Origin of the sequence: Terrabacter terrae (assembly GCF_039529575.1) — a bacterium.
GTDB lineage: Bacteria > Actinomycetota > Actinomycetes > Actinomycetales > Dermatophilaceae > Terrabacter > Terrabacter terrae.
This window is the reverse complement of sequence record NZ_BAAANB010000002.1, coordinates 33,926-84,281: the sequence shown is the minus strand read 5'-3', so window position 1 is coordinate 84,281 and position 50,356 is coordinate 33,926. Positions and strand designations below refer to the sequence as shown.

Sequence of the window (50,356 nt, the reverse complement as noted above, 5' to 3'; positions counted from 1 at the left end):
CGCCGGGCTCAGCCCCAGTAGTCGTCCATCGCCTCGGCGCCGGCCTCGCTGTCGTCGAGACCCGTTGGGGTACGCCGCTCGGTGACGGTGAGGCGACCCCGGTAGAAGAGCATGGGGCGGCCCGACTCGCCGTCCTCGAGGTCGAGCACGCGCCCGACGACGACGTCGTGGTCACCCGCGACGTGCACCTGCTCCACCGAGCAGTGCACGCGCATCAGCACGCCGGGCAGGCTCGGGCCACCGTGCTCCGAGCGAACCCACTCCAGGCCCTCGAAGCGCGCGCCGTCGGACGAGCCGAACCGCGCGATCAGCTCACGCTGGTCGTGGCGCAGGACGTTGACGGTGAACCGGCCCTGCTCGCGCATGCGTGGCCAGGACCGGCCACGGTGGTCGGCGCAGAAGAGCACGAGCGGCGGGTGCAGCGACACCGACGCGAAGGACTGGCAGGCGAAACCCACCGGGGCGCCGTCCGCGGCGAAGCCGGTCACGACCGTCACTCCGGTGGCGAAGTGGCCGAGCGCGTGCCGCATCCGCGCCGGCGTCGGCTGGCCGGTCATCCGAGACCCTCACCGTGGTCGGGCTCCCGTGCCTCGCCGAAGGCCTGGACGAGCGCTGCCAGCCGCGAGGCCTCACGGTCGGCCACCGGGCCGTCGGCCTTCTGGATGGCCATGACGGCGACGGTGTCGCCGTCCTCGAGGTCGAGGCTCACCCACGGCTCGCCACCGCCGAACTGCACGCGGACGATCTCTGGCCACTGCAGCGTCCGGGTCAGCACCAGGTTGCGCACCACGAGGCCGGCACGGCTCGGCACCGCGACGATCGAGGCGTAGCGCCAGGCGATGAAGGCGATGAGCACGCCGAGACCGAAGAACATCAGCCCGTCCCCGGGGCCCCAACCCGAGTCGCCCTGGCTGGACAGGACCACGGCGATGGCGCCGAAGACGACGAGCGCGGCCCACATGGCGCCCAGGGCGACGGCTCGGCCGCGCCTCGAGCGGAAGGGCGCCAGGGCGTCGGGGGCCGGCTGCGCCCCCGGCTGCGGTGCAGGTCTGCGGCTCACCGGGTCACGCCCGTCGCCGCACGGTCATGGCCGAGCCCCGCGGTCACAGCCGGCAGGCCGCGATGTCGGTCACCAGGATAGCCCGGGCGCCGAGGTCGTAGAGCTCGTCCATGAGCCGGTTGCGCCCGATCCGCGGCACCATGGCGCGCACGGCCACCCACGAGTCGTCCTGCATCGGGGAGACCGTCGGCGACTCGAGTCCGGGCGTCAGCTCGCACGCCTTGTCCACGAGGTCCTTGGGGCAGTCGTAGTCGAGCATGACGTACGTCCGCGCCGTGATGACACCGGCGATGCGGCGCTGGAGCACCTCGATGGCCTGGTCCTCCCCCGGGCGGTCGCCGCGGATGAGCACCGCCTCCGAGCACAGGATCGGCTCGCCGAAGACCTCGAGGCCCTGCTGTCGCAACGTCGTCCCGGTCTCGACCACGTCGGCGATGCAGTCCGCGACGCCGAGGGTGATCGCCGTCTCGACGGCGCCGTCGAGACGCACGACCTCCGCCGCCAGCCCACGGGAGGCGAGGTCGGCGCGCACGAGACCGGCATACGACGTCGCGACCCGCTTGCCGGCGATGTCAGCGACGGTGGCCACGAGACCGGGCCTGCCGGCATACCGGAACGTCGAGGACCCGAAGCCCAGCGACATGACCTCGACGGCGGCGGAGCCGGAGTCGAGCAGCAGGTCGCGGCCGGTGACACCGGCGTCGACGGTGCCCGAGCCGACGTAGACGGCGATGTCACGGGGGCGCAGGTAGAAGAACTCGACCTCGTTCTCGGCGTCGGTGACGACGAGCTCCTTGCTGTCACGACGGGTGCGGTAGCCCGCCTCGCGCAGCAGCTCGACGGTCGCGTCGGACAGGGAGCCCTTGTTGGGCACGGCGATTCGCAGCATGGCGGTGGAGGTCCTCAGAGGTGGGAGTAGACGTCGTCGAGCGAGATGCCCTTGGCGAGCATGAGGACCTGCAGGTGGTAGAGCAGCTGGCTGATCTCCTCGGCGGCCTCGTCGTTCGACTCGTACTCGGCGGCCATCCACACCTCGGCCGCTTCCTCGACGATCTTCTTGCCGATCGCGTGGACGCCGGCGTCGAGCTGCGCGACGGTGCCCGAACCCTCGGGCCGGGTCTGCGCCTTCTCGGCCAGCTCGGCATACAGCTGCTCAAAGCTCTTCACGGTGCCCCAGCCTACGGGCCGGCCGGACGTGCCCCCGACGGTGCTCACGACGGTGCTCACGACGGTGCTCACGACGGTGCTCACGACATGCTGGCGACACGCTCACGAGGTGGCGACGCCGCGCAGCGCGACGACGGTCGCGACGGCGGCCGACGCTGCCTCGTGGCCCTTGTCCTCGGCGGAGCCCGGCAGCCCCGCGCGGTCGAGAGCCTGGGCCTCGTCGTCGCACGTCAGCACCCCGAAACCGATCGGGGTCGCCGTGCGCACCGAGACGTCCGTGATCCCGACGGTCGCCGCCTGGCACACGTAGTCGAAGTGCGGCGTGCCGCCCCGGATGACGACGCCCAGCGCCACGAGCGCGTCGTAGCGCCCCGCGAGCGACGCGCAGGCCACGGGCAGCTCGAAGGTGCCCGGCACGCGGACGACGTCAACGGACGGCACACCGGCGTCGGCGAGACCGCGACGGGCCCCGTCGAGCAGGCCGTCCATCACCTGCTGGTGCCAGCTCGCCGCGACGACCGCGACCCGCAGCCCCGTGCCGTGGGTCGTGATGGTGGGGGCGCCGTCCCTCATGCCGTCTCCTTGCCGCCGCGGTGGTGCTCGCTCGGCACCGGGATGTCGTGACCCAGGCGCTCGCGCTTGGTCGTGAGGTACCGCTCGTTGTGCTCGCCCATCGGCGTGAGGAGCCGCTCGACCGCGACGACGTCGAGGCCGAGGGTGCGCAGGCCCGCGACCTTCTTCGGGTTGTTCGTCAGCAGGACCACCTGCGTCGCGCCGAGGTCGTGCAGGATCGCCGCGCCGGCGGCGTACTCCCTCGCGTCGACGGGGAGCCCGAGCGCCGTCTGCGCGTCGACGGTGTCGGCGCCCTCGTCCTGCTGGGCGTACGCGCGCAGCTTGTCCACGAGGCCGACTCCGCGGCCCTCGTGGCCGCCGAGGTAGACGACGACGCCGCCCTCGCGGCCGACGCGCGCCAGCGAGGCCTGCAGCTGGGGCCCGCAGTCGCAGCGCAGGGACCCGAACGCGTCGCCGGTCAGGCACTCCGAGTGCAGGCGGGTCACGACGGGACCGTGGTCGAGGCGGCCGCGCAGCCCGCGCGGGCTGACCAGGGCTACGTGTTCGTCGCCCGTGAGGGTGTCGCGGTAGCCGTGGGCGGTGAAGGTGCCGTGCACGGTCGGGATGCGAGTGGTCGCGAGCCGCTCGACGCGGTCGAGGCGCTGGCGGTGGCCGACGAGCTGCTCGATCGTGATGACCGGGAGGTCGAACTCGCGCCCGAGCGCCACCACGGCGTCGAAGCGCATCATCGTGCCGTCGTCGTGGACGAGCTCGCCGATGACGCCGACGGGCGACAGCCCCGCGAGCCGGGTGAGGTCGACGGCCGCCTCCGTGTGACCCGGGCGCGTCAGCACCCCGCCGGGGCGGGCACGCAGCGGGAGGATGTGCCCGGGCCGGATGAGGTCGGCAGGTGCGGAGTCGGGGTCGGCGAGCACCTGCGCGGTCCGGAGCCGGTCGGCAGCACTGATGCCGGTGCTGATGCCGGACGCGGCGTCGACAGACACCGTGTAGGCCGTGCGCAGCGGGTCGCGGTTCTCGGCGACCATGAGCGGCAGCTCGAGCCCGTCGGCGACCTCGCCGGGCATCGGGGCGCAGAGGTAGCCGGACGAGTGCCGGATGGTCCACGCCATCCACTCCTCGGTGCCCGTCTGCGCCGCGAGCACCAGGTCGCCCTCGTTCTCGCGGTCCTCGTCGTCGAGGACGAGGACCGGGCGGCCCGCCCGGAGTGCGTCGAACGCCTCCTCGACCGTCGAGAGCCCGCTCATGACGCGACCTCCTGTCGGTGGTTCAGCAGTCGTTCGACGTACTTGGCGATGACGTCGACCTCGAGGTTGACGACGTCACCGACTCCCTTGTGGCCCAAGGTGGTCAGGTCCAGGGTCGTCGGGATGAGGGACACCCCGAACGTGTCGTCGCCCACGTGCGCCACCGTGAGCGACACCCCGTCCACGGTGATGGAGCCCTTCTCGACCACGTATGCCGCGAGGTCGGGTGGGAGGGTGAAGTCCACCGTCTCCCAGCGGTCCCCGGGCGTGCGCGCCGTGATGGTGGCGGTGCCGTCCACGTGCCCCTGCACGACGTGGCCGCCGAACCGGCCGTCGGCGGGCATGGCGCGCTCGAGGTTGACCCGGTCACCCGGAGCAAGGGCGCCGAGGCTGCTCCGCTCGAGGGTCTCGGCCATGACGTCGACGGTGAAGCCGGTCCCGTCGTGCTCCGTGACGGTGAGGCACACGCCGTTGACGGCGATGGAGGCGCCGTGCGTGGCGTCCGAGACCACGAGCGGCCCCTCGATGCGCAGCACCGCCGAGGCGCTGCCGTGGTCGATGCCGGCGACGGTGCCGAGCTCCTCGACGATTCCGGTGAACATGGATGTCTCCCTCAGGGTCTCTCAGGCAGGTGGAGGTCGGTGGTGGCGTCGTCGCGCGCGGGGACGGCGTGGATGCGGACATCTCCCCCGACCACTGCGACGTCGACGAGTCGCAGCCGGAGGGCGTCCGCGATGGTGTGGATGCCGAGGTCGACGACCGTGGCGCGTCCGGCTCCGAGGAGCGCGGGGGCGACGTACGCGTAGACGTCGTCGACGAGCCCGGCGCGGAGGAAGGCTGCGGCCAGGGTCGGGCCTCCCTCCAGCCAGACGTCGCGAACGCCCTTGTGCCACAAACTGTCCAGAGCCTCACGCGGGTCACGCGTCACCAGCCGGACGACGGTTCCGGGACCGTCGTGCACCCGGGCTCCCTCGAGGAGGTCGCGCAGACCCATCACCACCCGGAGGGGCTGGTGCGGCGCGACCCTGCCGTCCGGCATACGTACGGTGAGCCGGGGGTCGTCCGTCAGCGCGGTGCCGGTGCCGACGAGCACGGCGTCGCGGGTGGCCCGCAGCTCGTGGACGTCGGCGCGCGCCTCCTCCCCCGTGATCCACTGGCTCGTGCCGTCCGCGGCCGCGCTCCGGCCGTCGAGCGTCGTCGCGAGCTTCCACGTCACGAGGGGACGGCCGAGGACGACGGTACGGGCCCAGCGCGCGTTGAGGGCGGCCGCCTCGTCGGCGAGCACGCCTGCGGACACCTGGACGCCGGCGGCCTGCAGCCGCTCGGCCCCGCCGGCCGCGTCGGGGTTCGGGTCGGACTGGGCGAAGACGACGCGCGCCACGCCGGCCGCGACCAGGAGGTCGGTGCACGGACCGGTGCGTCCGGTGTGGGAGCACGGCTCGAGCGTCACGTAGGCGGTGGCGCCCCGAGCCGCGGCGCCCGCCGCCCGCAGGGCCCCCACCTCGGCGTGCGGCGTACCGGCGCCGTCGTGGAACCCCTCGCCCACCACGGTGCCGCCCGCCGCGACGACGACGCAGCCGACGCGTGGGTTCGGGTCGGGCCACGGGCCGGACGCGGCGAGCCGCAGGGCCCGCCGCATCCACGTCGACGCGGACGTCTCACCCATGGATCAGCCCGGCGTTCAGCGGGACGACCCGGCGAGCTCGGGCTCGACGTCGCCCTGCTCGACCCCCCGGGAGACCTTGACCCACTGGGTGAAGCCGTAGAGGACGAAGAGGCCGTAGAAGGTGTAGAGCACGGCGGTCGGCACGTAGTCGGTGGCGAAGGCGAAGGGGACTCCGACGAGGTCGACACCGATCCAGGCCAGCCAGAACTCGTTCCAGCCGCGCGCCATCGCGTACGTCGCGACGATGGAGCCGACGAAGATCCAGGCGTCGCACCAGTAGAACCACCAGTCGGGGGTGAAGAACGGGTTCGGCGAGAGGTTCCACAGCCAGACGAAGGCCTGGTGGACGACGACGGTGCCGATGAGCCAGAACGCGACGACGGCGAGCCGCTCGCGCCCCGTCGCCCAGCGTGGCGTGATGGCCACGCCCCCGGCGTCGTTCGCGTGGTTGAGCCGGCGCACCTTCGCCCAGCGCCACCAGCCGTAGATGCTCGTGACGATGAAGAAGACCTGCCGCCCGGCCTGCCCGAAGAGCGGGATGCGCTCGTCAGCCCCGAACACCGCGCCGAGGTAGACGAAGAACAGCATGATGTTCGCGAGGATCCCGACGGGCCAGGCCGCCACCCAGCGGCGCATGCCGAGGTAGGCCGAGGCGAGCCCGATCAGGACGCCGATCAGCTCCAGCCAGTGCAGCTGGTAGGACCCGAACGGGATGGTCGCGTCGATGGCCTGTTGGAAGACGTTCTTCGTCTGGTCGGCCAGAGCTAGAGCCTGCATGTGGTGTTCGTCCTTGGTGGTTCGTCGGTTCACGGACGAACTCCGGGGTACTCCACACGCCCACGTGGTCGGGGCCGCGCCTGACGATGCCGACGGCCCAGGCCACGACGGCCTGTCTCGTGCTGCCTCCCATCCGGACTTTCACCGTCGGTCCCGGAGTTTCACCAGGTCAACCGGCCGCTGGATGCGGTCGGGTCGCGGACTGTAACCGCCGGCTCGGAATTACACCGACCCCGGAGCACGTACAGCCAGTATGCACCCGCCCGTGCGGCAGGCGCACACCGCGACGTCGTGACGGCGCCCACGCCGTGGCTGCCGTCCGTGGCGCCGCGTCAGTTCGCCCCCTCAGTGGTGGTGCCGGGCGGCCAGCGTGCGCAGCTGGTCGACCGCGTCCCCGGCGTCCTCGGCGCCGTAGACGGCCGAGCCCGCGACGAAGACGTCGGCGCCCGCGTCGGCACACTGCTCGATGGTCTGAGCGCTCACGCCCCCGTCGACCTGGACCCAGATCTCGCCGCCGTGCCGGCGGACGGCCTCGCGCACCTGCCGCACCTTGGCCATCTGGTCGGCCATGAACGACTGCCCGCCGAAGCCCGGCTCGACGGTCATGACCAGCACCATGTCGAGGTCTTTCAGCAGCTCCTCGTAGGGGGCGAAGTCGGTGCCGGGCTTGAGCGCCATCGCGGCGCGCGCCCCGGCCGCGCGCAGCGTCCGGGCGAGGGCGCGCGGGTCGCGGGCGGCCTCCACGTGGAAGGTGACGGACTGGCAGCCGGCCTCCGCGTAGCCGGGCGCCCACCGGTCGGGGTCCTCGATCATGAGGTGCGCGTCGATCGGGACCGGGCTGACCTTCAGCAGGGCCTCGACGACGGGCAGGCCGAGCGTCAGGTTGGGCACGAAGTGGGCGTCCATGACGTCGACGTGGGCCCAGTCCGCGTTGGCGATGCGGCCGAGCTCGGCCGCGAGGTTGGCGAAGTCGGCGGACAGGATGCTCGGTGAGATCTGCACGCGCACAGCCTAGGGGCGGTGATCTCCGAGCCGACCGCCCCCATCGAGGTCGTGCCTGTCGTATGCCGTCGCGGGGGTCCTGCTCGCCCGCGCCCTTCCGGGACGGCGGGTTCGAGGAGTCGTCAGCGCTTGCGCAGGAGGGCGAAGAACATGGCGTCGGTGCCGTGCAGGTGTGGCCACAGCTGGACGAACGGGCCATCCCCAAGACCGGGCAGCTGCTGCCCGGACGGGTCGACGAAGAGGGGACGGGCATCCACGAGCTCGACGTCGTCGCGGTTCCTGAGGGCGTCGGTGACGACGAAGCGGGTCTCGTTGAGGTGCGGGCTGCAGGTGGCGTAGCCGACCAGGCCGCCCGGTGCGGTCGCGTCGATGCCGGAGGCGAGCAGCTCGCGCTGCAGTCCGGCGAGAGCCGCGACGTCGCCCGCGGTGCGCCGCCACCGCGCCTCGGGCCGCCGGCGCAGGGCGCCGAGGCCGGTGCACGGCGCGTCGATGAGGACGCGGCTGAAGCCTGCCGGCTCGACCTCGCCGAGGTCGCGCCCGTCGCCGTGTCGCACCTTGAGGCTCACGTCACGCTCGCGGGCCTCGGCGCGCGCGGCAGCCAGCGTCTGCCATACCAGGTCCGCACGGTGTTCGCTGATCTCGTTGGCCACGAACGGGATCCGTCGCTGGATGGCGAGGGCCGCGAGCAGTCCGGCCTTGCCGCCGGGACCTGCGCAGAGGTCGAGCCAGCGCTCGTGCGCGGTTGCGTCCCCCTCGACGTCGGCGGCGGTCAGCGCGAGGACGAGCAGCTGCGAGCCCTCGTCCTGCACCGCTGCGCGCCCCTCGCGTACGGCGGCGATCGCGCCGGGGTCGCCTTCCGGGAGGGTGGCACCCACCGGACTGAGGCCTGAACGGTCGGCGCCCGCGTCCACGAGCTCGTCGACGGAGGCGAGGCCCGGACGCGCGGCGAGCGACACCTTCGCGGGCGCGTTGTCGCTCTCGAGGAGGGCGGTCAGCGAACCCTCCACTGCGTCGGGCTGCGCGGTGCCGTGCCCGATGAGCGCGGCCCGCAGCGCCTTGGCGATCCACAGCGGGTGGGAGGTGCGCAGCGCGAGGCGTTCGACGGGGCCGGAGACGCCCTCGCTGACGAGGTCGACCCACTCGTCCGGCTCTCGCTCGCTGATGCGGCGCAGGACGGCGTTGACGAAGCCGGCCGCACCGGCACCGTTGACCTGCCGGGCCAGGGCGACCGTCTCGTCGACCGCGGCGTGGGTCGGCACGCGCATGCCGAGCAGCTGGTGGGCGCCGAGCCGCAGCGTGTCGAGCACGTTCGAGTCGATCTTGTCCACGGGGCGGCCGGCGGCTAAGGCGATGATGGCGTCGTAGAGGCCCGACAGGCGCGTCGCGCCGTAGACGAGCTCGGTGGCGAAACCCGCGTCGCGCCCACGGATACCCTTCTCGCGCAACAGCTTCGGCAGGGCGAGGTTGGCGTAGGCGCCGTCGGCGACCTCGCGCATCGCCGTGTAGGCGGCCAGCCGTGGGGCGTCGGTGCGTCGGGCCCGTTCAGAAGGTCGCTGCTCCGAGCGGTGGCGGGCCGAGCGCTCGCGCGCCGGCGGCCGCTGCCGCTCGCCGCGCCGCCCGTCGCCGCGGCCGCCCTCTCCACCCGACCGGCGGCCCGGAGCTCCTCCGTCGCCCCTCTGGTCACTCATCGCCGAGCCCCTCTCCCTCCTTGACCCGCGTCCCACGGGCCCAGTCGGCTGCTGACATCGGCTTCTTCCCGTGCGCCTGCACCGTGCCGAGCCGGACGGGCCCGGTGCCGGTGCCGACGAACACGGCCTTCTTGGTGACCAGCAGCCGGCCGGCCACCAACGGGTGCCCGACCGGGAGCTCCTCGCCCGCGACGACGCCCACGGGCGACACCTTGAGCCGCTCCCCACGGAACGTCGTCCAGGCGCCGGGCGCGGGGGTGCATCCCCGGACGAGCCGGTCGACGGCGGACGCCGGCCGCGTCCAGACGATGCGTGCGTCCTCCACCTCGATCTTGGGCGCCGACGAGACCCCGTCCGACGGCTGGGGCACGGCGACCAGGTCGCCCGACTCGAGCCCGTCCAGCGTCGCGACGAGCAGGTCCGCGCCGGCTGTCGACAGCCGGCCGAGCAGGTCACCGGCGGTGTCCGTCGGCCGGATGCGCTCGGTCATCACCCCGAGCACGGGCCCCGTGTCGAGCCCGCGCTCGATGACGAAGGTGGAGGCGCCCGTCATCTCGTCACCGGCCATGATGGCGTGCTGCACGGGGGCGGCACCGCGCCAGGCGGGGAGGAGGGAGAAGTGCAGGTTGATCCACCCGAGGCGCGGGATGGTCAGGGCCACGGGCGGGATGAGGTTGCCGTAGGCGACCACCGGGCAGGCGTCGGGGGCGAGAGCGCCCAGGGCGTCGAGGAAGTCGGGGTCCTTGACTCTCGTCGGGGTCAGCACCGGGACGCCCAGCTCCTCGGCACGACGGCGCACCGGTGAGGGCTCCAGGCGTCGGCCCCGGCCCGCAGGGGCGTCCGGGCGGGTGACCACGCCGACGAGCTCGTGGCTCGAGGCCGCGACGGCCTCGAGGCTCGGCACCGCCGCCTCCGGGGTGCCGGCGAAGACGACTCTCACGTCACATCGCCCGGCCGAAGGTCGAGTGCGGGCTGATCCGCACCTCCGGCGGGTTGTCCGCGAACCACTCGGCCTCGCGGATGGCGCGCATCGCCTCACGGCGCGCCTGCGTGTCGAGCCGGTCGACGAAGAGCACTCCGTCGAGGTGGTCGGTCTCGTGCTGGACGCACCGGGCGAGCAGCGCCGTGCCCTCGAGCACGACGGGCTCGCCGTGCATGTTCTGCCCCTTCGCCACCACGGACAGGGCGCGCCTGGTGTCGAAGGCGAGACCGGGGATCGACAGGCAGCCCTCGGGGCCCCCCTGCTCGTCGTCCGACAGGTCGAGCACCGGGTTGACGAGGTGGCCCAGCACACCGTCGACCCAGTACGTGAAGACGCGCAGGCCCACCCCGATCTGCGGCGCTGCCAGGCCGACGCCGGGCGCGTCCAGCATGGTGTCCTCGAGATCCTTGACGAGCACGCGCAGCTGCTTGTCGAAGTCGGTCACCTCGGCTGCGGCGGTGCGCAGGACCGGGTCACCGAAGAGTCGGATGTCCTTGATCGACACTGGTCTCCAGGGATGGGGAAGGCGGTGGGGGCGCCGCCAGTCTAGGACCGTGCCGCCTCGTCGGCCTCGACGGCGACCGGGATCACCCTCGCGCCCCCGGTCGCGCGGCCGCTCGTCTCCCGTTCGTCGCTGCTGCGTCGCAGGTCGCGCACCGACCGGGACAGCAGCGCGGAGAGTGAGATGACGACGTAGACGGCGGCGCTGACGAGCATCAGCGTCTCGGTGTCGGCGACCGTGGCCAGCCACCCGTAGACGAAGGTGCCGATCGGGATGGCGACGAACGAGCCGAGCGCGTCGTAGCTCGAGACCCGCGAGAGCACGGTGACCGGCACGTGCTCGTGCAGGGCGGTGCTCCAGCCGACGCCGAAGACCTCGACCGCCGCCCCGGCGAGGAAGAACGCCACGGCCACCGGCACGAGGGCGGGCGCGGCGCCGAGCAGCACCATCGGCACGGCGAGGACGCAGATGGCGAGCATCCCGGCGCGCAAGGGGTGACGGAGCCGGAGCCGCAGCATCAGCAGCGTCATCAGCACGGTGCCGACGGCCTCGGCGCTGAGGACCACTCCCCACCCCGCCTCGCCGATGGACGGGCTCGACGTCGCGACCAGCGGGCCGAGCACACCGATGACGCCGGAGTGGATGGCGTTCGTCAGACCGAAGGCGAGGACGACGACCCACAGCCACTCGCGGCGGGTGAACTCGCCCCACCCCTCCCTCAGCTCACGCACCATCGAGTGCCGAGGGGCGTTCGCCTCGGAGGTACGGCGCTGCAGACCGACCCGGGCCAGGCACACGATCGCCACGGCATACGTCAGCGCGTCGACGGCGAGCGCCCACCCGGGACCGACGCCGACGACGAGCAGGCCGGCGACGGCGGGGCCGACGACGGCGAGTCCGCTGCGGCTGAACGAGAGCAGAGCGTTGGCCTGCTGGAGGCGTCCCCGGTCGACGACGAGCGGGACGATCCCCATCATCGCGGGCATCGTGAAGGCCGACACGGCGCCGTTGACGCCCTCGAGAACGGTCAGCTGCGTCAACGTCGCGTGCCCGCCGATGATGAGGAGCGCCGCCGACGCCTGCGTCAGGCACGTGAGCACGTGCGAGACCTGCAGCACGACGATGCGGGAGAACCGGTCGGCGACGACGCCGCCCACCAGGAGGAACACGACCATCGTGAGCGTCCGCACCCCGAGCACCTGCGCGAGGGCGCCGGCCGACTGGTCGATGTGAAGGACCGCGAAGGCGAGCGCCACCGGGACCATGACGGAGCCGGCCGTCGAGACGGTGCGCGCCGTGAAGTACCACGCGAACCGGCGGTCCGACAGTGCGCCGAGCGACTCCTTGACCTTCACCGGGCGCCACCGTTCTCGTTGCTCATGCGGAACGCCGCGACGGACAGGCTGGCGCGGACGGTGCCCTCCGTACGCGGTGGGCGGGCGCTCGCATGGAGCAGCCGGCTCGCCTCGGTGACGAGGTCGAGGACCCGCTCCCAGACCGGCGGCTCGACCCACAGCTCGGCGTCGGTGAGCTGCGACCTCTGCCCGCGCTCGCGCTCGGCCAACCGGCGAGGGATGGCGTCGGCGAGCACGCGTGCGTAGGCGAGCCTCTCGTCCTCGCTGGCCGGCGGGCTGCCCTGGGGCCGTTCGGCGTCCCAGCGGTGCCGGTACTTCTTGGCCCGCCCTCCGCGTACGCTCTCCTCCCCCGCCACCTCGAGCAGCCCCGCGGCGTGCAGCAGCCGAAGGTGGTAGCTCGCGTTCGCCTGGGTGACGTCGAGCTCGCGCGCGACCTCGGCGGCGCTCAGCTCGGCGCCCGTCAGCAGCGAGAGCATCTGCAGCCGCAGCGGGTGCGCCGTGGCCCGCAGCCCGCTGATGCGGTCATCCTCCAAAGACATGCTTGGGAGTATGCCGCGTCGCGGGAACGACCGTCAAGCGACCCTTTGACGGTCGTCCACTGACGTGCCCCGGCGCCGGCTGCGCGGCATGCCGCACCGGAGGGTGACAGGCTGGGCCCCGTGGAGCTCTCCCAGCAGCGCGTCCCCGGCTGTCCGAAGCGGATGGTCCACGGCCCGTGCGGCGGCGTCCGCGACGACGGGAGCTGCGAGATGCTCCCGACGCCGTGCGTCTTCGATGAGCTGAACGGTCTCCCGGTCGCCACGGTGGGCGGTTCGGATGCCGGGGTCGGCGAGCGGCCCGTGGAGCCGCCTCGCTCCGCCTGGCGGCCGCCCACGGTCCTGACCGACCTCAGCGTGCCCCCGGGGGATGCGGCCACCCTGCAGTCAACCGCGCGGCTGCTCGCCGGGAGCTGCGACGCCGTGCTGGTGGGCGACCACCAGGACCGCGTCGACTTCCCGCCCAGCACTCTCGCCCGGCTCATCGCGGATGCCGGCGCGGAGCCGTGGGTGACGTTGGCCTGTCGGGACCGCAACCGGATCGCCCTCGAGCAGGAGCTGCGTGCCCTCGCCCTGGACGGGCTCGCCACGGTGCTGTGCGTCACCGGGGACGGCCGCGCCTACGACGTGCGCCCCGACGTGACGCAGGCCTTCGACCTCGACGGGACGCGGCTGGCTGCCCTCGCCGCCTCGCTCGGGCTTCCCGTCGCGGTGGCGGAGACGCCGACCGCCCGACCGGTGGCGCTGCGCCCCCGGCGGCTGGTGCACAAGCAGGAGGCCGGCGCCCGGGTGGGAGCCCTGAACCACGTGCCCGGGCCGGCGCAGCTCGCGGAGTTCCTCGACGCGGCGCGCGCGGCGGGGCTGCGGATGCCGGTGATCGCCTCGGTCGTCGTGTTCACCGACCAGCGGTCGGCGGACGCGCTGGCCGCCCTGCCGGGTCTGGAGATCGCGGCGGAGCGCCGGGAGCGCGTGCTGACGGCAGACGACCCGGTCGAGGCCGGCATCGCCGCGGCGGTGGACGAGGCGAACCTGCTGCTGGGTATGCACGGCGTGGCCGGGGTGAACCTCTCCGGCCTCGCCTCGGCCGACGGCGTGCAGGCTGCTGCCGAGATCCAGGCCGAGATCGGACGCCGTGTCCGGGAAGCGCGAGGAGTACGACCGTGAGCAGCTCGACCCACCCCGCGGATCCGACGGACTCCACGGACGACATGGACTCCATGGACTCCATGGACTCCATGGACTCCATGGACTCCATGGATGCCGAGTTCGACACGGTCGCGGCGTGGACCGCCGACGTGGTCGCCGGGCTCGATCCCGACGAGCGCATCCCGGCGGCCTGCCGGGGCAGCGGCAGCCCCGGCGCCCTGCACTGGCTGCTCGACCAGGTGGCGCCCGATCTGGACGAGACCTTCCTCGACTGCGGCGCCGGCATCGGCGGACCAGCCGCTTTCGCGGCGCGGGAGACGGGCGTACGCCCGGTCCTCACGGAGCCGGCGCCGGGAGCGTGCCGAGCCGCGCGCTCCCTGTTCGGCCTGCCGGCGCTGCAGGCGGGCACCCAGCTGCCGATCGCGACGGGCGCCATCGGAGCCGGCTGGAGCCTGGGGGTGCTGTGCACGGTGGACGACCAGCCGGCCTACCTCGCGGAGCTGCGGCGGGTGCTGCGCCCGGCCTCGCGCTTCGGACTGGTCGTCTACTGCGCGGCCCGTCCCGGGGCACTTCGTCTCGAGCAGCCGGAGGGCAACGACTTCCCCACCGTCGAGGCTCTGGAGGCCATGCTCGACGGGGCGTCGCTGCGGGTGCTGACCAGCGGCTGGACCGACCACTTCGCCGCGTTCCCCGCCGACTGGGAAGAGGTCACGGGCAAGGTGCAGGCCGAGCTCGAGCGTCGCCACGGGGACGACCCGCGCTGGCAGGTGGCCGAGGAGCAGTCCAGCCGGATGGGCTCGCTGCTCTCGGCCGGTGAGGTGCGCGGGCGCATGCTCGTGGTGGCAGCGGCCTGATCCGCCGTCCCCGTCGGCACCGGGGGTGGCTGCCAGTCGGCGCGGGCACGTCGCGTCGAACCGGCGGCTGACGCTTCCCGGGGGTCTGGAAGGATCGGCTCTCGTGCACTCACCCACCGCTGCAGGCTGGTCCCGGGTGCTGCCGCAGCTTGGTGCGGGCCGGCTCAGGACCGGTCTGCGTGACGCCCGCGACCGGCTGGTGGCCTCCGACCCGGGACTCGGACGGCTCCGGCAGGCGCTCAGGGCGGTGCTCGCCGTCGGCACGACGGTGCTCGTGGAGTCCGTGTACGCCCGCGCGCTCGGTCTCCCCGTCACCATGGCGGTGCTGCTGGGGGCGATCGTGGCCATGCTCGTATCCACCCTGGTCAGCGAACCTTCCCGCACGGCGACGCTCGGCACCATGGCCGGCGTGCCCGTCGCCGCCTCGGTGGGAGTGACGCTGGGCGTCGTGACGTCCACCCGGCACGTGCTCGGCCTGGTCACGTTCGTCGTCGTGTCCTTCGTCGCGGTGTGGGTGCGCCGATTCGGGCCGCGCTGGTTCACCTACGGCTTCCTCACCTGGCAGGGCTTCTTCTTCGCCCTCTTCCTTCACCCGCCGCCGACCGCCCTGCCGTTCCTGCTCTCCGCCGTCGTCGTCGCGGCCGCGTGGGTGGCGCTGCTGCTGGTGACGGTCCTGCGGGGCAACCCGCGCGTGCGTCTGCGGCGCACCGTCGAGGCGCTCCGCGCCCGGGCCCGTGCCGGGATCGCGGCGATGATCGACGTCCTCGACGAGCCCGAAGCGGCCGGGCCCCAGCGCCGGCTGCGCACGCAGCTGGTGCAGCTCTCGGAGATCGCCCTGCTCATGGACGGCCAGCTCGCAGACCCGCGCGCCGTCCCCGCCGGTCTGCGGCGCGGGCAGGTGCGCCGCTGGGCCGTCGACATCGAGATCGCCATGGATGAGGCGGCCGCCGCGGTGGTGGACCTCGCGCGCCACAAGGACCAGCTGCCCGCCGGACAGCTCAGCGAGATTGTCCGCCTGCTCCAGTCGCTCGGATGGGGCGCCGGCGAGCAGGCGCGGCACCGGGTCGACACCCTCGGGCTGCCAGGTCCCTCGCAGGTGCCGGCGCTTCGCCGGCTCACGTGGGCAGCCTCGGACCTGCTGCGGCTGGTGGAGCAGTGGGACACCGGACTGCTGGACGACCCGACGACCACCCGCGCGGATGAGGACCCTCTCGACGCGGCCGACGGCGACGCCGACTTCGAGCCGGTCGTCACCTTGTTCGCCGGCAACCTGCCGGGGTCGGCAGCGGTCGCCTCGAACCTGTTCGAGGACACGGGCGACCGGGCACGGTGGTCGTTCGCCCGTCTGGAGCTGACGACGCGCCAGGCGGTGCAGGCGGCCCTCGCGGCTGCGCTCGCCATTCTCGTCGGCGAGCTCATCTCCGCCCAGCGGTACTACTGGGCGGTCATCGCCGCCTTCATCGCCTTCACCGGCGCGTCCAACGCCGGTGAGACCTTCCGCCGCAGCATCGCCCGGGTGGCGGGGACCATGGCGGGACTGGTCGGGGCGATCGCCCTGGCGCACGTGACGACGGGTCATCCCATCGCGGTCCTGACCGCGTTGTTCGCCTGCATCTTCCTGGCGTTCTACGTGCAACGGCTGTCGTACGCCGCCATGATCTTCTTCATCACCCTGCTCCTGGGGCAGATGTACACGTTGCTGAACACCTTCACCGACGCCGTGCTCGTCCTCCGCCTGGAGGAGACCGCCGCGGGTGCGGCCATCGGGGTCGCCGTCTCGATCCTGGTCCTGCCGACGGGTACGCGCGCCACCGCACGGGCGGCCCGCTCCGGCTTCCTCGTGCAGCTGGCCGACCTGCTGGACGGATGCGCCGACCACCTGCGAGCCGACCGGAGCAGCGACCTCCTGGCGCAGGCCGTCGCCCTCGACGCGTGGGGACGGCAGGTCGTGAACACCTACCGCGCCGTCGCCCGCGGCGGACTGGTCGGTGTCGACCGGGGACGGCTGCGCCACCGGCTCAGTGTCCTCGGTGCCTGCGGCGGGCACGCGCGGGCGCTCGCCGTCGTGGTGACCGAGTCCGCAATCGCCTCCCCCGCGCTGGCGACCGCCTGCTGCGACCTCGCGGCGCAGGCCCGCAGCCTCGCCGAGCTCGGCGCGCTGCCCGCGCCCTCGGAGCTCGGTGCCGCTGTGGCCGAAGCCCGAGAGCGCGTCACGACGCTGGTGGCCGCTCTTGCGGACGAGAGCTCGGGAACCGGACCGGCCAGCATCGAGATCGGCCGCGTGGCAGACGCTCTCACGTTGCTGGCCACTCCGTGAGTCGCCTCGTCCGCAGCACGGTGCGTCGCTGAGGTCACCGCCACGGCTGACCGAAGACCGAGGTCGTCAGCTCGAGACGGGCGGGGCCCAGTGCGGGCGCGGTACCAGACAGAACGGGTGCCCGGCGGGGTCGGCGAACACGGTGTCATCCAGCCGGCGTGCGCCGAGCGCGAGCACCAGTGGCGTTGCCGCCTCGACGTCATCGACCATGACGTCGAGATGCACCTGCTGTGGCACGTCGGGACCGGGCCACGTCGGTGGCCGGTGGTCCGGTGCCAGCTGGAAGGCAAGCCCCGAGGACTGGTCGCTGTCGGACACCACGACCCAGTCCGGGCTGTCGTAGGTGATCGGCTGCCCGAGCAGTGCCGCGTAGAACTGCGCCAGGGCGCGCGGGTGGGGGCAGTCGATGACGGTGTGGTGCCTGCGTCCGATCACGCTCACGATCCTGCCGACGTCACGTGTCGTGCGCGAGATGACCCGCACCGACCTCGCGGTTGAAGGCGTCCAGGTGCTCCTTGGACTCCCACACCTCGGTGAGGTCGAAGCCTCGGTCGGTGGGATAGGCGACGTGGACGAGCAGGCCATCGCCGCCGCCTTCCTCGGCGAGCACCTGCAGAACCGCCTGGTGCATGGCCAGGTACGCCTCGATCGGTGCAGGGAAGTGGAGCGTGTATCCGTACATCGCCAGCCTCCATCTCGACCCTTCGATGGGAGGGCAGCGGCAGGACGTTTGTCAAGGACGTGGGCTCGCAAGAGGACGTCTCGGGCCGCCGGCGCTCAGAGGGTGCGCACCCACTCGTGGGTCGGGTCGAACTGCGCGACGGCGTCTCGGAGCCATCGCCTGGCCCGCGCGTCGAGCCGCGGGAGGCTGACGTCCACGTCCCGTCGGTCCTTGTCCCTGGCCTGCGCGGCCTTGAACATCAAGGTGACCTCAGGTCGGGCGTAGCGAAGCCCGTCCGGCGCGACCCAGGTGACGTCCTCGAGGTCCTCGGTGTGCGCGAGGTTCCTCTTGTTGCTCCAGCGGCCGTCGCTCTCAGGTGTGAAGGGCACGTCGAGGACCCAGGGCGACCGTGCATCCCGGCGGACCCACACCTGGCTGTCGGGTCGAACATCGGTGAAGCGGTGGTCGAAGGGCCGGAACCAGCTGTCGTCGACGTTCCACGGCGTCCAGCGGTCGCCGAGGAAGAGCCGAAAGGCCTCCGCGTCGCCGGACAGGATCGAGATGTCCATGTCCTCGTGCTCGCGGCCGACGCCCGTGAACGCCTCGAGACTCCACCCTCCGACGATCCACCAGGGCCGGTCGAAGCCGTCCATGAAGGCTGCGACCGAGGAGGGGTCCAGCGGGTCCCAGCCGCCGTACCAGCGCAGGAAGTCCTCGGGTCCGAGGGCACGAATGGCGGGTGGCTCTGCTGCGGGCGGTCTCGGCGGCACGGTCACGCACAGTACCGCTGGGCGCGAGATCCACGTCGGCATGCTCCGGACGACGGCCTCTCGGCAGCGTCCCGGCGCTACCCCTCGCGTTCGACGTCGAAGGTGAAGCCCTGTGCCCGCAACCTTTCCACGAGGACCTCGCCCAGCGCCGTGGCCGGCGTGCACACCCCGACACGCTGGGGGACCCGGTCGTCCAGCGCCAGGGCCAGGACCGTCTGGCCGAGCATCACTGCCGTGCCGCCGTAGCCGGGGTCGTAGTCGGCGCCGACGCGCGTGCGGTAGCGGGCTCCGGTCGTCGTGGTGGCGTGGATCTCCATGCGGAAGCGGCCGGCTGCCCGGCTCTCCGGGCTCGGTCCCTCCCCCGGCGCCGGCAGGAACCGGTCGAGGAGCGCACGGGTCGGCGAGAACGACAGGCCGGCCACGGCGCCGCCGAGACCCACCGCCATACCGGCGGCCATCACCGGCGACATGGGTCCGGAGCCGAAGTCGGTCGCCTCCCGGTAGCGCAGCCCGCGACCGTAGGACCAGTCGGAGAGGGTGTTCGACAGTCGCACGATGCGGGTGTTGAAGGAGGCCATGACGAAGGGCCCGGTCCACCGCCCGGTGCCGGCGTCGCGGTCGACGGGGACGAGGCGACGCAGCCGGCCCAGCACGCCGTCGGCGCCGCGGCGCCGACCGGAGGACGGCTCCTCGGCACGCCGGGGGCTGAGGCCGTACGCGTCACTGACCACTCGGCGTGCCGCGGGGTCGGAGCGCATCGTGATCGCCTGCTGCCGCATCGAGTCCACCGTGCCGCCGGAGAGGCCGCCCTTCATGGACCGGACGAGGAGCGTGGTGTCGGCCAGGGTGCCCTCACCGTCGGCCGCGGCACGCCGGGCGGTCACGAGGACGCCGAGGTCGGACGGGATGGAGTCGAAGCCGCAGGCGTGCACGATGGCGGCTCCGCTCTCGCGCGCGCGGTCGTCGAGCTCGTCGAGCGACCAGCGCACGAAGAGCACCTCGCCCGTCAGGTCGGCGTAGTGGGTGCCCGCCTCGGCGCAGACTCGGGCAACCTCCGTGCCGTATGCCGTGTAGGGCCCCACCGTGGTCGCGAGCACCCGGGTGCGCCCGGCGAGTGCACGCAGCCCCACCGCGTCGGAGGCGTCCACCGTCACCAGCTCCCACGCGGACGCCGCCGAGCCGAGCTCGATGCGCAGGGCCTCCAGCCGCTCACGGGACCGGCCGGCGAGAGCGACCCCCAGCCCCGGACCGGCGTTGCGAGCCAGGTGCGACGCGGTGAGGGCACCGACGAAGCCGGTGGCGCCGTAGAGGACGATGTCGAGCTCGCGTTCGGGCATGCCGTCACTCTGTCACGACGGCACGCCCACGCAGGCGCCGTCAGAAGGTGTCGAGCGGGTCGACCCGCACCGTGATGATGTCGGCCTCCTTGCGCGCGGACCGGAACGCCTTGAGGGCCAACAGCGCCCGGGTCAGAGCTGCCGTCTCGCCGAGGGGCACGCGTACGAGCGCGTGGTGGTCGGCCGGGGCGCGGTCGGGGTCGGCGTCGACGGCGGCCCGGCGCAGCGCGGCGGCCGCCGGCGAGAGCCGCACGGGTCCCAGCACCTGTGCCGAGGCCGGCAGGTCGGCCTGCTCGAGCGCCTCCTCGAGGGGCCGGCGGCCGCCGGTCAGCTGGGCCATCCGGACGGCCGGCGGCAGGCCGAGCTCGCGCCGCTCCTCGAGCTCGCGCGCGGCCAGCCAGGCGGGGTCCCAGCGCACGAGGGCCTCGACCGGGGGCAGCGCGACGGCTTCGGGCGCACCGCTGAGGACGACCGCCCGCCCCTGCCGGGCGAGGGCGGCCGCTGCCATCCAGCGCCGCAGGGCCTCGAGCGGCGCGTCGAGGACGGGCAGGTCGAGGCTCGCCCAGGCGTCGAGGAGCAGCACCGCGGTGTAGCCGCCGTCGGCGACCGGCTCGGCACCGGGGGTGGCGATCACGAGGGCGGGCTCACGTCCCACCGTGGCCAGCACCTCTCCCGACCCGGAGGTGTGGACCGGGAACCCCGGGAACGCGCGGCCGATCTCCTCGGCCGTGCGGCGGGCGCCGGTCACCGAGGAGCGCAGGCGCCGGGACCCGCAGTGCCCGCACTCGAAGCCCGAGCCGGCCAGGGCCAGGCCGCACCAGCGGCACGAGGGGGCGGTCCCGGCGGCACCGAGCGCGACCGCCCCCTGGCACCTGGCACACCGCACCGGGGTCCGGCACTCGGCGCAGCTGAGCGCCGGGAGGTAGCCCCGCCGGGGCACCTGCACGAGCACCGGGCCGTCGACGAGGGCGTCCTTGGCGACGCGCCAGGCCCGCGACGGGATGTGCGCCCGCGCCGCCGGCCCGTCCCGCTCCTCGTCGACGCCCTCGCCGGCGATCGTCACGCGCGGAGCCGCGGCCCGCAGGGCGGCACCGTCGGCCTCGACGGGCACCAGCGCGCCGGACTGGATCCCCACCTGCACGCGCAGGCTGCGGCTGTAGCCGCCGGCCAGCAGGGCGGCGCCGGTCACGGCGGCGCGCAGCCCCAGCACGACCCCGACGTGGTGGTACGGGGCACGTGGCTCTGCCAGGAGGTCGTCGCCGTCGTCCCACCACGCCACGAGGCCGAGGTCGTGGACGGGTGCGAAGGCCGCTGCCCGCGTGCCGATCACGAGGCGGGCGTGGCCACGCAGCACCTTGAGCCACGCCGTGTAGCGGGCCTGCGGACCCTGGTCGGCGGTGAGGCGCACGTGCCGTCCCTTGCCGAGCAGCGCGGTCAGCGCCGCGTCGAGCCGGTCGACGTCGCGGTGGTCGGGCACGACGAGCAGGACGCCGCGGCCCGCGGCCAGCGCCGTCGCGGCCGCCACGGCCAGCGCCTCGGGCCAGTCGTCGGCGGGCGCACGCCCGGGCAGCGCGGTCCACGCCGCGGCGGGGCCCTCCCCCTCGGCGAGCCGTCGCAGCCACGCCGGGCCGGCGGGGTATGCCGTCCACGGACCCGGTGCCGGCGCGGTGACGTCCTCCTGCGGCGGGCACTCGAGCGGCAGGTTGCGCTCCGCGGTCGCGTGGCGCTTCGGCACGGCCAGGCGCAGGACGTCGCTCAGCGTCCCCGCATACCGGTCGGCGACGGCGCGGCACAGCGCGAGGACCTCGGGGGTGAGCACCGGCTCGGGGCTCACCACCCGGCGCAACGGTGTCAACCGGCCGTCGTGCTGCGGCCGCTCGCGCCGCTCCACGACGAAGCCGTCGAGCTCACGCCCGGAGAACCGGACCCGAACCCGCGCGCCGGGCACGGCGTCGGCGGCCAGCTCGTCGGGCACGGCGTACTCGAAGACGCGGTCGAGGTGAGCGAGGGGCGTCTCCACGACGACGGCAGCAACCGGCCCTGCGGCCGGTCGCTGCTCGATGTCCTCGTCCCCCACGGGGGCGAACCTATCCTCAGCCGGAGACAGCGGCGCGCAGCTCCTCCACGCGGTCGGTGCGCTCCCACGTGAAGGGGTTCTCGACCCCGTCGGCCTTGGTGCGGCCGAAGTGGCCGTAGGCGGCCGTGGGGCGGTAGATCGGGCGCAGCAGGTCGAGCGCGTCGACGATCGCCGCCGGGCGCAGGTCGAAGACGTCGCCGATCGCCTGCTGGATCTTGTCGACCGGCACGGTCTCGGTGCCGAACGTCTCGATGTAGAGACCGACGGGCTGCGCCTTGCCGATGGCGTAGGCGACCTGGACCTCGCAGCGACGGGCGAGACCCGCGGCGACGACGTTCTTGGCGACCCAGCGCATCGCGTACGCGGCGGAGCGGTCGACCTTGCTCGGGTCCTTGCCGGAGAAGGCGCCGCCACCGTGGCGGGCCATGCCGCCGTAGGTGTCGACGATGATCTTGCGGCCGGTGAGGCCGGCGTCGCCCATGGGGCCGCCGATCTCGAAGCGGCCGGTCGGGTTGATCAGGGCCCGGTAGCTGCTCACGTCGAGGTCGTTGCCGCCCTCACGCAGCTCGGCGAGCACCGGGTCGATGACGTGGGCCTTGATGTCGGGCTCGAGCATCCCCTCGAGGGACACGTCGGGTGCGTGCTGGGTCGAGAGCACGACGGTGTCGAGCGAGACCGCACGGTCACCCTCGTAGGCGATGGTCACCTGCGTCTTGCCGTCGGGGCGCAGGTACGCGAGCTCCTCGCTCTTGCGGACCTGCGTCAGGCGCTCGGAGAGTCGGTGGGCCAGGAAGATCGGCAGCGGCATCAGCTCGGCGGTGTCGTCGCAGGCGTAGCCGAACATCAGGCCCTGGTCGCCGGCGCCCTGCTTGTCGAGCAGGTCCTCGACGTCGCCGGTGCGGTGCTCGTGCGCGGTGTCGACGCCCTGGGCGATGTCGGGCGACTGGGCGCCGATGGAGATGGAGACCCCACAGGTACGGCCGTCGAAGCCCTTCTGGGACCCGTCGTAGCCGACCTCGAGGATCGTCTCGCGCACGATCCTGGGGATCTCGACGTAGGCGGTCGTCGACACCTCGCCGGCCACGTGCACGAGGCCGGTCGTCACCATCGTCTCGACCGCGACCCGCGCCTGCGGGTCGGAGGCCAGGAGGGCGTCGAGGATCGAGTCACTGATCTGGTCGCAGATCTTGTCCGGGTGTCCCTCGGTGACGGACTCGGATGTGAACAGACGTGCGGACACTTGAACTCCCTGCCTCGGATGAGCGATGGGTACTGGTTGGTGGAGCACGGAGGGTGCTGGTGGCTGTGGACGCGCCGAGCCGGATGACCGACGGGGGCGCTGCGGCGAGAGTCTAGTGGTCAGTGCAGGAGCGGCAAGACGGTGTCCCAGAGGGCGTCGGCCACGACGTCCTTGGACGCCGGCCCGACGGTGGTGACCTCGTCGCTCCCCCGACGCAGGAGGTGGACGGTCGTGTCGTCCTTGCCGAAGGTCAGCTCGGTGCCGACCTGGTTGACGACCTGCAGGTCGCTGCCCTTGCGGGCGAACTTCGACCGCGCGTGCTCCATGACGGTGCCGTGGGCGTCGCCGGTCTCGGCGGCGAAGCTGACGATGAAGGGCGACCGGGCACTGCCCGCGTCCCGAGCCGCGACGAGTCCCCGGACGATGTCGGGGTTCTCGACGAGCTCGACCCGCAGGCCCGCCTCGGGGTCCGACGACTTCTTGATCTTGCTGGCGCTCACGCTCGCGGGCCTGAAGTCGGCGGGGGCGGCCGCCATGACGACGACGTCGGCGCCCTGGGCTGCGGCCTCGACGGCGCGTTGCAGCTCGAGCGTGGTCTCGACCCGCTCGACGACGACACCGTCGGGCACGGGCAGGGACACGTTGGCCGCGACGAGCGTGACCTTGGCGCCCCGCTCGGCCGCGGCCCTGGCGATCGCCAGGCCCTGCTTGCCCGACGAACGGTTGCCGAGGTAGCGCACCGGGTCGAGCGGCTCACGGGTGCCACCGGCGGACACCACGACACGGCGGCCCTCGAGGTCTTGGGGGCGGGGAGGAGCACTGCCGTCACCGTCGAGCAGGGCCAGGCATGCGGCATACAGCTGCTCGGGCTCGGGCAGGCGGCCCGCACCGGAGTCCTTGCCGGTGAGGCGGCCCACCGCGGGGTCGATGACGTGGGCGCCGCGGGAGCGCAGCGTGGCCACGTTGGCCTGCGTGGCCGGGTGCTCCCACATCTCGGTGTGCATGGCCGGCGCGAAGGCGACCGGGCAGCGTGCGGTGAGCAGCGTGTTGGTGAGCAGGTCGTCGGCCAGGCCGTGCGCGGCCTTCGCGAGCAGGTCGGCCGTGGCCGGCGCGACGACGACGAGGTCGGCCGCCTGGCCGATGCGCACGTGCGGGACCTCGTGCACCGAGGTCCACACCTCCGTGCTGACCGGCTTGCCCGACAGCGCCGACCACGTCGGCGCGCCGACGAACTGGAGGGCCGACGCGGTGGGCACGACGGTGACGTCGTGCCCGTGCTCGGTGAAGAGCCGGAGCAGGGAGCACGCCTTGTAGGCGGCGATGCCGCCACTCACCCCGAGCACGACGCGCATCGGCTGCTCCGACCCCTTCGGGATGCTCAGGCCTCGGTGGGCGTCGAGGTCAGCAGCCCCTCGTTGATCTCACGCAGGGCGATCGACAGCGGCTTCTCGTGGACCTCGGTCTCGACGAGCGGGCCGACGTAGTCGAGCAGGCCCTCCTGCAGCTGGGAGTAGTAGGCGTTGATCTGGCGGGCGCGCTTGGCGGAGTAGATGACGAGCGCGTACTTCGAGTCGGCGGCGGTCAGGAGGTCGTCGATCGGCGGGTTGGTGATGCCGATGGGAGCAGCCTGGGTACCGGACACAGTGATCTCGTTTCGTTGGTTTCAGCGGACGTGGGATGCGCACCGCGACGTCGACCGCGTGGCGGTCGCCTGTCTTCTGGCACACATCACATCGGGACTCACCGGCCGGCGCGTCCCGATCTCATCAATGATACGAGTTCTTCGCTCGCCCGACGAACATCGTCGTTGACGATGACCTCGTCGAACTCCGTCTGGGCCGCCAGCTCCTCTCGAGCGGTCGACAGCCGGCGCTCCCGCTCACCGTGGTCCTCGGTGCCGCGGCCGACGAGGCGACGCACCAGCTCGTCCCAGCTCGGCGGGGCGAGGAACACGAAGAGGGCGTCGGGCCACGTCTCGCGCACCTGGCGGGCGCCCTGCAGGTCGATCTCGAGGAGGGCGTCGCGTCCCTCGCGGATGACCCGCTCGACCGGGCCGCGCGGAGTGCCGTACTTCGCCGCGCCGTGCACGACGGCGTGCTCCAGGAACTCGCCGGCCGCGACCAGCCGGTCGAACTCCTGGTCGTCGACGAAGTGGTAGTGCACGCCGTCGACCTCGCCGGGGCGCGGCCGCCGGGTCGTCATGGAGACGGAGAACCACACGTGGGGGAAGTGCGTGCGCACGTAGGCCGCGATGGTGCCCTTGCCGACGGCGGTCGGACCCGCGAGGACGGTCAGCCGGCCCGTCTGGACGCCGCCGAGGTCCTGCGGCGCCGGGGTGGCGAAGGCGGGCGCAGGGGAAGCGGAGGAGCTGGACGAGGAGCCGGCTCGAGGGTGGTCGGTGGACATCAGGGCGTCTCGAAGCGGTGCAACAGGGCTGCGACCTGGTTGGCGCCGAGCCCACGGACCCGACGCGACTCGGCGATGCCGACCTCGTCCATGATCGCCCGGGCCCGCACCCTGCCGACGCCCGGCATGGACTCGAGCAGCTCGGTGACCTTCATCTTGCCGATGACGGGGTCGTTCTTGCCGTCCTCGAGGACCTCTGCCAGCGAGCCGCTGGAGTACTTGAGCCGGTTCTTGACCGCTGCCCGCTCCCGACGTGCGGCGGCAGCCTTCTCGAGTGCTGCAGCTCGCTGCTCAGGGGTCAGCGGGGGAAGCGCCACGGTCTTCGGTCTCCTCATGCGTAGGAGAGCGCCGTGCGCCCCCCGTCGTTCTCGACGTCTGCGTTCTTGTCTCCGCCGAACCTAGCGATCGGCCCTCGTGCGCCGCAACGCGGGGTGCCGCGTCGCACCGACCCGGCGCACCCCGGGGGTGCGCCGTGGCTCACTGTCCGAGGTCGACCCCGCACGTCTCGCGGGCGTGCGTCTCCACGCGCTTGGCGGAGCTCTCGAAGGAGCGCAGCTGGCTCGTCAGGGCGGTGAGGTCGGGTCGGGCCACCGTGAACTTCTCGAACAACGAGCGCAGGGAGGTCCAGTCCGCCCGCACCTCCTCGGGGGCGCTCGCCTCGACCGTGCGGACGGAGGCGACGAGCCGCTTGGCGGCGGCCGGGTTGCCGAGTGCGGCCCCGGCGCCCTTCCACTGCGCCTGGGCGGCGGTGAGCGCGTCGCAGTAGGAGGCGGTCGCGTCGGCCGTGCACCCTGCCAGGGGCAGCGCAGCCAGGAGCGCCGCGGCCGTCGCAGCCACCACAGCGGGTCCCCTGCCCGCGACGGTCGTTCGCATACCGACACCGTATGCCGTGTCGCGGGCGCTCAGCGCCGCGGTAGCGACTCCGCGACGCGCACTGCCTGGGCGGCAAGGCGGGCCGGCTCGGGACCGGCGGCGAGGATCTCACGGCTCGAGGAGGCCAGCACCTGGTGGCGGGCAGCGCCGAACGTCGCCTCGAGCGACTCGGGCGTGCCGCCCTGGGCGCCGACACCCGGCGCGAGCACCGGCGTCGCCGCCCCGACGAGGTCGAGGCCGAGGTCGTCCACCGCGCTGCCCACGGTCGCGCCGATGACGAGGCCGATGCTGCCGAGCTCTCCACGGGCGCGCGCAGATGCGTTGTCACCGGCCGCGCCACGCACGACGGACGCCGCGACCGACTCGCCGTCGCGTACGGCGTGCTGGACACCACGTCCCTCGGGGTTCGACGTGAGGGCCAGGACGAAGAGGCCGCGCCCCGTCTGCTGGGCCAGGTCGATGGCCGGGCGGAGCGACTCGTAGCCCAGGAAGGGGCTCACCGTGAGGGCGTCCGGGGGCGCGACGGCGTCCTTCCCGAGGAACGCCTCCGCGTATGCCGTCATGGTCGAGCCGATGTCCCCGCGCTTCGCGTCGAGGATCGTCAGCGTGCCGGCCTCGCCCAGCTCCCTGAGGACCCGCTCGAGGACGGCGACACCGCGGCTGCCGAAGACCTCGAAGAACGCCGACTGTGGCTTGACCACGGCGACCCGGCCGGCGAACGCCTCGACACAGGTCAGGGCGAAGCGCTCGAGCCCGGCCAGGTCGTAGGTCAGGCCCCAGGACTCGACGAGGCCGCGGTGCGGGTCGATGCCGGCGCACAGCGGACCGTGCGTGCTCATGGCCTCCTCGAGGCGCGCCCCGAATGCCTTCATCGGTGGTTCTCCTTCACGTCGCGGGATGGCGTCAGGTCGGTGTTCACGGTGGCGATGCCCGTCAGCGACCGTGGGCCACGGCGACGGCGTCGGTGAACCGCTCGAAGCCCCTGTCCGCGAGCAGGTCGGACAGCTCACGCAGCACCCGGACGGGCGCCGAGGGGTCGTTGAAGACGACGGTGCCGACCTGGATGGCGCTCGCCCCCGCGGCGACGAGCTCGAGGGCGTCCCGCCCGGTGCGCACTCCCCCGACGCCGATGATCGGCACGGTCGGGATGCGGCCCTCGAACATCGCCTGGCGCACCTGCCAGATGGCGCGCACGGCCACCGGCCGGATGCCGGGGCCGGACAGGCCGCCGGTGACGCCGCCGAGCTGCGGGCGCAGCCGGTCGGTGTCGATGACCATGCCGAGCAGCGTGTTGATCATCGTCAGGCCGTCGGCGCCGGCCTTGACGCAGGCTGCAGCGATGGCGGTGATGTCGGTGACGTCGGGGCTGAGCTTGGCGAAGACCGGGATGTGCCTCGGCAGCTGCTCGCGCACGAGTGCGATGACCTTGGCCGAGGCCAGCGGGTCGCAGGCGAACACGAGGCCGCGGTTGGCGACGTTGGGGCACGAGATGTTGACCTCGACGCCGACGACGGACTCGAAGGCCCGGCTGGCCCGCAGCCGCGCCGCCACGTGGGCGTACTCCGTGCTGGAGCTCCCCGCGATCGAGGGCAGCACCCGGGCGCCGACGGACTGCAGCCAGGGCAGGTCCTCCTCGACGAACGCGTCGATGCCGGGGCCCTGCAGTCCGATCGAGTTGAGCATGCCGGACGGCGTCTCGGCCATGCGCGGGGTGCCACGACCCGAGCGCGGGTCGGCCATGACCGACTTGGTCACGAAGGCGCCGAGGTCCGCGACGTCGAAGAAGCGGTGCAGCTCCTTGCCGTTGGCGGCGCAGCCCGAGGCCGTCATGAGCGGGTTGGGCAGCCGGTGACCGCCGCCGAGGTCGACGGACATGTCGACGGCGAGCTCGTCCGAGCCGCTCGGGGCGTCCTGCGACAGCTCTGTCAGCTCGGACATCAGTGACCACCCACCTTCGGCGCGCCGACGCAGTCGTCGGGGACACGGGCATGACGGCCCTCGAAGGCGTCCCACCGGACGCGGTCGCCACGGAAGACGGGACCCTCGACGCACGAGCGGACCATGCGGGTCCTGTCGTCCGCACCGACGACGGGCATGACGCACGTCATGCAGACCCCGACACCGCAGGCCATCGACTCCTCGACGGCGACCTGCGCGACCGCGCCGTGGGCCTGGGCCACCCGGGTGACCGACTCGAGCATGCCCATCGGGCCACACGCATACGCGACCGACGCCCTGGTGCGCTCGATGATCTCGGGCAGCGGGTCGCTGACCCAGCCCTGCTGGCCGGCGGAGCCGTCGTCGGTGGTGACGGTGACGCCGTCGCAGCTACGACGCGCCTCGACGACGCCGAAGAGGCGGTCCTCGCTCGCTGCACCGAGCACCATCTCGACGTGGCAGCCGCGGGCACGCAGCTCGCCGGCGAGCCAGAAGAGCGGTGCGCTGCCGTAGCCGCCGCCGACCAGCACGCAGGCGACGGGCTCGGTGGGCAGCGGGAACGCCTTGCCGAGGGGACCGACGACGTCGATCGTGTCGTGGGGAGCCCGCTCGACGATCCACCGGGTGCCGGCGCCGACGGCCGACACGACGATCTCGACGGTGCCGCCGTAGGTGCCGCTCGGGCTGACCTTGTGGATCGAGAACGACCGCCGCAGCAGGTTGCCGGACGTATCGTCGCCGACGGCGAGCGCGACGAACTGGCCCGGACGGGCGAGCTCGGCGACGCCGGGCGCCACGAGGGTGATGTGCTGGTAGGCGCCGACCCGGCGGGTCGCGATGACCTCCGCGACCTCCTGCGTCACCCGCGCCCGCATCGCGCGCTCGGTCATGCGCCGACCCCCGCCGTGACGGCCAGGGACTCCCGCCGGCCGTAGAGGTCGAGGTCGCGGGCGTGGTCCTGCAGGGACTTGACGCGGATCTCCTCGGTCAGGCCCGCCTCGATGCCGAGCACCGCGGCCGCGAGCGTCGCGATGGTCGTGATGATCGGCTTGTCGGCACTCGTCGTCGCGGCGCGGATCGCGTAGCCGTCGGCGCGGGCGTCCTGGCCCGACGGGGTGTTGACGACCATCTGCACGGTGCCGTCGAGGATCAGGTCGACGATCGACCTCTCGCCCGACACGTCGCCGTCACGCTCGGTGATCTTGCGCACCACCGTGGCCTCGATCCCGTTGCGCTTCAGCACCGCTGCGGTGCCGCTCGTCGCGAGGATGGTGAAGCCGAGGTCGACCAGGCGCTTGACCGGGAAGAGCATGGCGCGCTTGTCACGGTTGGCGACCGACACGAAGATCGCGCCGGAGCGCGGCAGCGCCGAGCCGCCGCCCTGCTGGGCCTTGGAGAAGGCCGAGCCGAAGTCGACGTCGATGCCCATCACCTCGCCGGTCGATCGCATCTCCGGGCCGAGGAGCGAGTCGACCGCGACACCCTCCTTGGTGCGGAAGCGCTTGAAGGGCAGGACGGCCTCCTTGCAGGAGACCGGAGCGTGGTCGGGCATCCGGCCGCCGTCGCCGGTGGCCGGCAGCAGGCCCTCCTCGCGCAGCTCCTTGATCGTGGAGCCCAACATGACCCGGGCCGCGGCGCTCGCGATCGGCACGCCGGTCGCCTTGGCGACGAACGGCACCGTGCGCGATGCCCTGGGGTTGGCCTCGATGACGTAGAGGATGTCCTGGGCCAGGGCGAACTGGACGTTCATCAGGCCGCGCACGCCGATGCCCTCGGCGAGCTTGCGCGTCGCGACGCGCACCCGCTCGAGCTCGCCGTCGCCGAGGGTGGCGGGCGGCAGGGTGCACGAGCTGTCGCCCGAGTGGATGCCGGCCTCCTCGACGTGCTCCATGATCCCGCCGAGGTACATGTCCTCGCCGTCGAAGATCGCGTCGACGTCGATCTCGATCGCGTCGTCGAGGAACCGGTCGACGAGGACCGGGTGCTCCGGCGAGGCCTCGGTGGCCTTCTCCATGTAGGTGACGAGCGAGTCGTCGTCGTAGACGATGACCATGCCCCGGCCGCCGAGGACGTAGGACGGGCGCACGAGCACGGGGTAGCCGATCTCGCGGGCGATCACGAGCGCCTCGCCGGAGCTGTATGCCGTCCCGTGCTTGGGCGCGATGAGCCCGGCCTTGGCGAGCACCTGGCCGAAGGCGCCACGGTCCTCGGCGAGGTGGATCGCGCCGGGAGAGGTGCCGACGATCGGCACGCCGGCGTCCTCGAGCGCCTGGGCCAGTCCGAGCGGCGTCTGGCCGCCGAGCTGGACGATGACTCCGGCGATCGGGCCGGCCTGGCTCTCGGCGTGGATGACCTCGAGGACGTCCTCGAGCGTCAGGGGCTCGAAGTAGAGCCGGCTGCTCGTGTCGTAGTCGGTCGAGACCGTCTCGGGGTTGCAGTTGACCATGACCGTGTCGAAACCCTTGTCGCGCAAGGAGAACGACGCGTGCACGCAGGAGTAGTCGAACTCGACGCCCTGGCCGATCCGGTTGGGCCCGGACCCGAGGATGATGACCGCCGGGCGCTCCCGCGGCTCGACCTCGGTCTCCTCGTCGTAGGAGCTGTAGTGGTAGGGCGTCGCGGCGGCGAACTCCGCGGCACACGTGTCGACGGTCTTGTAGACCGGGCGCACCCCGAGGGCGTGGCGCACCCCGCGGACCACGGCCTCCGGCATACGGCGGAGAGAGGCCACCTGCGCGTCGCTGAAGCCGTGGCGCTTGACGAGCCGGAGCAGCTCGGGCGTCAGCTGGTCGGCCTCCGAGAGCATGTCGGCGACGTCGTTGAGCAGGGCGATCTGGTCGAGGAACCACGGGTCGATGCCGGTGGCGTCGTGCACCTCCTCGACGGTGCACCCGCCGCGCAGCGCCTGCTGCACGGCGACGAGCCGGCCGTCGGTCGGGACCGTCGCCTCCTCGAGCGCCCGCTCGGCCTGCAGCCTGGTGATCTCGCCGTCCCAGTGGAAGCTCGCGCCCCTCTTCTCCAGGGAGCGCAGCGCCTTCTGCAGCGCCTCGGTGAAGTTGCGGCCGATGGCCATCGCCTCGCCGACCGACTTCATCGTCGTCGTCAGCGTCGGGTCGGCGGCCGGGAACTTCTCGAAGGCGAAGCGGGGGACCTTGACGACGACGTAGTCGAGCGTCGGCTCGAAGCTCGCCGGCGTCTCCCGGGTGATGTCGTTGGGCACCTCGTCGAGCGTGTAGCCGAGCGCCATCTTCGCCGCGATCTTCGCGATCGGGAAGCCGGTCGCCTTGGAGGCCAGCGCACTGGAGCGCGAGACGCGCGGGTTCATCTCGATGACGATGATGCGCCCGTCGGCCGGGTTGACGGCGAACTGGATGTTGCAGCCGCCGGTCTCGACGCCGACCTCGCGGATGACCGCGATGCCGATGTCGCGCAGCCGCTGGTACTCCCGGTCGGTCAGGGTCAGCGCGGGGGCGACGGTGATGGAGTCGCCCGTGTGCACGCCCATCGGGTCGAGGTTCTCGATGGAGCAGACGACCACGACGTTGTCGGCGTGGTCGCGCATGACCTCGAGCTCGTACTCCTTCCACCCGAGGATCGACTCCTCGAGGAGCACCTCCGTCGTCGGGGAGTACTGCAGCCCCTGGCCGCCGATGCGGCGCAGGTCGGCCTCGTCGTAGGCGAAGCCCGAGCCGAGACCGCCCATGGTGAAGGACGGGCGGACGACGACGGGGTAGCCGAGGTCCTCGGCGCCGGCGAGCAGCTCCTCCATCGAGTGGCAGATGATCGAGCGGGCCGACTCGGCAGCGCAGCGCTCGACGACGCCCTTGAAGGCCTCGCGGTCCTCACCGAGCTGGATGGCCTCGACGTTGGCGCCGATGAGCGGGCAGCCGTACTTCTCGAGGACGCCGTTCTCGTGCAGGGAGATCGCGCAGTTGAGGGCCGTCTGGCCGCCGAGGGTGGCGAGCACCGCGTCGGGACGCTCCTTGGCGATGATCGCCTCGACGACCTCGGGGGTGATCGGCTCGACGTAGGTGGCGTCGGCGAACTCGGGGTCGGTCATGATCGTCGCCGGGTTGCTGTTGACGAGGATGACGCGGATGCCCTCCTCACGCAGCACGCGGCAGGCCTGCGTGCCGGAGTAGTCGAACTCGCAGGCCTGGCCGATGACGATCGGCCCCGAGCCGATGACGAGGACGCTCTGAATGCTGGTGTTCTTCGGCATCAGGCGCTGACCTCCGTGGTCTGGTGGGTTGTCTGTCGGTCGGTCATGAGCTCCAGGAAGCGATCGAAGAGGTACGCCGCGTCGTGCGGGCCGGCTGCCGCCTCCGGGTGGTACTGCACCGAGTAGGCAGGCAGGTCAAGGCATTCCAGTCCCTCGACGACGTCGTCGTTGAGGCACACGTGCGAGACACGGACGCGGCCGTATGCCGTGTCGCTCTCCTTCTCGAGGGGCGCGTCCACCGCGAAGCCGTGGTTGTGGGCGGTGACCTCGACCTTGCCGGTGGTGCGGTCCATGACAGGCTGGTTGATCCCCCGGTGGCCGTACTTCAGCTTGTAGGTGCCGAAGCCGAGGGCCCGGCCGAGGAGCTGGTTGCCGAAGCAGATGCCGAAGAACGGGATGCGCCGGTCGAGCACCTCGCGAAGCAGCGTCACCTCGTTCTCCGCCGCGGCGGGGTCACCGGGGCCATTGGAGAAGAAGACCCCGTCGGGGCCCGACTCCCCCACGGCCAGGACGTCCTCGATCGTCGCCGTGGCGGGCAGCACGTGCACCTCGATGCCGCGCTGCGCCATGAGCGCCGGCGTCATCGCCTTGATGCCGAGGTCGACGGCGGCGACGGTGAAGCGCTTCTCGCCGACGGCGGGAACGGCATACGGCTCGTCGGTGCTGACCTCGGCGGCGAGCGCGGACCCGGCCATCTGGGGGCTCGTGCGCACCGCGTCGAGGAGCTCGGCCTCGGGGCGCTCGGCGGCCTCGCCGCTGAAGATGCCGACCCGCATCGCCCCGCGCTCGCGCAGGTGGCGCGTCAGGGCGCGGGTGTCGAGGTCGCAGATGCCGACGACGGCCTGCTCGACGAGCTCGTCCTCGAGGTCGCGGGTCGAGCGCCAGTTCGAGGCACGGATCGCGGGGTCGCGCACGACGTAGCCGGCGACCCAGATGCGGGTGCTCTCGTCATCCTCGGTGTTGACGCCGGTGTTGCCGACGTGCGGGGCTGTCATGACGATGACCTGCCGGTGGTAGCTCGGGTCGGTGAGCGTCTCCTGGTAGCCGGTCATGCCGGTGGAGAAGACCGCCTCGCCCACCGTCTGCCCGATCGCGCCGTAGGAGGCCCCGCGGAAGGTGCGGCCGTCCTCGAGGACGAGGGTCGCCGCGACTCGCTCGCGACGCTGCCTCCCCTCGCGGCTCGGCACGGTCAACGGTGTCTGGGTCGTCACTGGGCTGCTCCCGAGGTCGTCGCGTTCGTCAGTTCTCGTTCGGTGTCGTGGCTGCCCGCTCCGTCGCGGACGTCGTGGGTGACGCGTCCGGCGTGGACCGTCGTGAGGACGGCTCCGCGCAGGGTGCGTCCGTGCCACGGGTTGTTGCGCGAGCGGCTGCGGCTCGCGGCGGCGTCGACCGTGACCTCGCGGCCGGGGTCGACGAGGGTGATGTGGGCCGGGCTGCCGACGGCGAGCTCCCTTCCCTGGTGGGCCAGTCCGCCGATGCGGGCGGGGGCGGCCGACATGACCCGGGCGACGTCGGCCCAGTCGAGCAGGCCGGGACGCACCATGACGTCGCTGACGACCGACAGGGCCGTCTCGAGGCCGAGCATGCCGAAGGCCGCGTCGACGAAGGCGTGCTCCTTGTCGTGGCGGGCATGCGGCGCATGGTCGGTGGCGACGGCGTCGATGGTGCCGTCGGCGAGGCCCGCGCGCAGGGCCTCGACGTCCTCGGCGGGACGCAGCGGCGGGTTCACCTTGTAGACGGGGTCGTAGCCGAGCAGCAGGTCGGTGGTGAGGGCCAGGTGGTGGGGCGTGACCTCGGCGGTCACGGCGATGCCCTGGGCCTTCGCCCACCGGATCACCTCGACCGTGCCCGCGGTCGAGACGTGGGCCACGTGCACGCGGGAGCCGGTGTGCCGGGCGAGCATGACGTCGCGCGCGACGATCGACTCCTCGGCGATGCCGGGCCAGCCGGGCAGGCCGAGCCGCCCCGACACCTCGCCCTCGTGGCAGCAGGCCTCGCGGCCGGCGAGCCGGGGGTCCTGCGCGTGCTGGCTGATGACTCCGCCGAAGGGCTTGATGTACTCGAGCGCCCGGCGCATGATGCGCGCGTCGTGGACGCAGTGGCCGTCGTCGCTGAAGACCCGGACCCCGGCTCGCGACCGCGCCATCAGGCCGAGCTCCGCCAGCTCCGCGCCCTCGAGGCCCTTGGTCACCGCACCGACCGGCACCACCTCGGTGAGGCCGCAGGCGCGCCCGAGGTCGAGCACGCGTTCGGCCGCCTCGGCGGTGTCGGTGACGGGGCTCGTGTTGGCCATCGCGAAGACCGCGGTGAAGCCACCGGCCGCGGCGGCGGCCGAGCCGGTCGCGATCGTCTCGGCGTCCTCGCGACCCGGCTCGCGCAGGTGCACGTGCAGGTCGACGAGGCCCGGCAGCGCGACCAGGCCGTCGGCGTCGAGCACCTCGGCGCCCTGGGGGGCTCGGACGGAGCCGACCTCGGTGATGACGCCGTCCTCGACGAGGAGGTCGGCCGCGTCGGCTCCGAGGAGCCGGGCACCGCGGATCACGAGGCGGGTCATCGGACGGCTCCTTCGGAGGCAGCGGCGGGGGTGGGCGAGGGTGCGGCGGGCGAGTCGTCGCCCGCGAGCAGGTGGTAGAGGACGGCCATCCGGACGGCGACGCCGGCCGAGACCTGGTCGAGCACGACCGACTGCGGCGAGTCGGCCGCCTCGGGGGCGATCTCGAGGCCGCGGTTCATCGGGCCGGGGTGGAGCACGAGCACGTCGCGGTTGCGGGCGACGAGGGTCTCGAGCCGGTCGCGGGTCAGGCCGTAGCCGACGGTGTACTCGCGCGCCGTCGGGAAGAACCCGCCGCTCATCCGCTCGCGCTGGACGCGCAGCATCATGACGGCGTCGACGGGTCCGTGCTCCCCCTTGCCCTCGAGCACGGGGTCGAGGTCCCAGCTCGTCGCGAAGCCGTCGGCCCGGCTCCACGCCCCGATGCCGCTGGGCATCAGGGTCGGTGGCGCGACCACCGTGACCCGGGCGCCGAGCGTCTTGAGGGTGATGACGTTGCTGCGGAAGACTCGCGAGTGCGTGAGGTCGCCGACGATGACGACGTGCTTGCCGTCGAGGTCACCCAGGCGCGTACGCAAGGTGTACGCGTCGAGCAGGGCCTGCGTCGGGTGCTCGTGGGTGCCGTCCCCCGCGTTGATGACGCTGCAGCGCACCCACTGGGCGACCTGGTGGCAGGCGCCCGAGGCGTTGTGCCGGATCACGAGGGCGTCGACCGCCATGGCGTCGACCGTCATCGCGGTGTCGCGCAGGCTCTCGCCCTTGCTCGTCGAGGAGCCCTTCGCCGAGAGGTTGATGGTGTCCGCCGACATCCACTTGCCCGCGATCTCGAAGGAGCTGCGGGTGCGGGTCGAGTCCTCGAAGAAGAAGTTGATGACGGTGCGCCCGCGCAGGGTGGGCACCTTCTTGACCTCGCGGCGCTGCAGGTCGTGCATCGAGGCCGCGGTCTCGAGGATGTCCTCCACCTCGGCCCGGGTCAGGTCAGCGGAGGAGATGAGGTGCTTGGTCATCGGGCCTCTCCCCCGCTGATGCGCACGACGTCGAGGCCGTCGACCTCGGCGACCCGCACGTGCACCCGCTCGTCGCGGGACGTGGGCAGGTTCTTGCCGACGTGGTCGGCGCGGATCGGCAGCTCGCGGTGGCCGCGGTCGACGAGGACCGCCAGGCGCACCGCGCGCGGGCGGCCGAGCTCCGACAGGGCATCGAGGGCGGCGCGGATGGTGCGGCCGGAGTAGAGGACGTCGTCGACGAGGACGACGACCTGGTCGTCGATGCCGCCGTCGGGGATGCGCGAGCGGTGCGCCGTGCGCACCGGGTTGCGGCGCAGGTCGTCGCGGTGGAGCGTGATGTCGAGCTCGCCGACCGGGACGGGGCTGCCCTCGACCTGCTCGATGCCCGCGGCGAGGCGGCGGGCGAGCGGCACTCCACGCGAGGGGATGCCGAGCAGGACCAGGCCCTCGCTCCCCCGGTTGCGCTCGAGGATCTCGTGACCGATGCGCCGCAGCGCCCGGGAGATGTCCCCCTCGCTCATGACGTCCCTGGCGTCGTCGGGGATGCTCGAGCGGTCGTTCGATGGCTGGGCAGGCGCACTCAGGTCAGGGCAGGTCACAGCCGCTGGACCTCCTTCCCCGCCTCACAGGACGGTGGTTAAAGGATGTCGATCGCGAGGGAGTCTAACGTGCGCCGGGCCGACTCCCCACACCGGTCCGTCCCGTGGCCCGGGACGACACCCGCGCCCACGCCCGGACGGGGAACGCACGAAGCCACCCGCATACGGGTGGCTTCGTGCTGTGCGCGTTGGTGACCCGACCGAGAGGTCAGACGATGGTGGCCTTGACCTCGGCGAGCCGGCCGAGCAGCCCGTTGACGAACGCCGGCGACTCGTCGGTCGACAGCTCGGTGGCCAGCGCCACGGCCTCGGAGATCGCCACGGCGTCGGGGATCTCGTCGTTCCAGAGCACCTCCCATGCGCCGAGCCGCAGGATGGCGCGGTCGACGGCGGGCATGCGCTCGAGCGTCCAGCCCTGGCTGTAGTCGGTCAGGGCCGCGTTGATGTCGTTCCACTTCCCCACCACCCCGCGCACGAGCTCCGCGGTGTAGGGGTTGTTGGCCGCTCGCGACTGGCGGTCGCGCAGGCGCTCGTCGAGGAGCGTCTCGGCGTTGAGGCCGCGCTGGTCCGCCTCGAAGAGGATGTCGAGCGCCCGAGTGCGGGCCTTGCTGCGTGCTGCCAAGGGAATTCGCGTCCGCTCAGTCGTTGACGCGGCCGAGGTACGACCCGTCGCGGGTGTCGACCTTGACGCGCGTGCCGGTCTCGAGGAAGAGGGGCACGTTGATCTGGGCGCCGGTCTCGAGGGTGGCGGGCTTGGTGCCACCGGTCGAGCGGTCTCCCTGCAGGCCGGGCTCGGTGTGGGTGATCTCGAGCACGACAGAGGCGGGCAGTTCGACGTAGAGCGGGGCGCCGTCGTGCGTGGCGACGATGGCGTTCTGGTTCTCGAGGAGGTAGTTGGCGGAGTCGCCCACGACGGTCTCCGACACGTTGATCTGGTCGTAGGTGTCGGTGTCCATGAAGACGAAGTCGGTGCCGTCCTTGTAGAGGTACTGCATCGTCCGCTTGTCGACGTTGCTCGTCTCGACCTTGGTGCCCGCGTTGAACGTCTTGTCGACGACCTTGCCGGAGAGGACGGCCTTGAGCTTGGTGCGCACGAACGCGGGGCCCTTGCCGGGCTTGACGTGCTGGAACTCGACGACGGACCAGAGCTGTCCCTCGAGGTTGAGCACCATGCCGTTCTTCAGGTCGTTGGTCGTAGCCATCGTGACAAACCACTTTCGTATGCCGGCCGGCCCGCTGGGTGCCGCTGGGCACGCCGGGACCCCGGGCGTTCGTTGACTTGGGGAGTTGCCGCACGAGTCTAGCGGGGCGCCCTGCGGATCGCGGAATCGTCGCCGCCGCTCCAGGCAGAGCGGGTGTAGGCTCGCTCCTCCCCCTCGACCCTCGTGCCCTGAAAGGCGGCTTCGTCATGCCCACCTCCCAGCCGGCCGGCACGAAGCAGGACGAGCTGGCCGACGAGCTCGCCAGGGAGCAGGCCTTCCTCGACGAGGCCCGCGCGCAGCTGGGCCGGATGCGCGAGCTGGCCGAGTCGCTCGACGCGTCCAAGGCGAGCGACGCCGTCTCGGGCGAGGTCCTCGGCTGGGTGCTGGCCCGGCGCATCGCCTCGCTGCAGGACGACCCGCGCGCCACCCTCTTCTTCGGCCGCATCGACGTCGACCCGGCGGACGGTCCCTCCGAGCAGCTGCACATCGGCCGCCGGCACGTCTCGGACGAGGCGGGCGACCCCGTCGTCGTCGACTGGCGTGCTCCCGTGTCGACAGCCTTCTACCGGGCGTCGAAGCTCGACCCGATGGACGTCGTGCTCCGGCGGCGCTTCGGCGTGGATCGCGGGCGGTTGACCGCCATCGAGGACGAGCACCTGCAGGGGCCGGAGCAGTCGGACCGGACGACCGGCTCGTTGCTGGCCAGCGAGATCGAGCGCCCGCGCACCGGCCCGATGCGCGACATCGTGTCGACCATCCAGCCGGAGCAGGACGAGATCGTCCGTAGCGACGTCGCGGTCAGCGTCTGCGTCCAGGGCGCGCCCGGCACGGGCAAGACCGCCGTGGGCCTGCACCGCGCCGCGTGGCTGCTCTACTCCTTCCGGGAGCGGCTCGACCGCTCGGGCGTGCTCGTGGTCGGACCCAACCGCGCCTTCCTCGACCACATCGGCGCCGTCCTGCCCTCCCTCGGTGAGGTGCGCGTGCGCCACGCCACCATCGAGACGCTCCTCGAGCACCACGGCCGGGTGCGGGCCGACGAGCCGGCCGACCTCGCCACGCTCAAGGGCGATGCCCGGTTGGCCGCAGTGCTGCGCCGGGCCGTCTGGTCGACACTCCGGCGTCCCTCGGAGGCGCTCGTGGTCCCGCGCGGGGCCCGCAAGTGGCGCGTGCCGGCATACGAGGTGGCCGAGATCGTCGACGAGCTCGCGGCGCGCGGCGTGCGCTACTCGGCGGCGCGCGACCTGCTGCCCCAGCGCCTAGCCCACCACGTGCTCCTCGAGATGGAGCGCGCCGGCGACGCGCCGGACGACCGCGTGCAGGACGCCGTCGCGAGGTCCGCGGCCGTGAAGAAGTACGTCGGGACGGTGTGGCCGGCCCTCGACCCACAGGGCGTGCTGCACCGGCTCTGGTCGGACCCCGAGGTGCTGCGGGTCGCCGCCGGCGACGACCTCACCGCCGAGGAGCGGGGGAGGCTGCTGTGGGACAGGCCCGCTCGCACCAAGGGGGCGGCGCGATGGTCGCGCGCCGACCTCGCACTGCTCGACGAGCTGGACGACCTGCTGCGACGCGTCCCCAGCCTCGGGCACATCGTGCTCGACGAGGCGCAGGACCTCTCCCCGATGCAGCTGCAGGCGGTGGGGCGCCGCTGCTCGACCGGGTCGGTGACCGTGCTCGGCGACATCGCCCAGGGCACCACGCCGTGGGCGACCGCCTCCTGGGAGGAGGCGATGCGCCACCTCGGCAAGCCGGAGCACGACCTCGTGGTGCTCGACCGTGGTTTCCGCGTCCCCGCAGCCGTCATCGAGTATGCCGCCCGCCTCCTTCCGGTCATGGCACCCGGACTAGGCGCCCCGGTCTCGGTGCGCGAGAACCCGGGCAGGCTGGAGATCCGCCCCGCTGACGCCGGCGCCCTCGAGGCCGAGGTGGTGCGCGCCGTCGAGAAGGCGGCCGCTGGTCCGGGCTCGGTCGGTGTCATCGCCCCTGATGCCGGCCTGAACCGTGTCTCGGCCGCGCTCGACGCCGCAGGCATCGCCCACGGGCGCCTGGACCGCGACCACGGGGACGACGAGGACCACCAGGTCGAGGTGGTGCCGGCGAGCGTCGCCAAGGGCCTCGAGTTCGACCGCACCGTCGTCGTCGAGCCGGCGGCCATCGCGGCGGCGGAGCCCGACGAGCGCACCGGCCTACGACGCCTCTACGTCGTGCTGACCCGGGCCGTCTCGGAGCTGACGATCGTGCACGCCGAGCCGCTGCCCGCGGCCCTCGGCACCGCTTGACCCTTCTCCTGACTTTTCCTGGCTCCTGATCGGAGGTGATCGGCGAGCGCCCGTGGTCGCCGATCACCTCGACCCGTGGAGCCGCCGGCGCTCAGCCGAGACCGCGGTGCGCGCCCCACATCGTCGCCGCACGGGCGGCCGCCGCTTCGACCAGGGCCACCAGCTCGGGCCGCTCCGGCACGGGGAAGGACACGTAGGCACCGCGCCCTCCCTCGACCGGACGGCCGTAGGACTTGGCTGCGAGGTGGCCGCTCGTCAGCAGTCGGACGTTGAGGGTGTCGAGCCGGAAGGTCTGGCCGCGACGGGTGTCTGTCCAGCGCAGCTCCTCCGGAATCGTGACGTTGATCGCCAGCGCGCTGACCAGGGGCTCGTCCTCGGGCATGGGAGCAGGCTGCCACGTTCCACGGGTTGCGGGACCGCCCACCCCCGCCGTGTCCCGCCGCGTCGCCGGACTCTCGAGACGCCATGGGGCGAGGTGATCCCCGACCGGTGGCCGGTCTGGAGATCGACTCCCCGTGGCCGCCGTGCGTGACCTCGACGCCATCGCGGCTCGGGCCGGCGACAGCACCGATGAGGCTCAGACCAGGGCGCGGAGCGCCAGCAGGTAGGACTGCAGGCCGAAGCCGGCGACCGTGCCAGTCGCCACACCGGCGACCACCGAGGTGTGGCGGAACTCCTCGCGCGCGGCCGGGTTGGACAGGTGCACCTCGACGAGGCTGCGACCGCTCGTGGTCACGATGGCGCAGGCGTCGCGGACGGCATACGAGTAGTGCGTGAAGGCGCCGGGGTTGAGCACGACGTCCGCGCCGACGTCGACCGCCTCGTGCAGCCAGTCGATGAGCTCGCCCTCGTGGTTGGTCTGCCGGCAGTCGGCCACCAGGCCCAGGTCACGGGCCTCGCGCTCGACGGCGTCGTGGATGTCCTCGAGCGTGTCGGAGCCGTAGACCTCGGGCTCGCGGGTGCCGAGGCGGCCCAAGTTGGGGCCCGACAGGACGAAGACCATGGGTGCCGTCATGGCCGCGAGTCTAGTGAGCGGCGCCGGCCGGGACGGTCAGGCGCCGCGCCGCGACACGAGGCCGTAGGCCGCCTGCAGCAGGGCCTCGTCGGGCCCCACGAGCCGGGTGGGCCGGGCCAGCCCGTCGAGCACGACGAAGCGCAGCGTCGAGCCGCGGGACTTCTTGTCGCGGCGCATCGCGGTGAGCAGCTCGTCCCACCGTCCCGGCACGTAGCCGGTGGGCAGCCCGAGCGACTCCAGCACCGAGCGGTGCCGCGCCACGAGGGCGTCGCCCTCGGGTCCGGACAGGTGGCCGGTGAGGCGCGCGAGCTCCGCGACGTAGACCATGCCCACGGCCACCGCCTCGCCGTGGCGCCAGGAGTAGCCCTCGACCTGCTCGATGGCGTGTCCGAAGGTGTGGCCGTAGTTGAGGATCTCGCGCAGGGAGCTCTCGCGCAGGTCGGCGGCCACGACGCCGGCCTTGACACGGACGGCCCGCTCGATGAGCTCGCGCAGGTGAGGACTGGTAGCGGTGCGCGCCTTCGCCGGGTCCTCGCTGACCGCGGACTCGACGAGGTCGAGGATGACCGGATCGGCGATGAAGCCGCACTTGACCACCTCGCCGAGGCCCGCGACGAGGTCGGCCTCGGGCAGCGAGTCGAGCACCTCGACGTCACAGAGCACGCCGGCCGGCGGGTGGAAGGCACCGACGAGGTTCTTGCCCTCGGCGGTGTTGATGCCGGTCTTGCCGCCCACGGCGGCGTCGACCATCCCGAGCAGGGTGGTGGGCACCTGCACGACGCGCACGCCGCGCAGCCACGATGCCGCGACGAACCCGGCGAGGTCGGTGACGGTGCCGCCGCCCACCCCGACGACCGCGTCGGAGCGGGTGAAGCCGGCCCGTCCGAGCTGCGACCACAGGTCGGCGGCGACGGTGGCCGTCTTGGCGGCCTCGGCGTCGGGCACCTCGGCGACGTGGACGGCATACCCGTGCTCCTCGAGCGCGGCGGTGACCCGTCCCGTCAGCCCGGGCAGCGTCGGCGGGTGGACGACGAGCACACGCTCGACGTCCGGCCCGAGCAGCCCGGCCACCCGGTCCAGCACACCGGACCCGATGACGACGTCATAGTCGCCACCGACGGAGATCGTCGTCGGCTCGGGTGCAACCGTCACGGGCGAGACCCGTCGAGCTCTGCCACCACGTCGTCGACGACCTCGGCCGGGGTGCGACCGGCGGTGTCGACGCGGATCGTCGCGACCCGCTCGTAGGTCGGGCGGCGGTGGTTCATCATCGTCACCCACGTGGCGCGCGGGTTGACCGACAGCAGCGGCCGCGACCGGTCGAACCCGATGCGCTTGCTCGCGTCGGCGATGGAGACGTCGAGGAACACCACCGTGTGGCCGGCCAGGGCGGCCTCGGTGAGCGGGTCCATCACGGCTCCCCCACCGAGGGAGACCACGCCGCGCTCCTGCGCGAGGGCCCGGGCCACCGCCTCACGCTCGAGGTCCCGGAAGACGGGTTCGCCGTCGTCGACGAAGATGTCAGAGATCGAGCGGCCCTGTGACTGCTCGATGGCGGCGTCGACGTCGTGGAACGGCACCCCGAGACGGGCGGCGAGGGCCTCGCCGACCGTCGTCTTGCCGGCGCCGGGCGGCCCGACGACGACTGCCGCGGGCCGGGAGGAGTCGAGGGTCTCGCTGCTCACCACGTGCGCAGCTCCTTCCGGATGCCGTCGAGGTAGACCGTGTGGTTGCGGGACGTCTCCGTCACCGAGTCGCCGCCGAACTTCTCGAGGCACGACGCCGCGAGGACGAGGGCGACCATCGCCTCGGCGACGACGCCCGCGGCCGGGACGGCGCACACGTCGGAGCGCTGGTGGATCGCGGTGGCCGCCTCGCCGGTCGCGACGTCGACGGTCGCGAGGGCGCGCGGCACGGTGCTGATCGGCTTCATGGCCGCGCGAACGCGCAGCACCTGACCCGTCGACATGCCGCCCTCGGTGCCGCCGGCGCGGCCGGTGCGACGGGTGATGATGCCGTCGACGAGCTCCATCTCGTCGTGCGCCTGCGACCCGCGGCGGCGCGCTGTCTCGAAGCCGTCGCCGACCTCGACGCCCTTGATCGCCTGGATGCTCATCAGGGCCTGGGCGAGCTGCCCGTCGAGCTTGCGGTCCCAGTGCACGTGCGACCCGAGGCCCGGAGGCAGGCCGTAGGCGAGCACCTCGACCACGCCGCCCAGGGTGTCGCCGTCCTTCTTCGCGGCGTCGACCTCGGCCACCATGGCCGCCGACCCGCTCGGGTCGAAGGCACGCACCGGGTCCGCGTCGAGGCGCTCGACATCGACCGGCGTCGGCAGCTCGGCGCCCTCGGGCACTGCGGCAGTCCCGATGGCGACCGTGTGCGAGACGAGGCGAATGCCGTAGGCCTGTTCGAGGAAGCGGGCGGCGATCTCACCGAGCGCCACGCGGGCCGCCGTCTCCCGTGCGGAGGCCCGCTCCAGCACCGGACGGGCGTCCTCGTGGCCGTACTTCTGCATGCCGACGAGGTCGGCGTGCCCGGGACGGGGCCGGGTCAGCGGCTTGTTGCGCGCCACCTCCTTCTCGGCGTTGACGTCGTCGGAGGCGGCATACGCCTCGGCGCTGACGGCCTCGGGGCTCATGACGGTGGTCCACTTGGGCCACTCGCTGTTGCCGATGCGGACCGCGATCGGGGACCCGAGCGTCACACCGTGGCGCAGCCCGCCGAGGAACTCCACCTCGTCCTGCTCGAACTTCATCCGCGCGCCGCGACCGTAGCCGAGCCGGCGGCGCGACAGGGCGGCCTGCAGGTCCTTGGCGCCCACCTCGACCCCGGCCGGGAGACCCTCGATCATGGCGACGAGTGCGGGCCCGTGCGACTCACCGGCCGTCAACCAACGCAACATGCAGCGATCCTCCCACGCGCGCAGACCCCGCTTCCGCGCCGCCCGACCCTCGGGACCCCGGTCCGGACGCGTGGTCCTAGAGCAGGGGACGCACCTGCACGACGAGCGAGAGCAGCAGCCCGAGCAGCATCCACGGCCCGAAGGCGATGTCGTCCTTGCGGGTGCCGCGCCGAAGCACGAGGCGCGCGACGCCGTAGATCCCGGCGAGGATGAACGAGGCGTACGAGGCGACGAGGGTCGTGGACACGCCGATGTATCCGGTCGCCAGGCCCACGAGCCCGGCCAGGGTGACATCGCCGTAGCCGAAGCCGCTGCCGAGCAGCGCCGCCACGAGCGCCAGGAGGAAGTAGATCGTCCACAGCACCGCTCCTGCGACGGCGGCGCGTCGCAGTGCCTCCCAGTCCCCCGAGGCCAGCGAGGCGATCGCGAGCTGCCCCACGAGCAGGGGGTATGCCGGCCGGGTCAGTCCGCGCGGCAGGCGGTGCACGTCGGCGTCGATCCATCCGAGGGCGACGGCCACGAAGGCGAAGCCGAGGTACGCGGGCGTGAGGGCCCAGCCCGACAGGGGACCGAACCGCCACGCCAGCAGGCCCCAGAGCAGCGCGAGGGCGATCGGCACGACGCGCGACGAAACTCTGGGCAGGGGGCCGACCTCGTCGTCGAGGCGGTAGCCGCCGCCGGCGAGGCGTCGACGGAGCACCTCACCCATCGCGCCGCCCGCCACGGCCAGCAGGACCACGAACCACCAAGGCGTCCCAGGCGCGTCGACCCAGGTCATCGGCGGGATCATCGCGCGGCGAGGGCGTCGCGCAGGGCGCTCGCCATGGCATCGAGCGGCGGCTCGTGTCGGGTCATGAGGCGTACCTGCTCGGTCGCCTGGTGCAGCAGCATGTCGGTGCCCTCGGCGATGCTCCAGCCACGCTGCCGGGCGGCTCGCTGCAGCGGAGTCTCACCCGAGCCGTAGACGACGTCGAGGAGCACCGGCCTGCCCTCCGTCGGCGCAGTGGAGCGCGCTGTGGGCAGTCGGTCGAGCCCGGGCACCGACGGCGGGGGCACCGTGCTGACGACCACGTCGACCTCGGCAGCCGGGCCCCAGTCGCCCATCCGCACGACGTCGACCTGCACACCGGCCGCACGGGCCTGGGCCAGGGTGGCGGCACGCACGGCGTCCCGCACCATGAAGACCACCCGTGCGTCCGGCGCGGTCCCCCCGGTCACGGTGGCGAGGGCGGCCAGCGCGGAACGCGCGGTGGCACCCGACCCGACGACCAGCAGGCTGGACCAGTCCCAGGCGCCCGCGAGGCGCAGCGCCGTGGCGATGCCGTGCACGTCGGTGTTGTGCGCGGACCACCACGAGGGGTCTTCGGCCTCGCGCACCAGCGTGTTGGCCGAGCCGGTCGCCGCAGCCAGCGGGGTGACCAGCGACGCCACCTCCAGGGCGACCTCCTTGAGCGGCATCGTGAGCGAGAGCCCCCGCCACGTCCCGTCCAGTGCCGCGAACTCGCTCGCAAAGGCGACGACGTCGACGTCACGACGGTCGTAGGACCATGCACGCAGCCCGAGGGTGGCGTACGCGGCCCGGTGCAGCACCGGAGAGAGCGAGTGCTCGACGGGGCTGCCCCACACCGCGCAGCGGCGGGTGGGGCCCTGCCCCTCGCTCAGCACTTGCCCTTGTTGTCGGCGCACCACTTCTGGAACTGCGCCACGTTGCGCTGGTGCTCCTCGTAGGTGGTGGCGAACTTGGTCTCGCCGGTGTCGAGGTTGACCGTCACGAAGTAGAGCCATGGCCCGGCGACCGGCTTGGCCGCCGCGGTGAGGGCGCTCTCCCCGGGGTTGGAGATCGGACCCGGCGGCAGACCCGCGACCAGCCGGGTGTTGTAGGGGCTCTTGCTGTCGAGCATCGGCTGCGTCGGCACGCCCCGCTTCTTGAAGATGTAGTTCACCGTCGAGTCGAGACCCAGGGTCATCTTCTTCGCGAGGCGGTTCTCGATGACCCGGGCCACCTTGGCCTGGTCCCCCTGGGTCTTGGCCTCACCCTCGATGAGGCTCGCCACCGTGACGACGCGCTCCATCTGGCCGGGCGCGATGCCGAGGCCGGCCAGGCGCTTGGTCGACTCGGCGACCATCTGCTTGAGCTGGTCCGCAGCGGTCGAGCTCGGCCCGAACTCGTAGCTGGCCGGGAAGAGGTAGCCCTCGAGATTGCCCTTGGCCGAGGGCGGCAGGCCGAGCTGCCCGACGTTCTTGGCGGCCGCGGCGTACTGGGCGACGGGGATGCCCGACGCCTTGGACAGGCGGTCGTAGATCTCGGTGGCCCACAGGCCCTCGGGGACGACGACGCGCGTGACGAGTCGGTTCTTGGAGTCCACGAGAAGGGCCACGGCGTCCGCGGCCTTCATCTGCTTCTTCATGACGTAGACGCCGGGCTGGATCGACGAGCTCTTCGGGTCGCTGTTCGCGGCCTCGATGAACGCCTTGGTCGACTTGACCACGTCGTCGTCGACGAGGGTCTTGGCGATGGCCCCGCCTCCGGCGCCCTGGTCGATGGTCACCCGGACCTCACCAGTGCCGGGACCCGGGTAGTCGTTGGACTCGACGAAGCCTTCGACGACGGGACGCAGCGCCTTGTAGGCGACGGCCACTCCTCCGCCGATGACCGCCAGGGCGATGACGATGACGACGAGGCGGCGCAGCACCGACGGCTTGCCCCGAGGCGCCGTGCCGGCGGTGGAACCCGCTGCCCCGCGCGAACGCCGCCCGCGCCGGCCCCGCCGGCGCGCCGCCAGCTCCTGCTCACGCAGCTCCCGCCGGCTGGAACCCGCAGTCGGGTGCCCGTGCTCGTGGTCGCCCGCCGGTGCGTCGGCGCCGTCCAGCGGGTGCCCCGGCTCGACGACGTCGTGCTCGAGCGCCTCGTCGTGGTCGCCGAAGATGGATGACTCGAGGTGGTCCTTCATCGACGACGTTCCTTCTTCCGTTTGCCCCCCGGCATGATGATCTCCCCGGGCGGCATGCCCGACAGCGCCTCGGTGTCGAGCGCCGACTGCAGGATGAGTACGGCGGCGGCCTGGTCGACGACGGCTCGCTGTCCGCGACCGGGCACACCGCTGTCGCGTAGTCTGCGGTGCGCGTCCACGGTGGTCAAGCGCTCGTCGACCATGCGCACCCCCACACTACCGAGGCGCGAGGCGAGGCGGCCGGCGTAGTCCCGCGCGATCCGGGCCGCCTCCCCCTCCTGCCCGGACAGCAGGCGGGGGAGGCCGACCACGACCTCGATGGCCTCGAGCTCGGGCTCGAGCTCGACGATCGCCTCGACGTCGCCGTCGGCGCCGGTGTCGCGGCGCAGGGTGCGCACCGGGTGGGCGAGCGCGCCCGCAGCGCCCGAGGCGGCGACCCCGACGCGGGCGTTGCCCACGTCGACGCCGACTCGTGCCCCCGGGCGGAAGCGGGCGTCCGTCGGGGTCACGCGCCCCGGCCCCGCAGGTGGTCCTCGACGGCGCCGAGGGCCGCGGAGACCCGGCTCGGGTCGGTGCCGCCCCCCTGGGCGAGGTCGTCCTTTCCGCCGCCACCGCCGCCGAGCGCCGTGGCCGCGAGCTTGACGAACGCACCCGCCTTGAGGCCGGCCTCGCGGGCCCGCTGGTTCGTCGCGACGATGACCACGGGACGTCCGTTGCCGACGGCCGCCATCGACACGAGCGCCGGACGGTCGTTGCCCAGGCGACCGCGCACGTCGGTCACGAGCTTGCGCAGGTCGTCGCCCGTGACGCCGTCGCCCGCGTCGTGGCTGACGAAGGTGACGCCGCCGATGTCGCGTGCGGACTGCACGAGGCCGGCTGCCGCTCCGAGGACCTGGCTCTGGCGGACCGCGGCGATCTCCTTCTCCGCGTCGCGCAGGCGTCCGAGGATGGTGGCGATGCGGTCGGGCAGCTCGTCGCGCCGCACGCCGAGCGTGTCGGTCAGCTGGCTGACGATGGTGGCCTCGCGGGCCAGGTGGGTGTAGGCGTCCGCGCCCACGAGCGCCTCGACGCGGCGCACTCCCGAACCGATCGAGCTCTCACCGAGGAGCTTGACGACGCCGATCTGGCCGACGCGCGGCGTGTGGGTGCCGACGCACAGCTCGCGGGACCACTCCCCGATGGAGACCACGCGTACGCGTTCGCCGTACTTCTCGCCGAACAGCGCCATCGCGCCGAGCCGCTTGGCCGCGTCGAGCGCCATGATGTCGGCCGTCACGGGGAGGTCCTCGAGCAGCACGCCGTTGATCCGCGCCTCGATCTCGGCCATCGCAGCGGCCGGGACCGACTGCAGGGACTTGAAGTCGAAGCGCAGCCGGCCGGGCGAGTTCTCGGAACCCGCCTGCGTCGCCGTGTCGCCGAGCTCGTCGCGCAGCGCCTGGTGGACCATGTGCGTCGCCGTGTGGGCACGTGAGATGGACCGGCGGCGCACGACGTCGACCTCGGCCTCCGCGTCCTCGCCCACGCCGACCTCGCCCTCGAGCACCGACGCGCGGTGCACGACGAGCCCGGTGATGGGGCGCTGCACGTCCTCGACGCGCAGCAGGGCGCCGCTGGCCAGCCGGATGATGCCGTGGTCGGCCTGCTGCCCGCCCGACTCCGCGTAGAGCGGCGTGCGGTCCAGGACGATCTCCACGTCGTCGCGGATCAGGCCACGCACGCGGGTGTCGGACAGGACCTGGTCGTAGCCGGTGAACTCCACGTCGCGACCGAGGAGGTCGGAGAGCTGGCGGTAGACGCTGGTGTCGCCGTGCGCCGACCGCTTCGCCTTGGCGTCGGCCTTGGCCCGGTCGCGCTGCTCGCCCATGAGCCGGCGGAAGCCGGCCTCGTCGACCTGCAGGCCCTGCTCCGCCGCCATCTCGAGGGTCAGGTCGATCGGGAAGCCGTAGGTGTCGTGCAGGGCGAACGCCTCGGCGCCGCCGAGGGTGCTGGCACCGGACGACTTGGCCCGCGCCACCGCGGTGTCGAGGATCGTCGTGCCCGAGCTGAGCGTGCGGCGGAAGGCCTCCTCCTCGGCGTACGCGACCTGGCTGATGCGGGAGAAGTCGGTCTCGAGCTCGGGGTAGGACGCCTTCATCCGCTCCTTGCTGACGGGAAGCAGCTGCTCGAGGGTCGGCGCGTCGACACCGAGCAGGCGCATCGAGCGAACCGCGCGGCGCAGCAAGCGGCGCAGCACGTATCCCCGGCCCTCGTTGCCCGGCGTCACCCCGTCCCCGATGAGCATGAGCGAGGAGCGCACGTGGTCGGCGACCACGCGGAAGCGGACGTCGTCGTCGTGGTCGGCACCGTAACGGCGACCCGTCAGGTCCTCCGCTGCCGCGATGACCGGGAAGACCTCGTCGGTCTCGTAGATGTTGTCGACGCCCTGGAGCAGGAACGCGACGCGCTCGAGACCCATGCCGGTGTCGATGTTGCGCTTGGGCAGGTCCCCGACGATGTCGAAGTCCTCCTTGGAGCGGACGTTCTCGAGCTCGTACTGCATGAACACGAGGTTCCAGAACTCGAGGTAGCGGTCACCCGCCTCCCAGTCGCCGTCGGCGCCGAACTCGGGACCGCGGTCGAGCAGGATCTCGGAGCACGGACCGCCGGGGCCTGCCACGCCCATGTTCCAGTAGTTGTCCTTGCGCCCGAGACGCACGATGCGGTCGTCGGACAGGCCGGCGACCTTCTTCCAGAGCGCGATCGCCTCGTCGTCCTCGTAGTAGACGGACGCGTAGAGGTCCTTCTCGTCGAAGCCGAGCCCGCCCTCGGACTGGCTGCGGGTGATGAGCTCCCAGGCGAGCTCGATGGCGCCTTCCTTGAAGTAGTCGCCGAAGCTGAAGTTGCCGTTCATCTGGAAGAACGTGCCGTGCCGCGTGGTCTTGCCGACCTCCTCGATGTCGAGGGTGCGCACGCACTTCTGCACGCTGGTGGCTCGGGTGAACTGCGGCGTCTCCTGGCCGAGGAAGTACGGCTTGAAGGGGACCATGCCGGCGTTGACGAACAGCAGGTTCGGGTCCTCGTGCACGAGCGGCGCGCTCGGCACGACGGTGTGGCCCTGGCTGCCGAAGAAGGAGAGCCAGCGACGCCTGATCTCAGCGGTTTCCATGATGTGTCCTCGGGGTCGACGGGTGTGGTGTGCAGGAGCCCGTCGCATCGGCGGCCGGGCAGGGGGCGAGCAGGGGCGGGGCCAGCCCGGCGCCTCACACGGGCGCGGCTGACCCCCACGGAGCTCGCCCCGCCTGCTGCAGGCGCGGGCGCAGGCTCACCCTGGGTCCCGTCTGGGCCACGTTCATCGTCCTTCGCCTCGTCGGCGCACGCTCGCGCCGAGGTGGTTCAACCCTAACGGACCCCGCCGGGTGGGTCCCACTGCCACCTGCCGCGGCTCCCTGCCGGGCGATGGGGGTATGCCGCTGGGCCGGCC

Annotated in this window: 50 protein-coding genes and 1 riboswitch; of the genes, 4 read left to right on the top strand and 46 right to left on the bottom strand. The window is 72.7% G+C overall.

Annotation, left to right across the window (positions count from 1 at the left end; all coding sequences use genetic code 11):
• Window positions 1–8: 8 nt before the first annotated feature.
• The 15 genes from ABD194_RS04785 to ABD194_RS04715 form a co-directional block, all read right to left on the bottom strand.
• Entirely contained in the window at window positions 9–557 is a 549-nt protein-coding gene (locus ABD194_RS04785) for a flavin reductase family protein (protein WP_343988459.1), read from the bottom strand.
• Entirely contained in the window at window positions 554–1,060 is a 507-nt protein-coding gene (locus ABD194_RS04780; RefSeq protein ID WP_343988456.1) for a PH domain-containing protein, read from the bottom strand. The genes ABD194_RS04785 and ABD194_RS04780 overlap by 4 nt, the downstream gene beginning before the upstream one ends.
• A 43-nt stretch (window positions 1,061–1,103) precedes the next feature.
• Window positions 1,104–1,949 carry an ATP phosphoribosyltransferase gene (hisG, locus tag ABD194_RS04775; protein ID WP_343988453.1) on the bottom strand — a complete coding sequence of 282 codons (846 nt, stop codon included), beginning with the start codon at window positions 1,947–1,949 and terminating at the stop codon, window positions 1,104–1,106.
• Between the two features lie 14 nt (window positions 1,950–1,963).
• Entirely contained in the window at window positions 1,964–2,227 is a 264-nt protein-coding gene (locus ABD194_RS04770) for a phosphoribosyl-ATP diphosphatase (RefSeq protein ID WP_343988450.1), read from the bottom strand.
• 102 nt (window positions 2,228–2,329) lie between these two features.
• Window positions 2,330–2,800: a 6,7-dimethyl-8-ribityllumazine synthase gene (ribH, locus tag ABD194_RS04765; protein ID WP_343988447.1), complete on the bottom strand. Its 471-nt coding sequence runs from the start codon at window positions 2,798–2,800 to the stop codon at window positions 2,330–2,332.
• Entirely contained in the window at window positions 2,797–4,044 is a 1,248-nt protein-coding gene (ribB, locus tag ABD194_RS04760) for a 3,4-dihydroxy-2-butanone-4-phosphate synthase (RefSeq protein WP_343988444.1), read from the bottom strand. The genes ribH and ribB overlap by 4 nt, the downstream gene beginning before the upstream one ends.
• Window positions 4,041–4,646: a riboflavin synthase gene (locus ABD194_RS04755; protein ID WP_343988441.1), complete on the bottom strand. Its 606-nt coding sequence runs from the start codon at window positions 4,644–4,646 to the stop codon at window positions 4,041–4,043. Before ABD194_RS04755 ends, ribB begins: the two co-directional genes overlap by 4 nt.
• A gap of 11 nt (window positions 4,647–4,657) precedes the next feature.
• On the bottom strand, window positions 4,658–5,710 hold the full coding sequence (ribD, locus tag ABD194_RS04750; RefSeq protein WP_343988438.1) for a bifunctional diaminohydroxyphosphoribosylaminopyrimidine deaminase/5-amino-6-(5-phosphoribosylamino)uracil reductase RibD: 1,053 nt from the start codon (window positions 5,708–5,710) through the stop codon (window positions 4,658–4,660).
• 15 nt (window positions 5,711–5,725) lie between these two features.
• Window positions 5,726–6,520 (bottom strand): nicotinamide riboside transporter PnuC, encoded by a 795-nt coding sequence (gene pnuC, locus ABD194_RS04745; RefSeq protein WP_425579948.1) that lies wholly within the window; start codon window positions 6,518–6,520, stop codon window positions 5,726–5,728.
• Window positions 6,521–6,603: 83 nt separating this feature from the next.
• Window positions 6,604–6,732, bottom strand: a riboswitch (FMN riboswitch).
• Window positions 6,733–6,832: 100 nt separating this feature from the next.
• Entirely contained in the window at window positions 6,833–7,489 is a 657-nt protein-coding gene (rpe, locus tag ABD194_RS04740) for a ribulose-phosphate 3-epimerase (RefSeq protein WP_343988435.1), read from the bottom strand.
• A gap of 122 nt (window positions 7,490–7,611) precedes the next feature.
• Window positions 7,612–9,177, bottom strand: coding sequence for an RsmB/NOP family class I SAM-dependent RNA methyltransferase (locus ABD194_RS04735; protein ID WP_343988432.1), 1,566 nt, complete (start codon window positions 9,175–9,177; stop codon window positions 7,612–7,614).
• Window positions 9,170–10,117 carry a methionyl-tRNA formyltransferase gene (fmt, locus tag ABD194_RS04730; RefSeq protein WP_343988429.1) on the bottom strand — a complete coding sequence of 316 codons (948 nt, stop codon included), beginning with the start codon at window positions 10,115–10,117 and terminating at the stop codon, window positions 9,170–9,172. The genes ABD194_RS04735 and fmt overlap by 8 nt, the downstream gene beginning before the upstream one ends.
• A gap of 1 nt (window position 10,118) precedes the next feature.
• Window positions 10,119–10,664: a peptide deformylase gene (gene def, locus ABD194_RS04725; RefSeq protein ID WP_343988426.1), complete on the bottom strand. Its 546-nt coding sequence runs from the start codon at window positions 10,662–10,664 to the stop codon at window positions 10,119–10,121.
• Window positions 10,665–10,705: 41 nt separating this feature from the next.
• Complete coding sequence (locus ABD194_RS04720; protein ID WP_343988423.1) at window positions 10,706–12,016, bottom strand: MFS transporter; 1,311 nt, start codon at window positions 12,014–12,016, stop codon at window positions 10,706–10,708.
• Window positions 12,013–12,555, bottom strand: a complete 543-nt coding sequence (locus ABD194_RS04715; RefSeq protein WP_343988420.1) for an ArsR/SmtB family transcription factor — start codon at window positions 12,553–12,555, stop codon at window positions 12,013–12,015. The genes ABD194_RS04720 and ABD194_RS04715 overlap by 4 nt, the downstream gene beginning before the upstream one ends.
• Before the next feature lie 120 nt (window positions 12,556–12,675).
• Between ABD194_RS04715 and ABD194_RS04710 the strand changes: the two genes are divergently transcribed.
• The 3 genes from ABD194_RS04710 (at window position 12,676) to ABD194_RS04700 (ending at window position 16,869) form a co-directional block, all read left to right on the top strand.
• Window positions 12,676–13,716, top strand: coding sequence for a methylenetetrahydrofolate reductase C-terminal domain-containing protein (locus ABD194_RS04710; RefSeq protein WP_343988417.1), 1,041 nt, complete (start codon window positions 12,676–12,678; stop codon window positions 13,714–13,716).
• A complete protein-coding gene (locus ABD194_RS04705) occupies window positions 13,713–14,552 on the top strand; it encodes a class I SAM-dependent methyltransferase (RefSeq protein ID WP_343988413.1) in 840 nt (279 codons plus the stop codon). The genes ABD194_RS04710 and ABD194_RS04705 overlap by 4 nt, the downstream gene beginning before the upstream one ends.
• Before the next feature lie 103 nt (window positions 14,553–14,655).
• On the top strand, window positions 14,656–16,869 hold the full coding sequence (locus ABD194_RS04700; RefSeq protein WP_343988410.1) for an FUSC family protein: 2,214 nt from the start codon (window positions 14,656–14,658) through the stop codon (window positions 16,867–16,869).
• Between the two features lie 66 nt (window positions 16,870–16,935).
• Here ABD194_RS04700 and ABD194_RS04695 read toward each other — a convergent pair whose 3' ends face one another.
• The 21 genes from ABD194_RS04695 to efp all read right to left on the bottom strand — a co-directional run bounded on the left by ABD194_RS04695 (window position 16,936) and on the right by efp (window position 37,752).
• Window positions 16,936–17,304, bottom strand: coding sequence for a VOC family protein (locus tag ABD194_RS04695; RefSeq protein ID WP_343988408.1), 369 nt, complete (start codon window positions 17,302–17,304; stop codon window positions 16,936–16,938).
• Between the two features lie 19 nt (window positions 17,305–17,323).
• Complete coding sequence (locus ABD194_RS04690) at window positions 17,324–17,551, bottom strand: hypothetical protein (RefSeq protein ID WP_343988406.1); 228 nt, start codon at window positions 17,549–17,551, stop codon at window positions 17,324–17,326.
• A gap of 95 nt (window positions 17,552–17,646) precedes the next feature.
• Entirely contained in the window at window positions 17,647–18,300 is a 654-nt protein-coding gene (locus ABD194_RS04685; protein WP_343988403.1) for a nucleotidyltransferase domain-containing protein, read from the bottom strand.
• A gap of 77 nt (window positions 18,301–18,377) precedes the next feature.
• Complete coding sequence (locus tag ABD194_RS04680; RefSeq protein ID WP_343988400.1) at window positions 18,378–19,637, bottom strand: saccharopine dehydrogenase family protein; 1,260 nt, start codon at window positions 19,635–19,637, stop codon at window positions 18,378–18,380.
• Window positions 19,638–19,677: 40 nt separating this feature from the next.
• On the bottom strand, window positions 19,678–21,714 hold the full coding sequence (locus tag ABD194_RS04675; RefSeq protein WP_343988397.1) for a primosomal protein N': 2,037 nt from the start codon (window positions 21,712–21,714) through the stop codon (window positions 19,678–19,680).
• 16 nt (window positions 21,715–21,730) lie between these two features.
• Window positions 21,731–22,954, bottom strand: coding sequence for a methionine adenosyltransferase (gene metK / locus ABD194_RS04670; RefSeq protein WP_343988394.1), 1,224 nt, complete (start codon window positions 22,952–22,954; stop codon window positions 21,731–21,733).
• Window positions 22,955–23,073: 119 nt separating this feature from the next.
• Window positions 23,074–24,306: a bifunctional phosphopantothenoylcysteine decarboxylase/phosphopantothenate--cysteine ligase CoaBC gene (gene coaBC, locus ABD194_RS04665; protein WP_343988391.1), complete on the bottom strand. Its 1,233-nt coding sequence runs from the start codon at window positions 24,304–24,306 to the stop codon at window positions 23,074–23,076.
• Window positions 24,307–24,332: 26 nt separating this feature from the next.
• On the bottom strand, window positions 24,333–24,596 hold the full coding sequence (rpoZ, locus tag ABD194_RS04660; RefSeq protein WP_020143994.1) for a DNA-directed RNA polymerase subunit omega: 264 nt from the start codon (window positions 24,594–24,596) through the stop codon (window positions 24,333–24,335).
• Between the two features lie 98 nt (window positions 24,597–24,694).
• Window positions 24,695–25,360, bottom strand: a complete 666-nt coding sequence (gmk, locus tag ABD194_RS04655) for a guanylate kinase (protein WP_343988381.1) — start codon at window positions 25,358–25,360, stop codon at window positions 24,695–24,697.
• Window positions 25,360–25,677: an integration host factor, actinobacterial type gene (gene mihF, locus ABD194_RS04650; protein WP_343988378.1), complete on the bottom strand. Its 318-nt coding sequence runs from the start codon at window positions 25,675–25,677 to the stop codon at window positions 25,360–25,362. The genes gmk and mihF overlap by 1 nt, the downstream gene beginning before the upstream one ends.
• A gap of 160 nt (window positions 25,678–25,837) precedes the next feature.
• Window positions 25,838–26,233, bottom strand: a complete 396-nt coding sequence (locus tag ABD194_RS04645; RefSeq protein ID WP_343988375.1) for a hypothetical protein — start codon at window positions 26,231–26,233, stop codon at window positions 25,838–25,840.
• A gap of 29 nt (window positions 26,234–26,262) precedes the next feature.
• On the bottom strand, window positions 26,263–27,105 hold the full coding sequence (pyrF, locus tag ABD194_RS04640) for an orotidine-5'-phosphate decarboxylase (RefSeq protein ID WP_343988372.1): 843 nt from the start codon (window positions 27,103–27,105) through the stop codon (window positions 26,263–26,265).
• A 61-nt stretch (window positions 27,106–27,166) separates the two neighbouring features.
• Window positions 27,167–28,171 (bottom strand): dihydroorotate dehydrogenase, encoded by a 1,005-nt coding sequence (locus ABD194_RS04635; RefSeq protein WP_343988369.1) that lies wholly within the window; start codon window positions 28,169–28,171, stop codon window positions 27,167–27,169.
• Window positions 28,171–29,061 (bottom strand): dihydroorotate dehydrogenase electron transfer subunit, encoded by an 891-nt coding sequence (locus ABD194_RS04630; protein WP_343988366.1) that lies wholly within the window; start codon window positions 29,059–29,061, stop codon window positions 28,171–28,173. The genes ABD194_RS04635 and ABD194_RS04630 overlap by 1 nt, the downstream gene beginning before the upstream one ends.
• The gene (gene carB / locus ABD194_RS04625) at window positions 29,058–32,393 is read right to left on the bottom strand and encodes a carbamoyl-phosphate synthase large subunit (RefSeq protein WP_343988363.1); all 3,336 of its coding nucleotides are present in this window, start codon (window positions 32,391–32,393) and stop codon (window positions 29,058–29,060) included. The genes ABD194_RS04630 and carB overlap by 4 nt, the downstream gene beginning before the upstream one ends.
• On the bottom strand, window positions 32,393–33,580 hold the full coding sequence (gene carA, locus ABD194_RS04620; protein ID WP_343988807.1) for a glutamine-hydrolyzing carbamoyl-phosphate synthase small subunit: 1,188 nt from the start codon (window positions 33,578–33,580) through the stop codon (window positions 32,393–32,395). Before carA ends, carB begins: the two co-directional genes overlap by 1 nt.
• A 20-nt stretch (window positions 33,581–33,600) precedes the next feature.
• Window positions 33,601–34,947 (bottom strand): dihydroorotase, encoded by a 1,347-nt coding sequence (locus ABD194_RS04615; RefSeq protein WP_343988360.1) that lies wholly within the window; start codon window positions 34,945–34,947, stop codon window positions 33,601–33,603.
• On the bottom strand, window positions 34,944–35,951 hold the full coding sequence (locus tag ABD194_RS04610) for an aspartate carbamoyltransferase catalytic subunit (RefSeq protein ID WP_343988357.1): 1,008 nt from the start codon (window positions 35,949–35,951) through the stop codon (window positions 34,944–34,946). The genes ABD194_RS04615 and ABD194_RS04610 overlap by 4 nt, the downstream gene beginning before the upstream one ends.
• A complete protein-coding gene (gene pyrR, locus ABD194_RS04605; RefSeq protein ID WP_343988805.1) occupies window positions 35,948–36,496 on the bottom strand; it encodes a bifunctional pyr operon transcriptional regulator/uracil phosphoribosyltransferase PyrR in 549 nt (182 codons plus the stop codon). Before pyrR ends, ABD194_RS04610 begins: the two co-directional genes overlap by 4 nt.
• 262 nt (window positions 36,497–36,758) lie before the next feature.
• Window positions 36,759–37,172: a transcription antitermination factor NusB gene (gene nusB, locus ABD194_RS04600; RefSeq protein ID WP_343988354.1), complete on the bottom strand. Its 414-nt coding sequence runs from the start codon at window positions 37,170–37,172 to the stop codon at window positions 36,759–36,761.
• A gap of 16 nt (window positions 37,173–37,188) precedes the next feature.
• Window positions 37,189–37,752, bottom strand: a complete 564-nt coding sequence (efp, locus tag ABD194_RS04595) for an elongation factor P (protein WP_343988351.1) — start codon at window positions 37,750–37,752, stop codon at window positions 37,189–37,191.
• A gap of 206 nt (window positions 37,753–37,958) precedes the next feature.
• On the opposite strand from efp, the gene ABD194_RS04590 reads away from it, so the two are divergent.
• Window positions 37,959–40,028, top strand: a complete 2,070-nt coding sequence (locus ABD194_RS04590; protein WP_343988348.1) for a HelD family protein — start codon at window positions 37,959–37,961, stop codon at window positions 40,026–40,028.
• Window positions 40,029–40,119: 91 nt separating this feature from the next.
• Here ABD194_RS04590 and ABD194_RS04585 read toward each other — a convergent pair whose 3' ends face one another.
• The 10 genes from ABD194_RS04585 to alaS form a co-directional block, all read right to left on the bottom strand.
• Window positions 40,120–40,410 (bottom strand): hypothetical protein, encoded by a 291-nt coding sequence (locus ABD194_RS04585; protein WP_343988345.1) that lies wholly within the window; start codon window positions 40,408–40,410, stop codon window positions 40,120–40,122.
• A gap of 195 nt (window positions 40,411–40,605) precedes the next feature.
• The gene (aroQ, locus tag ABD194_RS04580) at window positions 40,606–41,043 is read right to left on the bottom strand and encodes a type II 3-dehydroquinate dehydratase (protein WP_343988342.1); all 438 of its coding nucleotides are present in this window, start codon (window positions 41,041–41,043) and stop codon (window positions 40,606–40,608) included.
• Window positions 41,044–41,079: 36 nt separating this feature from the next.
• On the bottom strand, window positions 41,080–42,195 hold the full coding sequence (gene aroB, locus ABD194_RS04575; protein ID WP_343988338.1) for a 3-dehydroquinate synthase: 1,116 nt from the start codon (window positions 42,193–42,195) through the stop codon (window positions 41,080–41,082).
• Window positions 42,192–42,728 carry a shikimate kinase gene (locus ABD194_RS04570; protein WP_343988335.1) on the bottom strand — a complete coding sequence of 179 codons (537 nt, stop codon included), beginning with the start codon at window positions 42,726–42,728 and terminating at the stop codon, window positions 42,192–42,194. Before ABD194_RS04570 ends, aroB begins: the two co-directional genes overlap by 4 nt.
• On the bottom strand, window positions 42,725–43,945 hold the full coding sequence (aroC, locus tag ABD194_RS04565) for a chorismate synthase (RefSeq protein WP_343988332.1): 1,221 nt from the start codon (window positions 43,943–43,945) through the stop codon (window positions 42,725–42,727). Before aroC ends, ABD194_RS04570 begins: the two co-directional genes overlap by 4 nt.
• A gap of 76 nt (window positions 43,946–44,021) precedes the next feature.
• Window positions 44,022–44,723, bottom strand: a complete 702-nt coding sequence (locus ABD194_RS04560; RefSeq protein WP_343988329.1) for a prepilin peptidase — start codon at window positions 44,721–44,723, stop codon at window positions 44,022–44,024.
• Between the two features lie 8 nt (window positions 44,724–44,731).
• On the bottom strand, window positions 44,732–45,610 hold the full coding sequence (locus ABD194_RS04555; protein ID WP_343988325.1) for a shikimate dehydrogenase: 879 nt from the start codon (window positions 45,608–45,610) through the stop codon (window positions 44,732–44,734).
• Complete coding sequence (gene mltG, locus ABD194_RS04550) at window positions 45,604–46,896, bottom strand: endolytic transglycosylase MltG (RefSeq protein WP_343988322.1); 1,293 nt, start codon at window positions 46,894–46,896, stop codon at window positions 45,604–45,606. The genes ABD194_RS04555 and mltG overlap by 7 nt, the downstream gene beginning before the upstream one ends.
• Window positions 46,893–47,405 (bottom strand): Holliday junction resolvase RuvX, encoded by a 513-nt coding sequence (ruvX, locus tag ABD194_RS04545; RefSeq protein WP_343988319.1) that lies wholly within the window; start codon window positions 47,403–47,405, stop codon window positions 46,893–46,895. The genes mltG and ruvX overlap by 4 nt, the downstream gene beginning before the upstream one ends.
• A complete protein-coding gene (gene alaS, locus ABD194_RS04540; RefSeq protein WP_343988316.1) occupies window positions 47,402–50,041 on the bottom strand; it encodes an alanine--tRNA ligase in 2,640 nt (879 codons plus the stop codon). Before alaS ends, ruvX begins: the two co-directional genes overlap by 4 nt.
• Between the last annotated feature and the right edge of the window lie 315 nt (window positions 50,042–50,356).

Coding starts and splice junctions, on each gene's coding strand:
- ABD194_RS04785 (WP_343988459.1), bottom strand. CDS start 557: ATGACCGGCCAGCCGACGCCGGCGCGGATGCGGCACGCGCTCGGCCAC.
- hisG (WP_343988453.1), bottom strand. CDS start 1,949: ATGCTGCGAATCGCCGTGCCCAACAAGGGCTCCCTGTCCGACGCGACC.
- ribH (WP_343988447.1), bottom strand. CDS start 2,800: ATGAGGGACGGCGCCCCCACCATCACGACCCACGGCACGGGGCTGCGG.
- ribB (WP_343988444.1), bottom strand. CDS start 4,044: ATGAGCGGGCTCTCGACGGTCGAGGAGGCGTTCGACGCACTCCGGGCG.
- ABD194_RS04755 (WP_343988441.1), bottom strand. CDS start 4,646: ATGTTCACCGGAATCGTCGAGGAGCTCGGCACCGTCGCCGGCATCGAC.
- ribD (WP_343988438.1), bottom strand. CDS start 5,710: ATGGGTGAGACGTCCGCGTCGACGTGGATGCGGCGGGCCCTGCGGCTC.
- ABD194_RS04735 (WP_343988432.1), bottom strand. CDS start 9,177: ATGAGTGACCAGAGGGGCGACGGAGGAGCTCCGGGCCGCCGGTCGGGT.
- ABD194_RS04715 (WP_343988420.1), bottom strand. CDS start 12,555: ATGTCTTTGGAGGATGACCGCATCAGCGGGCTGCGGGCCACGGCGCAC.
- ABD194_RS04690 (WP_343988406.1), bottom strand. CDS start 17,551: ATGTACGGATACACGCTCCACTTCCCTGCACCGATCGAGGCGTACCTG.
- ABD194_RS04680 (WP_343988400.1), bottom strand. CDS start 19,637: ATGCCCGAACGCGAGCTCGACATCGTCCTCTACGGCGCCACCGGCTTC.
- coaBC (WP_343988391.1), bottom strand. CDS start 24,306: ATGCGCGTCGTGCTCGGGGTGAGTGGCGGCATCGCCGCCTACAAGGCG.
- gmk (WP_343988381.1), bottom strand. CDS start 25,360: ATGTCCACCGACCACCCTCGAGCCGGCTCCTCGTCCAGCTCCTCCGCT.
- ABD194_RS04645 (WP_343988375.1), bottom strand. CDS start 26,233: ATGCGAACGACCGTCGCGGGCAGGGGACCCGCTGTGGTGGCTGCGACG.
- pyrF (WP_343988372.1), bottom strand. CDS start 27,105: ATGAAGGCATTCGGGGCGCGCCTCGAGGAGGCCATGAGCACGCACGGT.
- ABD194_RS04635 (WP_343988369.1), bottom strand. CDS start 28,171: ATGTCCGAGCTGACAGAGCTGTCGCAGGACGCCCCGAGCGGCTCGGAC.
- ABD194_RS04630 (WP_343988366.1), bottom strand. CDS start 29,061: ATGACCGAGCGCGCGATGCGGGCGCGGGTGACGCAGGAGGTCGCGGAG.
- carB (WP_343988363.1), bottom strand. CDS start 32,393: ATGCCGAAGAACACCAGCATTCAGAGCGTCCTCGTCATCGGCTCGGGG.
- ABD194_RS04615 (WP_343988360.1), bottom strand. CDS start 34,947: ATGACCCGCCTCGTGATCCGCGGTGCCCGGCTCCTCGGAGCCGACGCG.
- ABD194_RS04610 (WP_343988357.1), bottom strand. CDS start 35,951: ATGACCAAGCACCTCATCTCCTCCGCTGACCTGACCCGGGCCGAGGTG.
- efp (WP_343988351.1), bottom strand. CDS start 37,752: ATGGCTACGACCAACGACCTGAAGAACGGCATGGTGCTCAACCTCGAG.
- ABD194_RS04590 (WP_343988348.1), top strand. CDS start 37,959: ATGCCCACCTCCCAGCCGGCCGGCACGAAGCAGGACGAGCTGGCCGAC.
- ABD194_RS04585 (WP_343988345.1), bottom strand. CDS start 40,410: ATGCCCGAGGACGAGCCCCTGGTCAGCGCGCTGGCGATCAACGTCACG.
- aroQ (WP_343988342.1), bottom strand. CDS start 41,043: ATGACGGCACCCATGGTCTTCGTCCTGTCGGGCCCCAACTTGGGCCGC.
- aroC (WP_343988332.1), bottom strand. CDS start 43,945: ATGTTGCGTTGGTTGACGGCCGGTGAGTCGCACGGGCCCGCACTCGTC.
- ABD194_RS04560 (WP_343988329.1), bottom strand. CDS start 44,723: ATGACCTGGGTCGACGCGCCTGGGACGCCTTGGTGGTTCGTGGTCCTG.
- mltG (WP_343988322.1), bottom strand. CDS start 46,896: ATGAAGGACCACCTCGAGTCATCCATCTTCGGCGACCACGACGAGGCG.
- alaS (WP_343988316.1), bottom strand. CDS start 50,041: ATGGAAACCGCTGAGATCAGGCGTCGCTGGCTCTCCTTCTTCGGCAGC.